The sequence below is a fragment of the Clostridium sp. LXY-7 genome (genome assembly GCF_056172015.1).
This window is the reverse complement of the sequence record NZ_JBLLJL010000002.1, coordinates 1,038,087-1,095,757: the sequence shown is the minus strand read 5'-3', so window position 1 is coordinate 1,095,757 and position 57,671 is coordinate 1,038,087. Positions and strand designations below refer to the sequence as shown.

At 31.1% G+C, this 57,671-nt stretch carries 59 protein-coding genes (2 of these 59 cut by a window edge); 53 read left to right on the top strand and 6 right to left on the bottom strand.

The window, feature by feature from the left end:
* The 3 genes from ACI48Q_RS12295 to ACI48Q_RS12285 all read left to right on the top strand — a co-directional run.
* Nucleotides 1-735, top strand: the 3' portion of a protein-coding gene (locus ACI48Q_RS12295) for a dicarboxylate/amino acid:cation symporter (protein ID WP_474919373.1). The gene continues 483 nt to the left of window position 1, outside the view; only the last 735 of its 1,218 coding nucleotides appear in the window; its start codon lies beyond the left edge, outside the window; its stop codon occupies nt 733-735.
* A gap of 110 nt (nt 736-845) precedes the next feature.
* Complete coding sequence (gene arcC / locus ACI48Q_RS12290) at nt 846-1,790, top strand: carbamate kinase (RefSeq protein WP_474919372.1); 945 nt, start codon at nt 846-848, stop codon at nt 1,788-1,790.
* Between the two features lie 320 nt (nt 1,791-2,110).
* Entirely contained in the window at nt 2,111-3,730 is a 1,620-nt protein-coding gene (locus ACI48Q_RS12285; protein WP_474919371.1) for a PucR family transcriptional regulator, read from the top strand.
* A gap of 32 nt (nt 3,731-3,762) precedes the next feature.
* On the opposite strand, the gene ACI48Q_RS12280 is transcribed toward ACI48Q_RS12285, so the two are convergent.
* Complete coding sequence (locus tag ACI48Q_RS12280; protein ID WP_474919370.1) at nt 3,763-4,644, bottom strand: alpha/beta hydrolase; 882 nt, start codon at nt 4,642-4,644, stop codon at nt 3,763-3,765.
* A gap of 256 nt (nt 4,645-4,900) precedes the next feature.
* Here ACI48Q_RS12280 and ACI48Q_RS12275 point away from each other — a divergent pair, with 256 nt between their 5' ends.
* From ACI48Q_RS12275 to ACI48Q_RS12260, 4 genes are all read left to right on the top strand, one after another.
* Nucleotides 4,901-5,440, top strand: a complete 540-nt coding sequence (locus ACI48Q_RS12275) for a hypothetical protein (protein WP_474919369.1) — start codon at nt 4,901-4,903, stop codon at nt 5,438-5,440.
* Nucleotides 5,441-5,939: 499 nt separating this feature from the next.
* Nucleotides 5,940-6,902 carry an ABC transporter ATP-binding protein gene (locus ACI48Q_RS12270; RefSeq protein WP_474919368.1) on the top strand — a complete coding sequence of 321 codons (963 nt, stop codon included), beginning with the start codon at nt 5,940-5,942 and terminating at the stop codon, nt 6,900-6,902.
* Nucleotides 6,895-7,710 (top strand): ABC transporter permease, encoded by an 816-nt coding sequence (locus ACI48Q_RS12265; RefSeq protein WP_474919367.1) that lies wholly within the window; start codon nt 6,895-6,897, stop codon nt 7,708-7,710. Before ACI48Q_RS12270 ends, ACI48Q_RS12265 begins: the two co-directional genes overlap by 8 nt.
* Before the next feature lie 53 nt (nt 7,711-7,763).
* Complete coding sequence (locus ACI48Q_RS12260; RefSeq protein ID WP_474919366.1) at nt 7,764-8,030, top strand: metal-sensing transcriptional repressor; 267 nt, start codon at nt 7,764-7,766, stop codon at nt 8,028-8,030.
* A 143-nt stretch (nt 8,031-8,173) separates the two neighbouring features.
* Here ACI48Q_RS12260 and ACI48Q_RS12255 read toward each other — a convergent pair whose 3' ends face one another.
* Nucleotides 8,174-9,430, bottom strand: a complete 1,257-nt coding sequence (locus ACI48Q_RS12255) for an erythromycin esterase family protein (RefSeq protein ID WP_474919365.1) — start codon at nt 9,428-9,430, stop codon at nt 8,174-8,176.
* 300 nt (nt 9,431-9,730) lie between these two features.
* Here ACI48Q_RS12255 and ACI48Q_RS12250 point away from each other — a divergent pair, with 300 nt between their 5' ends.
* From ACI48Q_RS12250 to ACI48Q_RS12200, 11 genes are all read left to right on the top strand, one after another.
* Nucleotides 9,731-10,417: a response regulator transcription factor gene (locus tag ACI48Q_RS12250; protein ID WP_474919364.1), complete on the top strand. Its 687-nt coding sequence runs from the start codon at nt 9,731-9,733 to the stop codon at nt 10,415-10,417.
* A gap of 1 nt (nt 10,418) precedes the next feature.
* On the top strand, nt 10,419-11,714 hold the full coding sequence (locus tag ACI48Q_RS12245) for a sensor histidine kinase (RefSeq protein WP_474919363.1): 1,296 nt from the start codon (nt 10,419-10,421) through the stop codon (nt 11,712-11,714).
* Nucleotides 11,715-11,899: 185 nt separating this feature from the next.
* Nucleotides 11,900-13,330, top strand: a complete 1,431-nt coding sequence (locus ACI48Q_RS12240; protein ID WP_474919362.1) for an ABC transporter permease — start codon at nt 11,900-11,902, stop codon at nt 13,328-13,330.
* 9 nt (nt 13,331-13,339) lie between these two features.
* Nucleotides 13,340-14,008, top strand: coding sequence for an ABC transporter ATP-binding protein (locus ACI48Q_RS12235; RefSeq protein WP_474919361.1), 669 nt, complete (start codon nt 13,340-13,342; stop codon nt 14,006-14,008).
* A gap of 179 nt (nt 14,009-14,187) precedes the next feature.
* Complete coding sequence (locus tag ACI48Q_RS12230) at nt 14,188-14,955, top strand: C39 family peptidase (RefSeq protein WP_474919360.1); 768 nt, start codon at nt 14,188-14,190, stop codon at nt 14,953-14,955.
* A 249-nt stretch (nt 14,956-15,204) separates the two neighbouring features.
* On the top strand, nt 15,205-17,136 hold the full coding sequence (locus ACI48Q_RS12225) for a sigma-54-dependent Fis family transcriptional regulator (RefSeq protein ID WP_474919359.1): 1,932 nt from the start codon (nt 15,205-15,207) through the stop codon (nt 17,134-17,136).
* A gap of 76 nt (nt 17,137-17,212) precedes the next feature.
* A complete protein-coding gene (locus ACI48Q_RS12220) occupies nt 17,213-17,965 on the top strand; it encodes a C1 family peptidase (protein ID WP_474919358.1) in 753 nt (250 codons plus the stop codon).
* Between the two features lie 368 nt (nt 17,966-18,333).
* Nucleotides 18,334-19,413 (top strand): 2,3-butanediol dehydrogenase, encoded by a 1,080-nt coding sequence (locus tag ACI48Q_RS12215; RefSeq protein ID WP_474919357.1) that lies wholly within the window; start codon nt 18,334-18,336, stop codon nt 19,411-19,413.
* A 281-nt stretch (nt 19,414-19,694) separates the two neighbouring features.
* Nucleotides 19,695-20,267, top strand: coding sequence for an HD domain-containing protein (locus ACI48Q_RS12210; RefSeq protein ID WP_474919356.1), 573 nt, complete (start codon nt 19,695-19,697; stop codon nt 20,265-20,267).
* Between the two features lie 126 nt (nt 20,268-20,393).
* Nucleotides 20,394-21,581 (top strand): non-canonical purine NTP pyrophosphatase, encoded by a 1,188-nt coding sequence (locus ACI48Q_RS12205; protein WP_474919355.1) that lies wholly within the window; start codon nt 20,394-20,396, stop codon nt 21,579-21,581.
* A 1-nt stretch (nt 21,582) separates the two neighbouring features.
* Nucleotides 21,583-22,119 carry an HXXEE domain-containing protein gene (locus ACI48Q_RS12200; protein ID WP_474919354.1) on the top strand — a complete coding sequence of 179 codons (537 nt, stop codon included), beginning with the start codon at nt 21,583-21,585 and terminating at the stop codon, nt 22,117-22,119.
* A gap of 58 nt (nt 22,120-22,177) precedes the next feature.
* On the opposite strand, the gene ACI48Q_RS12195 is transcribed toward ACI48Q_RS12200, so the two are convergent.
* On the bottom strand, nt 22,178-22,798 hold the full coding sequence (locus tag ACI48Q_RS12195; RefSeq protein WP_474919353.1) for a response regulator: 621 nt from the start codon (nt 22,796-22,798) through the stop codon (nt 22,178-22,180).
* 27 nt (nt 22,799-22,825) lie between these two features.
* Entirely contained in the window at nt 22,826-23,887 is a 1,062-nt protein-coding gene (locus ACI48Q_RS12190) for a sensor histidine kinase (protein WP_474919352.1), read from the bottom strand.
* Nucleotides 23,888-24,119: 232 nt separating this feature from the next.
* On the opposite strand from ACI48Q_RS12190, the gene ACI48Q_RS12185 reads away from it, so the two are divergent.
* The 19 genes from ACI48Q_RS12185 to ACI48Q_RS12095 all read left to right on the top strand — a co-directional run bounded on the left by ACI48Q_RS12185 (nt 24,120) and on the right by ACI48Q_RS12095 (nt 39,579).
* A complete protein-coding gene (locus ACI48Q_RS12185) occupies nt 24,120-25,052 on the top strand; it encodes an ABC transporter ATP-binding protein (RefSeq protein WP_474919351.1) in 933 nt (310 codons plus the stop codon).
* A 12-nt stretch (nt 25,053-25,064) separates the two neighbouring features.
* A complete protein-coding gene (locus ACI48Q_RS12180) occupies nt 25,065-26,219 on the top strand; it encodes an ABC transporter permease (protein ID WP_474919350.1) in 1,155 nt (384 codons plus the stop codon).
* Nucleotides 26,206-27,372: an ABC transporter permease gene (locus ACI48Q_RS12175; protein ID WP_474919349.1), complete on the top strand. Its 1,167-nt coding sequence runs from the start codon at nt 26,206-26,208 to the stop codon at nt 27,370-27,372. The genes ACI48Q_RS12180 and ACI48Q_RS12175 overlap by 14 nt, the downstream gene beginning before the upstream one ends.
* A gap of 147 nt (nt 27,373-27,519) precedes the next feature.
* Nucleotides 27,520-28,995: a protein adenylyltransferase SelO gene (locus ACI48Q_RS12170; RefSeq protein WP_474919532.1), complete on the top strand. Its 1,476-nt coding sequence runs from the start codon at nt 27,520-27,522 to the stop codon at nt 28,993-28,995.
* Nucleotides 28,996-29,343: 348 nt separating this feature from the next.
* Entirely contained in the window at nt 29,344-29,532 is a 189-nt protein-coding gene (locus tag ACI48Q_RS12165) for a hypothetical protein (RefSeq protein WP_474919348.1), read from the top strand.
* Nucleotides 29,533-29,569: 37 nt separating this feature from the next.
* Nucleotides 29,570-29,776 carry a hypothetical protein gene (locus ACI48Q_RS12160; protein ID WP_474919347.1) on the top strand — a complete coding sequence of 69 codons (207 nt, stop codon included), beginning with the start codon at nt 29,570-29,572 and terminating at the stop codon, nt 29,774-29,776.
* Nucleotides 29,777-29,847: 71 nt separating this feature from the next.
* Complete coding sequence (locus ACI48Q_RS12155) at nt 29,848-30,375, top strand: GNAT family N-acetyltransferase (RefSeq protein WP_474919346.1); 528 nt, start codon at nt 29,848-29,850, stop codon at nt 30,373-30,375.
* A gap of 157 nt (nt 30,376-30,532) precedes the next feature.
* Nucleotides 30,533-31,366 carry an AraC family transcriptional regulator gene (locus tag ACI48Q_RS12150; RefSeq protein WP_474919345.1) on the top strand — a complete coding sequence of 278 codons (834 nt, stop codon included), beginning with the start codon at nt 30,533-30,535 and terminating at the stop codon, nt 31,364-31,366.
* 358 nt (nt 31,367-31,724) lie between these two features.
* Entirely contained in the window at nt 31,725-32,249 is a 525-nt protein-coding gene (locus ACI48Q_RS12145; protein WP_474919344.1) for a GNAT family N-acetyltransferase, read from the top strand.
* A gap of 70 nt (nt 32,250-32,319) precedes the next feature.
* Nucleotides 32,320-32,784, top strand: coding sequence for a pyridoxamine 5'-phosphate oxidase family protein (locus tag ACI48Q_RS12140; protein WP_474919343.1), 465 nt, complete (start codon nt 32,320-32,322; stop codon nt 32,782-32,784).
* Nucleotides 32,785-33,051: 267 nt separating this feature from the next.
* Nucleotides 33,052-34,179 (top strand): alpha/beta hydrolase family protein, encoded by a 1,128-nt coding sequence (locus ACI48Q_RS12135; protein WP_474919342.1) that lies wholly within the window; start codon nt 33,052-33,054, stop codon nt 34,177-34,179.
* A gap of 152 nt (nt 34,180-34,331) precedes the next feature.
* Nucleotides 34,332-34,475, top strand: coding sequence for a hypothetical protein (locus ACI48Q_RS12130; RefSeq protein ID WP_474919341.1), 144 nt, complete (start codon nt 34,332-34,334; stop codon nt 34,473-34,475).
* Between the two features lie 13 nt (nt 34,476-34,488).
* Nucleotides 34,489-34,935: an NUDIX domain-containing protein gene (locus tag ACI48Q_RS12125; protein WP_474919340.1), complete on the top strand. Its 447-nt coding sequence runs from the start codon at nt 34,489-34,491 to the stop codon at nt 34,933-34,935.
* Between the two features lie 258 nt (nt 34,936-35,193).
* A complete protein-coding gene (locus tag ACI48Q_RS12120) occupies nt 35,194-35,613 on the top strand; it encodes a GNAT family N-acetyltransferase (RefSeq protein ID WP_474919339.1) in 420 nt (139 codons plus the stop codon).
* Between the two features lie 263 nt (nt 35,614-35,876).
* On the top strand, nt 35,877-36,407 hold the full coding sequence (locus ACI48Q_RS12115) for a ribonuclease FAU-1 family protein (RefSeq protein ID WP_474919338.1): 531 nt from the start codon (nt 35,877-35,879) through the stop codon (nt 36,405-36,407).
* A gap of 135 nt (nt 36,408-36,542) precedes the next feature.
* Nucleotides 36,543-37,199 carry a class I SAM-dependent methyltransferase gene (locus ACI48Q_RS12110; protein WP_474919337.1) on the top strand — a complete coding sequence of 219 codons (657 nt, stop codon included), beginning with the start codon at nt 36,543-36,545 and terminating at the stop codon, nt 37,197-37,199.
* A 179-nt stretch (nt 37,200-37,378) separates the two neighbouring features.
* A complete protein-coding gene (locus ACI48Q_RS12105) occupies nt 37,379-37,837 on the top strand; it encodes a pyridoxamine 5'-phosphate oxidase family protein (protein WP_474919336.1) in 459 nt (152 codons plus the stop codon).
* A 142-nt stretch (nt 37,838-37,979) separates the two neighbouring features.
* Nucleotides 37,980-38,546 carry a cysteine hydrolase family protein gene (locus ACI48Q_RS12100; RefSeq protein WP_474919335.1) on the top strand — a complete coding sequence of 189 codons (567 nt, stop codon included), beginning with the start codon at nt 37,980-37,982 and terminating at the stop codon, nt 38,544-38,546.
* 118 nt (nt 38,547-38,664) lie between these two features.
* Entirely contained in the window at nt 38,665-39,579 is a 915-nt protein-coding gene (locus ACI48Q_RS12095) for a phosphotransferase (protein ID WP_474919334.1), read from the top strand.
* Between the two features lie 155 nt (nt 39,580-39,734).
* Here ACI48Q_RS12095 and ACI48Q_RS12090 read toward each other — a convergent pair whose 3' ends face one another.
* Nucleotides 39,735-40,784 carry an NADH:flavin oxidoreductase gene (locus ACI48Q_RS12090; protein WP_474919333.1) on the bottom strand — a complete coding sequence of 350 codons (1,050 nt, stop codon included), beginning with the start codon at nt 40,782-40,784 and terminating at the stop codon, nt 39,735-39,737.
* A gap of 665 nt (nt 40,785-41,449) precedes the next feature.
* Here ACI48Q_RS12090 and ACI48Q_RS12085 point away from each other — a divergent pair.
* From ACI48Q_RS12085 to ACI48Q_RS12055, 7 genes are all read left to right on the top strand, one after another.
* Complete coding sequence (locus tag ACI48Q_RS12085) at nt 41,450-42,274, top strand: GNAT family N-acetyltransferase (RefSeq protein ID WP_474919332.1); 825 nt, start codon at nt 41,450-41,452, stop codon at nt 42,272-42,274.
* Between the two features lie 438 nt (nt 42,275-42,712).
* The gene (locus tag ACI48Q_RS12080; RefSeq protein WP_474919331.1) at nt 42,713-43,492 is read left to right on the top strand and encodes a DUF5694 domain-containing protein; all 780 of its coding nucleotides are present in this window, start codon (nt 42,713-42,715) and stop codon (nt 43,490-43,492) included.
* Nucleotides 43,493-43,528: 36 nt separating this feature from the next.
* A complete protein-coding gene (locus ACI48Q_RS12075) occupies nt 43,529-43,819 on the top strand; it encodes a GNAT family N-acetyltransferase (protein ID WP_474919330.1) in 291 nt (96 codons plus the stop codon).
* A gap of 2 nt (nt 43,820-43,821) precedes the next feature.
* Nucleotides 43,822-43,980: a hypothetical protein gene (locus tag ACI48Q_RS12070; RefSeq protein WP_474919329.1), complete on the top strand. Its 159-nt coding sequence runs from the start codon at nt 43,822-43,824 to the stop codon at nt 43,978-43,980.
* 14 nt (nt 43,981-43,994) lie between these two features.
* Nucleotides 43,995-44,312, top strand: a complete 318-nt coding sequence (locus ACI48Q_RS12065; protein ID WP_474919328.1) for a hypothetical protein — start codon at nt 43,995-43,997, stop codon at nt 44,310-44,312.
* Nucleotides 44,313-44,443: 131 nt separating this feature from the next.
* The gene (locus ACI48Q_RS12060; RefSeq protein WP_474919327.1) at nt 44,444-44,974 is read left to right on the top strand and encodes a class I SAM-dependent methyltransferase; all 531 of its coding nucleotides are present in this window, start codon (nt 44,444-44,446) and stop codon (nt 44,972-44,974) included.
* A 350-nt stretch (nt 44,975-45,324) separates the two neighbouring features.
* The gene (locus tag ACI48Q_RS12055; RefSeq protein ID WP_474919326.1) at nt 45,325-45,720 is read left to right on the top strand and encodes an iron chaperone; all 396 of its coding nucleotides are present in this window, start codon (nt 45,325-45,327) and stop codon (nt 45,718-45,720) included.
* Between the two features lie 196 nt (nt 45,721-45,916).
* On the opposite strand, the gene ACI48Q_RS12050 is transcribed toward ACI48Q_RS12055, so the two are convergent.
* Complete coding sequence (locus ACI48Q_RS12050) at nt 45,917-47,113, bottom strand: SDR family NAD(P)-dependent oxidoreductase (RefSeq protein ID WP_474919325.1); 1,197 nt, start codon at nt 47,111-47,113, stop codon at nt 45,917-45,919.
* Between the two features lie 351 nt (nt 47,114-47,464).
* Between ACI48Q_RS12050 and ACI48Q_RS12045 the strand changes: the two genes are divergently transcribed.
* From ACI48Q_RS12045 to htpG, 9 genes are all read left to right on the top strand, one after another.
* Complete coding sequence (locus ACI48Q_RS12045) at nt 47,465-47,809, top strand: PadR family transcriptional regulator (protein ID WP_474919324.1); 345 nt, start codon at nt 47,465-47,467, stop codon at nt 47,807-47,809.
* Nucleotides 47,796-48,779, top strand: a complete 984-nt coding sequence (locus ACI48Q_RS12040) for a permease prefix domain 1-containing protein (RefSeq protein WP_474919323.1) — start codon at nt 47,796-47,798, stop codon at nt 48,777-48,779. Before ACI48Q_RS12045 ends, ACI48Q_RS12040 begins: the two co-directional genes overlap by 14 nt.
* Before the next feature lie 168 nt (nt 48,780-48,947).
* On the top strand, nt 48,948-49,556 hold the full coding sequence (locus tag ACI48Q_RS12035; protein WP_474919322.1) for an acetate uptake transporter: 609 nt from the start codon (nt 48,948-48,950) through the stop codon (nt 49,554-49,556).
* A 321-nt stretch (nt 49,557-49,877) separates the two neighbouring features.
* Nucleotides 49,878-51,074 carry a 5-bromo-4-chloroindolyl phosphate hydrolysis family protein gene (locus ACI48Q_RS12030; RefSeq protein WP_474919321.1) on the top strand — a complete coding sequence of 399 codons (1,197 nt, stop codon included), beginning with the start codon at nt 49,878-49,880 and terminating at the stop codon, nt 51,072-51,074.
* Between the two features lie 18 nt (nt 51,075-51,092).
* Nucleotides 51,093-52,238, top strand: coding sequence for a toxic anion resistance protein (locus tag ACI48Q_RS12025; RefSeq protein WP_474919320.1), 1,146 nt, complete (start codon nt 51,093-51,095; stop codon nt 52,236-52,238).
* A 385-nt stretch (nt 52,239-52,623) separates the two neighbouring features.
* Nucleotides 52,624-54,393 (top strand): PAS domain-containing protein, encoded by a 1,770-nt coding sequence (locus ACI48Q_RS12020; RefSeq protein ID WP_474919319.1) that lies wholly within the window; start codon nt 52,624-52,626, stop codon nt 54,391-54,393.
* 474 nt (nt 54,394-54,867) lie between these two features.
* Nucleotides 54,868-55,557, top strand: coding sequence for a Dph6-related ATP pyrophosphatase (locus ACI48Q_RS12015; protein WP_474919318.1), 690 nt, complete (start codon nt 54,868-54,870; stop codon nt 55,555-55,557).
* A 148-nt stretch (nt 55,558-55,705) separates the two neighbouring features.
* Nucleotides 55,706-56,665, top strand: a complete 960-nt coding sequence (locus tag ACI48Q_RS12010) for a helix-turn-helix domain-containing protein (protein ID WP_474919317.1) — start codon at nt 55,706-55,708, stop codon at nt 56,663-56,665.
* Nucleotides 56,666-56,925: 260 nt separating this feature from the next.
* Nucleotides 56,926-57,671 carry the start of a molecular chaperone HtpG gene (gene htpG, locus ACI48Q_RS12005; RefSeq protein WP_474919316.1) on the top strand. 1,132 nt of this gene lie beyond the right edge of the window, so only the first 746 of its 1,878 coding nucleotides appear in the window; the start codon lies at nt 56,926-56,928; the stop codon falls past the right edge of the window.

Here is a 57,671-nt window from a genome sequence, read left to right as displayed (position 1 = left end):
CACAAAAATTGTAAGTTTTTAGGAATATTGAAAGAGTTTAATGAAATTACTTTAAAAATGGTTACTATTATCATGAAAACCGCTCCAATAGGGATATTTGCTCTAGTAGCTTATACAACTGGAAGTACTGGTATTAAAGTAATAATACCATTAATGAAATTCTTATTGATTTTTGCTGTAGGTTCATGTCTTCATCTTATTGCTGTAATCCTTTTTGTCTCTTTTTATTGTAAAGTTAGTCCTATTCGTATTGCAAATAAGTTAACAAGAATGACATTATTTGCATTTGCAACTACATCCTCAGCAATTTCACTTCCTATCAAAATGGAGGATAGTGAAAAAAGGCTAGGAGTTAGCCCAAAAGTGTCTAGATTAGTAAATCCACTTGGAATGACTTTAAATAGTAATGGGCTAGCAATGTATTTAGCTCTCTCTTGCATTATGATTGCACAATTTTACGGAATTGAAATATCTGTGATAAACATGATTAAAATAGTCGTACTATCAACATTAGCCTGCCTGGGTACAGTGGCGGTACCTGGAGGAGGACTTATAGCATTGGCGATGGTAGTACCAAGCCTTGGACTACCAGTAGAAAGTATTGCACTACTTTCTGGGATAGACTGGTTTTCTGGTATGTTTAGAACTGTATTAAATGTAGATATTGATGCACTAATTTCAATGATAATTGCAAAAGATGAAAAAGAACTAGATTATGAAATATTAAATAGTTAGAAAATTCAATATTTTATTGGAAGGCAATTATGATTGCAACTCTTTATAAATAAAAAAATAAAAATTTTTAATGGGAATTTAGAATATATTAAATTTTTGGGAGGAATATTATGAAAAGAATTGTTGTAGCCTTAGGTGGTAATGCACTTCAAGCTGAAGGTAAGGAAGCAACGGCAGAGTCTCAATTAGAAGTTGTAAAAGAAACAGCTGTTCATCTTGCTGATTTAATAGAAGAAGGGTATGAGTTAGTAATAGCTCATGGTAATGGACCACAGGTAGGAAGAATTGTAATACAAAATGAATATTCAAGTGAAGTAACTCCTGCTATGCCATTTGATATTTGTGGTGCAATGAGTCAAGGAATGATTGGTTATCATATACAGCAGGCATTAAGAGAAGAACTTATGAAAAAGAAAATCAATAAACCGGTAGTAAGTCTTATAACTCAAGTTGTTGTTGATAAAGATGATTCTGCATTTAAAAATCCAACAAAACCTATCGGACCATTTTATGAAAAAGACAAAGCAGAAGAACTTCAAAAGGAAAAAGATTATGTTATGGTAGAAGATTCAGGTCGTGGGTATAGGAGAGTTGTTGCATCACCTAAACCTGAAAAAATAGTAGAAGTAGAATCAATAAAAACATTGATAGATAATGATACTGTGGTAATTACAGTAGGCGGCGGTGGAATACCTGTAATTGAGCTGGAAGATAAAAGCCTTAGGGGAGTAGCTGCAGTAATAGATAAGGATTTTGCATCAGAAAAATTAGCAGAGGATATTGATGCAGATGAACTTATTATATTAACAGGTGTTGATAGGGTTGCAATAAATTTCGGTAAACCAAATCAAATAAATTTAGATAAATTGACAGCAGAAGATGCTAAAAAATACATTGAGGAAGGATACTTTGCTAATGGAAGTATGCTTCCTAAGGTTGAAGCAGCTTTAAAATTTGCTGAATCTAAAAAAGGTAGAAAAGCAATTATTGCTTCACTAGAGAAGGCAAAGTTAGCATTAAAAGGTGAAAGTGGAACTATTATAACCTTAGACTAATACTGCTAAATTTATAATCAAGGTTAAAAATATAGTTTTACAGCCTTTTTGAAAGAATACTGTCTCCATTTCACATTTCAATAACATAATTTAAGCATCACAGTCTTAAAAGCTGTGGTGCTTTTATTTGTCAAAAATTTTTACTTTTAAAAATTTCAGTATTATGAATGATTTAATTTACAAATTGACGGTCTATGTTATAATATACCTAATAATTTTATGATTTAAAGTTTGTATAATATCCTAGAAGTTATGATATTCTAATAAAAAATACATATGATATTTATAATGATTTATAGGAACTCAATAGGAGGGGTTAGATGACTATTTTTGAATTATTGAACTTGACTAAATTAAAGGTAATTAATACAAAAGCTGATTTGTATAGAGAAGTGGAAACAATAGAGTCAACAGAAACCCCAGATGTAACGACCTACCTACCAAAAAACACCTTACTTATTACAACAGCTATGGTATATAAAGATAACCAAGATGAGCTTTGTGAACTTATTTATAGATTAAATGATTTACCCTGTGCAGCATTGGCAATCAAATTGGGCCGTTTTATTGATGAACTAGATGAAAAAGTTATCATGACGGCAGATAAGTTGGGATTTCCTCTTTTACAAATTCCTATGGAAGCTACATTGGGAGAAGTTTATCAAAAGGTGCTTTCTTATTTATGGAACATTCAAAACAAGGAAATACTTTATGCATTGAACACTCAAAAAAAGTTCTCTAATCTTCTTTTTCAGGGTGAATCCGCAGAAATGTTGTTAAATAATTTGAGTATTATCTTAAAAAAGTCAGTTCTACTTATGGATCCCCTTGGAAATATTATTGGTACCAATCGTGATTTTACAGAAGAAAATATAGAAACAGCAAAAGAATTATTTTTTTCTCTTTCACTATATAAAAAACAATCAAGTGCAGTGAAACATCATATTGATACAAAGAATAAAAAAGATAGAATATCCATTTATCCTTATCATGCTTTTGATGATAGTTCTTGTTATCTTTTTATTTTTAATTCAGAGTCATTATCTGCTGATACCTCAGCTTTAGTCATAGAGCAAGTACTGCTTGCATTTGAATTCTTATTATATAAAAACCTGTGTATTTCATATAATAAATTAAAAGATGATGAAAGATCGTTATTATTTGTATTAAATAAACGTAAAAGTGATAATTTGACGTCACAACAGTTATTAACCATTGGAAAAGCACATGGTTTAAAACTTAGCAAGTTCTATTATGTTGTTTTAGTAACATTGGAATCTTTTAAAAATAGCAAGTTTCATGTTGATAAATTCTCTCATCGTGAACAAAAGTATATTTTTATTTATGAATGGTTAGAAAAAGAGTTATTTAAGGATTACCGTAATAGTGTGATTTTGCTACCAGAAATTAAAAATTACAGATATGTGTTTTTAATTCAAGGCAATACAAATGACTTAACAGAAAAGCTTAGGTATTATCATGACAAGCTTAAGACAATGTTAAAAGTCAACGTTAGCTTTTCATATGGCAATAGAATGTCAGAAATAGAAGCAATAAAATACTCCTATTTTCAAGCCTTAGAAAGTTATAAGATGGGAGAAGAAAGAAACAATATTTCTTATATCAAATATTATAAAACTAAAAATGCTGCTGAGTTGCTAAAAACACTTTCTAGAGATCAGGTAGAAGGATTCTGTCTTTATAATTTAAGAACATTAGCATATCCAGAGAATAGAAGGACTTTAGAACTTAGAAATACCTTAAAGACTTATTTGGAGTTGAAATGTAATATTACAGAAACTGCAAATAAGATGTTTATTCATAGAAATACGGTAAAATATAGAATAAAAAAATGCGAAGATATTCTGGAGCGGGAAATAGACGATTCTGATTTTATATTCCAATTACAATTGAGTCTAATTTTAACAGAAGACAAATAAGCGGTCACTTTATTATGTAGTGCTTGATTTATCTAAGAATTTATTTCATTCATAAAGTATAAAGATTTTTCTATTAGAGATAAGGTATCCTCGCAGGTGGTGTCCTTGTCAAAGTCATGTGCTTTGGCAGAAGCTACAAATAGATGAGATTTAGGTATCAGAGAAGATAAAATTTGAGATTCTGCAAAAGGTACATCTGTATCATGAAAAGTATGAGCAAGGAAGACGGGAGGATAATAATTAAAGTCTGTTGATTTTTTTAATGAGTATAAATTATAAAAATCCTCTATAGAATTATCAGTAATCATACCTATCCATTTTCCTGTTTGGCGGGCATACACATATAAGCTGTATCGTGTATCCAGCAAACCTTCTGCTGTTTCACCTTCTTTGCATATAGAGGTGATTGTCTCCTCATCTACAGCAGGGAATTGTACATAATACGGACTTGGCTGATTGTACCAGGAATCGTGAGCAAAGGTATAACCATAATAAGAAAGAATTCCAATTGGCTTCTCTGGTAAATCCATCCTTGGAGCGAGAAGGCATAAATATGCACCGGCAGATCTTCCCCATAGAAAATAAGGGCATTTAGAATGAAATAAATCTGTACGGTTATTTAAATACCATATAATAGCATCTTTCACGTCATTCATTATATTAGACAGTTTAGTTACCGGAGCCAAGCGATAATCAAAGGCAAGGATAGAGTATCCCGCATCACAAAACATATTAATATGATATTCTGGAAGGTCTGTTCTTTTTCCATATAGTAAGCCCCCACCATGAAAATATAAAAGCGTTGCACGGGTTGTTTTTTGTGTGCTTCGATATAGTGTAGTATATAATTCGATATTTGTTTTTTTATAGGAGCATGTCTCCAGTGATATTTTGTTTAAATTTGTAGAATTCAAAAGAATACCTCCATATCAAAAATGAGAATATTCGACTAAATTTAGGTTAGTCAACTATATTAGAATAAAAGCAATTATTCTAAGGTATGAAAACGTATAATCAAAGTTTAGCATACAGTAAATTCAATTGCAAATATCATAGAAATAGAGGATATATAATATTTAAAGTAGAAGTAAGATTTAAAAAAGAGAATATAAATTAACAGTTGTTCCATTATCACCAGATAATAGTAAGGTAGGTATTCAAATTAAATCAGTGAAAAATACAAATAAAAAATTAGAATATAATATAAGAGATTTATATTTCATTGATGAACATGGAAATAGATATTTAGGTAAGCAAGTTGGGTTGTCAGGAAATGAATTTCAATCTTTTGAAAAACCTGAAGGTAAAATTATTGGAATAGAAGGTGGAACAATAGTCTGTGGTGTAACAAGAGAAAAAGTATATAATTATATAGAAGAATTTAAGTTACCTAATCCCAAAATTAACGAGAGTATACAAGTAAATAAAGTGATTAGAATAAAAGACCTTCCTGAAGTAATAATTACACAAATAGCTAGGGATGAAAATGGTCTGCTTTCTGTAACAAGAGAAATTGGTACAGATGGATATTCTTCATGGCCTTTTGATATTTCAATTGTTAATGGATATAACGATACAACTACTAACGGGATGGGAAATGCTAAGACTACTTTATTAGAAGATGATAAGTCTTCAGGTAAAAATATAAACTTTGGAGTATATAATTTTCAGGTATATAGTAGTGAAGAGTGGTTAATAAATTTAGATTAAAAAATATTTAAATTGAACAGTAAGTATATTGTTAAACTAAGAATCTATGTTTCAAGAGGTACATAGGTTCTTTTTGTGTGTCCAGTTGTTAATGCAGTGTAAGGTACCTTACAAAGGGATAAAAAGCAGGTGATGATAATGGAAGATTACATCGATTTAGAGAAGGGTTATATTTTTCCGCCTCAATTAATCCTATAACTTGTGTTGTCATATTTACTTTCATGGCTAATTGTTCTGGAGATAAATCACAAGTAATACGAGCAAGTGTCAATAACTAGCACCCTTTCCAATGAAATGTGAACAATATACAAAACAGCTCTGTTAATAGAGTATGATGACAGGCTGATAAGGTAACTTGTAGAAAAAATAGCAGTTGACATATGAAAAGAGAAGTATTATTATAAAGATACACCCCACCCCCGGGGGGTGTCAAAGAAGAATAAAATCACTATAAAAACTTAAACTATAAAATGTATTTAAATAAGGAAGGAGCAAGATGATGTCAAACAATATTTTAGAAGTAAGGGATTTAAAGAAAGAATTCATATTAAGCAAAGATCGAAAAATCAAAGCGGTCAAAGGCATAAGTTTTGATGTAAGGCGAGGAGAGGTATTTGGATTCCTAGGACCAAATGGTGCAGGAAAAAGTACTACTATAAGTATGCTTACAACACAGAAGGAAGCCACATCTGGTGATATTCTAATTGACGGAGAATCTCTAGTAGAAGATCCAGCTCGTGCTCGTAGAAAGATTGGTGTGGTAGCTCAACATAATAATTTGGATAGAGGATTAACTGCACGAGAAAATCTTATTTATCATGCAATGTATTTTGGAATAGATAATAAAACTGCAAATAAAAGAGCGGATGAATATCTTGAGAGATTTGGATTAACAGATCGTCAACATGATTATGTGAGGAGCTACTCTGGTGGAATGGCACAACGATTAAAGATTGCAAGAGCAATCATGCACAATCCCGATATCTTGTTTCTAGACGAACCAACAACTGGTCTAGATCCAGGCTATAGAACTATTTTATGGGAACAGATGTTGGAATTAAATAAAGCAGGTACTACTATATTTTTAACAACTCACTATATGGAAGAGCCTGAGAAATTATGTAATCGAATTGCAATAGTTGATCAGGGGGAATTAAAGGCAATCGGTACTTCTGATAAGTTGAAGGCTTTAATTCCTAGCAATAATATAGTATCTATAAAATTAGCAGAACTAAAAGGTGACTTCATCAAGAAGGCCAAAACTTTACAAGATGTTGAAAGGGCTGTTATTCAAAATGGATTACTACTTTTATATATGAAACACGAAAATCCTGATTTCAATCATATTCTTGATTGGGTAAAAACATTGAATACTTCATTACAAAATATAAGTTTGAGTACAAGTACACTTGATGATGTATTCATTCACTTAACTGGAAAGGGGGACGTTAACAATGACTAAAATAAATAGTGAGAAGGCCTATAAAAATGCGACATGGATGGCTTTTAAAACAATGGTGAAGCGAGACTTGGTGATACAAATTCGTGATAAATGGGAATTTGTTTTTCGTGTAGCCATGTTACCCTTCATACTGATCTTGGCGTATGGATATATACTGCCAAAGATAGGCTTGATGCCAGCCACATTTCCAACCCAGATGTTTTCAGGGATGGTTGGGATGAGTATGATTGTTACGGGAATCCATGGTACTGGAGTTCCTCTTACAATGGATTTCAATAACTCTAGAGAAATAGAAGATAGATTGATGGCTCCTGTTAATATAAGAACGGTTGCTTTAGCAAAGATGTTTGTAGGTATCATAGAATCTTGGATTGGTGGATTAATTGTATTACCTTTCTCTTTGATTCTAATGGGGAATTCTTTAGAGCTTACACTAAATCTTCAAAGTATCTTAATCCTAATTCCTATTTTGTTACTTACCTCTATTGCATCAGCAACATTAGGGCTACTGGTAGGAACAATTATCAAGCCAATGCAAATTGCAGCTATGTTTCCTGGTTTCTTAATGCCAATGGTATTCCTAGGAGCTATATTCTTTTCTTGGAATGATTTAGCTGCAACACCAATTATTCAAAAATTAGTATTGATCAATCCTTTAGTATATGTAAATGAGGCTTTAAGAGCAGTGCTGACTCCACAAATTACTCATATGTCATTACAATTTAGTATCTTAGGTATCATCTTAAGTATCTTAATTATGGGATATTTGGGAGGCAAAAGATTTATCAGAATGGCAAAAGGAGCATAGATAGCTACACTATACTACACCATCTATTATGAAGGAGCTCAGGGAGTGGAAATATGAACGTTGAACAAAAAAAGGCACTACAGTTACTAAAAATAGCAAAAGGTCAAATTGAAGCAATAATAAAAATGATAGAAGATAATAGATATTGTGTGGGTATTTCAAATCAAATGTTAGCAATTCAATCATTTTTGAAGAAAGCTGATTTATTGATAATAAGACAACATATGAATCATTGTGTTAAAGATATATTTGAACAAGATAAAGGAAGCGAAAAAATAGATGAGGTTATAAATCTTTTAGCAAAAGTGGTTGGGAAATAGATGATGACGGAGATATAGAATAGAAGGGAAAAATTATAAATATTTAATTATTGAGATTAAAGAAAAATAAGGGCTGCATCTGGTATAGATGCAGCCTTTTTCGTAAGAAACATTTTCTAATTCTTTTTTGCAAAGATTGTTTATTAGTTCTCTATAACCGTTGTTGGGGTTGCATTTTTAACTACAATAATTGCATCATAGGCTTCGCTTGGAACCATATTTAAGGTATAGAATTTTTTAAAATTTTTCTGCCAATTATTAAATTCAGCACCGATATTTGCCATTGATTGTTTTTTCTCAATAATGGTCTTTAAAGTCGGATTTGCTTTTGCTTTTTTAAAATCCATAAAATATTGATTTTTAGGTAATTTTATAAATTGGTCAACAAGTTCGTTGCGGTTTGTAAGAGTAAAATTTTTAGCTTCATTATTTCTTGTAACCGCCCTAAAGGTGTTATTATAAAAATCTGTTCCGATTGCATAATAAGTATCTCCCAATTCACCAGCTAAATGATTACCCATAGAAGTATAAGATAGTGAAGTTGAAGATTTCTCAATATGTCCGTTATGACCGTTAATGAATATCATGTTATTTTCTTCATATTCTAATATCCATTTCACCTTATCACTCATGTATTTATCTCTGGTCTGTGAATAATTCACATCCCCGCTTTGTAAGATGGCATTTTCTTTTATGGATTGAGCAAATTGAAGAGCTAAGGAATATTCTTTTTCGCTTGTGGTTTTTATATATTTGGTCTTATTGGAGTTCATCTCAGATATTAAATTTTCTACAGCCTTCAATCCTTCCTTCACCTTTGCAGCTTTTTCCGTATATACGGTATTATCATTTAAGTTTTTAAGTAAATCCTTGTACTTCACCGCTAAATCTGGATTTACTTTTTCAAGATAGGTAAACAGCCCTTCTTTGTTGTTGTCGTATCTTTGCATATCAAACCCATAGAATTTGATTTTTTGCGATTGGTCCAGATTTTTGTTGTAATCTTGTATCCATTGAACCAAATCAACCATTTCATTTGTCATATATATACCAAATCCAATTTCAGCAACTGCTTCTTTTGCAGTTCCTTCTCCATTTAGAACATAACTATTTACTTTCTGACATCCGCCAAAATCTCCTTCAATGGCAAACACCCTGCAACTGTTATTTTTCACTAATGCTTGAAATACTTCTTTTTTTAAAATTTGAAATTCTGCATTACCATGTGTAGCTTCTCCAAGTCCCACAACCTTTATATTATCTGACATGGTAATAGACTCAATTCCAGTAACATATTGGTCTATGTTTTCCACCGCTTTTACTTCTTTTTTGTAGCCAGAAAATAGCCACACCATGGCAAATACAAATGTGAATAGTAAAAGAGAACTTTTAATTTTCATTTTTATTTCCTCCTGAAAGCTAAATTATTCCATTATTTTAATAATGCACCTGACATAATTATATAGGTTAGCTATAAAATTGTAAAATTGTATATGTGAATAATAGATAAAAAGATGTAATTCAGGATATTTGCCACCTTAGATGATTTCGATAACGACTTCAGGAAGTACTCTTTTTTATTTAAGGTTCATTAAAGGTATGATGGTTATAATAAAGTCATAAGGTAACTACCTACAAATAATTTAATGGAAGTATAGTATGATATTTTCTTGATATAATAAAAAAAAGGAGGTATGTATGTGAGAATTTTAATGGTAGAGGATGAAAAGTATATGGCCGAAGCTATAGAACAAGTCCTAAAGAAAAATAATTACAGCGTTGACTTAGCCTTTGATGGTGAATATGGATTAGACTGTGGGCTTTCAGGTATATATGACATTATTATTCTCGACATTATGCTTCCTAAAATGGACGGAATAAGTGTATTAAAAGAATTGCGTAAAAATGGTATTGAGACGCCAGTGATCTTGCTTACGGCAAAGGGCGAAACTGAGGACAAAGTGAGGGGGCTTGATAGCGGAGCCGACGACTATCTGGCAAAGCCTTTTCACACAGAGGAGTTGATGGCGCGTTTACGTGCCTTAGGGCGGAGAAAAGATGAACTGATAAAGGATAATATTTTACAATATGCAGATATTGAATTGAATCTGCTTACTTTAAATCTTAACTGTAGGAGAAAAGAATTCAAATTGACTTTAAAGGAATGCCAACTGTTAGAGCTTTTAATAAAGCGAAAGGATATTATTATTTCAAAGGATTCCATCATTGAGAAGCTGTGGGGTTACGAAACCTATGCAGAGGATAACAATGTGGAAGTATACATATCTTTTCTGCGTAAAAAATTAAGTAATATAAAATCCCAGGTTAGCATTCAAACAGTGCGAGGTGCGGGTTATGTATTAAAAATCACAAAGGATGGAAGTTGATATGTTTAAAAAACTGCGAAATAGGTTCATTATACTGAATATGTCAATTATTTCTATATTGATGATTGCCGCTTTTGTAATTATTTATTTTACAACCTCCAATAACGTAGAAACAGAAAACAGAAATAGACTTGAATTGTTATATTCAAAACCAAACGTAGCATTTCCTAATCCGCCAGAGGATACAAAAAAAGATAAGATAATCACTGGCGAGATTCTCTCTGATTTTTCTTTTTCTTTCAATATATTTGTAGATTCAGATGGTAATATTATTAAAGTAATATCAAATACTGACATGCTGGAGGAAATATATTTTAAGGCAACGGAACTTGCGTGGAATGAGAAAAAAGATCATAGTGTTATATCTCTTGAAGATAAGCGATGGCAATATAAAATATTTCCTATGAATAGTACCTTTGTGACCCGTGAAAAGGGAAAATCCATAATAAATTTCAATGATAATAATTATCAAATTATATTTTTAGATGTTACAGATTCTCAGAAAACATTGATGGAGTTGCTTACTACATTATTTTTTGTAGGGATTATTATGCTTTTCGTTATATTTACAATAAGTCTTTTCTTTGCCAGCAGATCCATTAGGCCTATTTCAGAGGCATGGGAGAAGCAAAAACAATTCATTGCTGATGCTTCCCATGAATTAAAAACGCCTCTTGCCATTATAAATGCCAATTCTGATGCTCTCCTTTCAAATCAGGATGAAACCATTAAAAGTCAGAAAAAGTGGCTTGATTATATAAAAACCCAAATTGACAGAATGGATAAACTTGTAAATGACCTTTTATATTTGGCTAAGACAGAGGATATAAACAGCAGAACGTTTGAGATGCCTTTTGATATCAGCGAGGTAGTGAATGATGTCATATTATCAATGGAGACTGTAGCCTTTGAGAAAGATATTATGCTTTTACAAGAGGTAGAAGCAAATATCATTATCAAAAGTGACTGTGAAAAAATCAAACAGGTGGTTACTATACTGCTTGATAACGCAATAAAGTATACGGATGAAAAAGGATGTATTGATATTGTGCTAAAAAAAACAAGACATCAGCTGGTATTTTTCATTAAAAACAGTGGCAAGGGTATATCAAAGGAAAATTTGCCAAAGTTGTTTGATCGTTTTTATAGGACGGACCCTGCAAGAACACAGGAGAATGGTGGTTATGGCTTGGGACTGTCTATTGCCAAAGTAATTATAGACCGACTGGATGGTGAAATTTACGCTGACAGCGTGAAGGATGAAAGCACCACGTTTACTTTCACACTTGGATTATAATAGATTCCATATAACCTATATAAGTTGATAAAATTTATTATAGCCTTCTATAGTGATTTCACTATAGGGGGCTTTTTTAGTCTTTGAAAGTAAGCATTTCATTTAAGGTTGGTTAAAGGTTGAGGAATTATAATTATAAATGTAGAATGGTTATTCAAAAAATATAAGGTATTAAAGGAGAGAAAATGAACATGTACATTTTTCAAAATGCACTAAAAAATATAGTGCGAAATCGTGGTAGAAATATTTTGATGGGTATTATCATTTTTGCCATAATTGTTACAACAGTGGTTGCATTGATTATCAACAACACTGCAAAGGGAATTATTGATGATTATAAGACTCGTTTTGGCTCGGAGGTTACAATTACTCCAAATATGGAAAAAATGAAACAGGAGGCGCAAACCCAGATGGATGGTGGCAAAACTACTGTTAGAATGCAGCGTCCACCCATATCATCTGAGCAATATGTTGACTTTGGCGATTCAGAATACATTTTAAACAGCGTTTATACGGCGGCTGTGGGTGTTAAGAGCGAAGCTGTCACCCCAATGGATGCAGATGCTGCCACAGGTGGAACTACCATGATGAGATCAGGAGGGACAAGCAACTTTCAACCGGAAATGCGTCTTTACGGAAACTCTTGGGATGATTTTAATGATGGAAATCGTGAAATTGCAGAGGGCAGGCTGGTGGAAAATAAAGATGAGTGTGTTATAAGCACGGACCTTGCCGAGCTTAATGGTATTTCAGTTGGAGATATCATTACTTTAGACGGTATGCTGAGTGACGAAGAGGACAACACCTATAATATTACGTACACATTGACTGTTGTGGGTACTTTTTATGATACAACAGAAGAATATTCTAACTCAATGTTCAAAAATTCTTATATGAACAGACGAAATGAAATCTTAGCTGATTTTGATACGGTTTTAGCTCCAATGGAGTCAGGACAGAGAGGTATTGAAATCACTGCTACCTATTATTTGAAAAACCCGGATATGCTTGCAGATTTCAAAAATCAGGTATATGCAAAGGGTTTAAACGAAGTATATGATGTTACAACAGATGAAGCAAGCTATCATAAAATTGTGGGTCCGGTTGAAGGATTAAAGAGCATTTCTGTTACCTTTATGATTATTGTTTTAATTCTTGGTGGTATCATTCTTGCACTTCTTTCTTCAATTTCCATTCGTGAAAGGAAATATGAGGTTGGTGTTCTAAGAGCCATGGGTATGAAAAAAGGAAAAGTAGCTTTGGGACTTTGGACGGAAATACTTATTATAACCTGTGTCTGCCTAGTTATTGGAATAAGCTCAGGCACACTTGCCGCACAACCCGTAGCCAACACTCTGCTTAATAATCAAATTGCAGCGGCAGAGGAAGTAGAAGCTAAAGCAAGTACAGGAGGCCCTAAAATGGTCATAGTAGGTGGAAAAGCGGCGGGAAGCACAAATGTAGAGCCACTTGATAATATGGACGTTTCTCTTGGATTTGATACAATAGCGGAAATTATCGCCATCTCATTACTTCTTGCTTCGGTTTCAGGAATTGTTTCCATAGGTAAAATCACAAAATACGAACCTATTAAAATACTCATGGAAAGGAATTAGGTGAAATATATGAGCGTATTGATATTAAAAAATGTAACCTATAAATATGAAAGTGCAAAAAAAATAGTTTTAAATGCTGTGAGTGCAGAATTTGAAGCAGGAAGAGTTTACACAATTGTAGGAAGATCCGGCTCAGGAAAATCCACCCTGCTGTCCCTTATGTCAGGTCTTGATGTCTGCACAGGGGGCGAGATATTGTATGACCAGAGAGATCTCAAAAAAATTGACCGCGACAAATACAGGGCAAAGGACATTGGTGTGGTGTTCCAAAGTTTTAATCTTTTAACAAATGCAACCGCCGTGGAAAACATTGTCCTGTCCATGAATATTAGCGGTAGCGCCGAAAAGGATAGAAAGACTTTTGCATATATGCTCTTGGAGAAGGTAGGTATTGACAGAGAAACCGCAGATCGTAAAATACTAAGGCTTTCGGGTGGAGAGCAGCAGCGTGTGGGCATTGCAAGAGCCTTATCCCACAGTCCCGATATTATCATAGCGGATGAACCTACAGGTAACTTGGATAAAGATACCGAGATGGAAATCCTCAAAATTTTTACTGCCCTTGCTCATGAGGAGAATAAATGTGTTATTATCGTTACCCACTCCAAAAAGGTCACTTCTGTTGCCGATGTAGTTTTGGGTATCAATGAAGGTAAACTAATTCAGGTTAAGCAATAAGTAAGAAATTTGATAAAACAATAATTTAGATAAAAAGATGCAATGGGAAACTTGATTCGCATAGTTTGATATTTAATAAACTTATTTTAAGACTTACGATGACATTATGAACATTTAATCTTTATTTCACTCCTGTACACTTTCATGTATGGAACATAATAAAAGGGAGAAAAATTAAAATGGGAAAAGAAAAATTGCATTATAAAGCAACCTTTATGAAAATAGTAAGTCTTTTATTATTAATTACTGCATTCATTATTTTTTGGAAAGCAGTCAGGAATCAATATGCTGTTAAAGTCACTGGGAATAAGGAAAACAAAACAATTATTAATTATGAAGACAATTCTTCTAAAGTGAACAAATCTTTAGCAGTTACATTGATTATGCAAGAACCAGAGCTAATGCGAGGATGTGAGGTAACCAGTCTTGCGATGCTTTTACAATATATGCACATAGATGTGGATAAAATGGAACTTTCGGAAATGATAAAATATGTTCCATTTATGGATGAAAAGGGACGAAATGGGAATATGCACGAGGGTTTTGTTGGCGATATGGAAACATTCAATAATCCTGGTCTGGGTGTTTATGTGGAGCCAATCATTGAATTAGCACAAAAATATGTTTCACACCAAAGAATTATAAATCTCACGGGAAAAAGTATGAGAGATTTATATGATCAAATTGATCAAGGTCATCCAGTTTGGGTGATAAACAACGCAAACTTTCAGGTATTATCTTCTAATCAATTTAAAACTTGGAATACCAAGATTGGAGAGATGGAAGTTACCTATCAACAACATAGTGTGGTTATTACAGGTTATGATGATGACTTTGTCTATATTAATGATCCACTCTATCCGGAAGCTAATCGAAAAGTAAATTCTATAGATTTTGAAAATTCATGGAAGCAAATGGGATCCCAAGCAATGACGATTAAAGAATAATTAAGCCAATAGTTGTGGATAAAGGTAAAACAATTACAAAGGAAGAATTTCTTGAACCAAAGGACGGTTCAAGAAATTTTATTTTAAATCTATTTCTATTTATTAAGACTGAATATTCTGTTAAGATTAAATTGTGAATAATTTGACATATAAATTTTATCTTTATATAGATGGTAATAATGAAACTACATAATGCGAATAGGCTGTTATTTTCAACATCTATGTTACTTAGGGTTAAGGGGTGAAAACATGGGTAATTATATGGAATTTATTATGAAAGCTTGGCGTGAGTTTGTGGAATATGATAAGGTCAATGAAGAAATTAAAAAGGATATAAGAGATTCATGGATAAGATGTAAAGAATACGGTGTAGATTATATGGATGGAAGAGGTGTGGGAGAATATAAAATTCCTGTAGAAATTAAAATAAAAGAGAATGTAGAGTTAGTTTCAGTGGCACATTCTATAATGGAGAATTTATACAACACAATATCAGGTTCAGGTTTTGCTTTATTCCTTGCAGATAAAGATGGATATATACTAGATGTTATTGGTGATGAGAATATCTTAGAGAAAGCTAGTGCTTTAAGATTTACAAAGGGAGCTTTGTGGTCAGAAAAAGCTGTAGGAACTAATGCTATAGGAACTTGCCTACACTTAGACAAACCAATACAAACTATAGGAGCTGAGCATTATGGAATACACCAGCATGCTTGGACATGCTCCTCAGCACCTATCCATGATAGTGATGGGAAAATATTAGGATGTATAAATATGTCTGGTATATGTAAAGATGCTCATCTACATACCTTAGGAATAGTTACTGCAGCAGCTGAATCCATAAAGAAACAATTAGAACTTATACTATCCTATAATTTACTAAATATAACCTTTGACTCCATTGGAGAGGGTATGATAGTTATAGATGAAAAATTTAATATTAAGAGAGTAAATCATAGAGCAGAAGATATTTTAGGTATAGATCAAAGGGAAATATTTAAAGTAGATATAAAGAAAGCCTTAGGGAATTTAAATTTTAATTACATTATAGAAAATTATGAGGAAAGTTATAATAATATTGAATGTGATTTTCATATAAAAAATAAGAGAATAAAATGTATATTAAATGTGGTACCCATGAATACCAACAATAGGCTTATGGGGGTAGTTATAACTTTTAGGGAAAGTAAATCAGTACATAAATTTGTAAATAAAGTAGTGGGTTATAAGGCCACCTATAGGTTTAAAGATATTGTAACTAGCAATGAAAAAATGATAAACATGATAAATTTCGCAAAGAAGGCTGCAAGTAGTGATTGCAATATATTAATAGAAGGGGCTAGTGGCACAGGTAAAGAGTTAGTAGCTCAAGCTATACATAACTACAGTGAAAGAAGTAATGGGCCTTTTGTAGCTGTAAATTGTGCTTCAATTCCTAGAGAGCTGATGGAAAGTGAACTTTTTGGTTATGATAAAGGAGCTTTTACTGGAGCTGCTAAAGAAGGACATCCTGGGAAATTTGAACTAGCTGATGGGGGAACTATTTTTTTGGATGAATTAGGAGAACTTCCTTTAGATATGCAATCTAAACTATTGAGAGTCTTAGATAACAATACAATTGTTAGGGTTGGTGGAAATTACGAGAAGAAATTAGATGTGAGAATAATAGGTGCAACAAACAAAAAGTTAAAAGAGGAAATAAGTAGAAAAGCCTTTAGAGAAGATTTATATTATAGGTTAAATGTAATGAATATAAGAACAATTCCTTTAAAAGAAAGAAAGGAAGATATAGAGGTACTAGTAAAATATTTTATCAATAAGCTCAATATAAAAAATAAGGATAAATATAAGCGTATGAAAAAAGACTACATAAATCAACTTAAAAAATATGATTGGCCTGGAAATGTAAGAGAGCTTAGAAATGCTATAGAGCGAGATTATTACTCCAGTGAAAGTGATATAATCTATATACAGTCTTCAGAGAATGGGCAGATGATAGAAAGCAGTTTTAGTAATGAAAAAGCCGATGATTTAGAGAAGATAGTGCCTATAGAAATTTTAGAAAAAGAAAGCATAATAAAAACTATTAATCTTTGCGGAGGTAACATAGTAAAATCTGCAGAAATGCTGGGAATAAGTAGAGCTACCATCTATAGAAAAATAAAGAAATATAATATATAAGTTGCAATTTAATTTATATAACATAGTTAGTAAGAATTAAGAGGCTATATAAGAATAAAGGGGGATTGGAAATTAAATGAAAGAATTAATGGAAATTACGGAGAAGAAAAATTCAGAATTTTATAAATATTATTTTTCAAACCCAGAGAAGCAAATAATAGCTAATGAATTTTTAAAGACATCTATTAGTGATATGGCATTTTCATCTGCAAATGCAAACAAACTCAAATTTGAATTTTCCATAGAAATACCTACTGATGAAATGATTGGAAATATTCTTGATGATTATATTGCTGTTATTTCTTTACCATATGATGAGCTTCCATATGGTAAAGCTTGTGTATTAAATGATGCGTTTAAAATTATTGGTGGGAAAGATGTAAAATTTCTTAATCTTGAGTTGAAAGAAATGAAGAAATTATCTATAGAACAGCTAAAAGATGGATCTGCTATTGTTTGTGCATGTGATGACGATAAAATGTGTAGAGAAGAACTGCAAATATGGGATGATAATAGTTTTGACTATGAAAGTGTAACAGGTTTCTCATTTGATATGTCAAGAAAGGATTATCTTCAGTTGAAGGCAGGAATGATATCACATTATATGATGATAACCGGTGTTAATATTAATAAAGATGAAAAGCCAGATAGATGGAAACTTGAAAATAGTTATGAAATAGATGGAGTACACGGTGGGTATTATATCTGTTCCGATACTTGGTATGATAAGTATATGTTTAATGCTGTTATTCATAAAAAGTATCTCACAAAATATCTTATGGATTATGAAGGAAATAATTATAAATTTGATATATGGGAAATTTTTTGATTTGTTATGTGATGTTTATATAGGGCGGTTTGTTTTTTAATTATCAATAAATAGCATAATATATGTATCAAAATGAGAAAATAATATAGACAATCTCAAAATGAGTCACTAAAATGTGTATCGTTTTGAGATTTTTTATTTTAAGAACTGTTTCTGGCATTAAATCGAACATAATCAAAATTTAATTATAGAGATGATTATTATAGAAATATGGCACAATATAGCCATTTACAGCAGGAAAAATAAAAAGAATTAAATAATATTTAAAAAAGTACCACAGGTTAATTTATTGGTATAATAATTGCTTTATAAATATGTGAGAAGATTCACAATATACTTAATTATTATTTTTAGGAGGTACTTTTATTATGAAAGCAGCGCTATGGTATGATAAAGAGGATATTAGAGTTGAAGAGGTAGAGGAACCAAAGGTTACTAAAGGAAATGTGAAAATCAAAGTTAAATGGTGTGGAATATGTGGTTCAGATTTACATGAATATTTAGGAGGACCTATTTTTATACCAGTTGGACAACCACATCCCTTAAGTGGTAATGTGGCACCAGTAGTTTTAGGTCATGAGTTTTCAGGAGATGTTGTAGAAGTTGGAGAAGGTGTAACTAATTTTAAAATTGGAGATAGGGTTACTGTAGAACCTATAGTAGCTTGTGGAGAATGTCCAGCCTGCAGAGAAGGTAAATATAATCTTTGTTCTTCCCTAGGATTTCATGGACTTTGTGGTAGCGGTGGAGGACTTGCAGAATATACGGTATTTCCAGAAGAATATATACATAAAATACCAGACAGTATGTCCTATGAACAGGCAGCATTAATAGAGCCAATGGCTGTAGCACTTCATTCTATTAGAATTTCTAATTTTAAAACAGGAGATACTGCAATTGTACTTGGTTCAGGACCAATAGGACTTGCTACTATTGAATGTTTAAAAACAGCAGGAGCAAAGTTAGTAGTAGTATTACAAAGAAAATCAATAAGACAGGAATATGCAAAGAGAGCAGGAGCAGACGTTGTTCTTGATCCAAATGAAGTTGATATAGCTAATGAAGTTAAAAAGCTTACTGGTGGAACTGGTGTAGATGTAGCATTTGAAACCACAGGGGCAAAGATAGGTTTTGATGTAGGATTAGATAGCTTAAAATATGAAGGAACTATGGTAGTAACAAGTATTTGGGAAGAGGATGTAAGCTTTAATCCTAATGCCTTAGTGTTTTCTGAAAAGAAAATAGTAGGAACCTTAGCTTATAGACATGAATTTCCAGCTACAATTGCACAAATGAAGGATGGAAGAATTAAGGCAGAAGGATATATAACTAAAAAAATAGTTCTTGATGATATAGTAGAAGAAGGCTTCGGAGCCTTAACAGGTCCTGAAAAGAAAAAGCATGTAAAAATTCTTGTAACTCCAGATAAATCCCTTTTAAGTGAATAAAAAATTTTTAGAGGAGAAACTGGAAACAGTTTCTCCTTATTTATAATATACCACTAGCACTCTAGTCTATTATTTCTTTTCATAGTGACTAATAAAAAGGTTATGGAAATCATTAATATAACAGTAGTTATTATTCCCCCTCTAATCCATACTTCCCGCATTGTACCAAATACAAAACCGTCTACTATTGGGTGTAATTCTGATTGACTACAGAACGTATGTTTGATAAACTTTATTTATACATATTATACAAAAAATACTATCTAAGAGGGGGAATTTTCTTGAATTCAGAAGAATTAATACAGTCTATTTCAAATATTGTGGAGGAACAAAGTAAGAAAGATACCAATGTATTTGGATATGAGGGGTGGATTTATCATGTTACCACTGTAGTTAAATATGCAAAATTGTTGGCGGAAAGATTAGGAGCAGATAAAGAAATAGTTGAAGTAGCAGCTTTGTTGCATGATTATGCAAGTGTAAAAGACTCATCAATGTATAAAGAACATCATATATACGGGGCAATTGAAGCAGAAAAGATTTTAAAAGGTTTCAATTATCCAGAAGAAAGAATAAATAAAGTTAAAGACTGTATTATTCAGCATAGGGGAAGCGTACCACTTGAAAGAACCACTAAAGAATCAATATGTATTGCAAGTGCTGATGCCATGGCTCATATAGACCAAGTACCATCTCTATTACATCTTGTATACTATAAAAGGAAAATGGAGGTAAGTGAAGGTGCTAATTGGGTAAGGGCAAAGATTGAAAGAAGTTGGAATAAACTATGTCCTGAAGCCAAAGAAATTATAAGGGACAAATATGAAAGCGCTAAAATTGTGCTTAAAAGTTAATTTAAAGTGATGTAGAGATATATATAATATTTATAAAATGCCAAGTAAGGAAGCCTCATAGGTTTTCCTTGAAAATACAATATTATAAACACTAGGTTTAAAGCTAGGGAGGAAGGGATTTATTTTATGAACTTAATATATGGAACATATAATCCATCTAAGCTTGAAAGTATGATAAAGATGCTAGATGGACTTAATATTTCTATTGCTAGTCTTGAAACTCTTGATATGGACTTAAAAAAGGCTGAAGAAACTGGTAAGGATCCATTAGCGAATGCAACACAAAAGGCTATATCTTATTTTAAACAAATTAAAAAGCCTATATTTTCTTGTGACTCTGGGTTATATTTTGAAGGTGTTGATGAAAGTGATCAACCAGGGGTATTGATAAAAAGAATTCATGGAAACAATTTGACTTATAGAGAAATGCTCAATTATTATAGCAATTTAGCAGCAAGATATGGAGGGCGATTAACTGCCTATTATAAGAATGCCATATGTCTAGTAATAGATGAGAATAATATTTATAAATATGATGGTAAAGATATATGTTCTGAAAAGTTTTATATTGTAGACAAGCCACATGTGAAATATAGAGAGGGTTTTCCCTTAGATTCCATATCTGTAGAGATAGAAAGCATGAAATATTATTATGATTTAGAGAGTAGCAAAAGTGAAAGTTTAGGTTTTATTGATGGATTTAGAAATTTTTTTATTAGAAGCCTAAAGAATTATTTAAATATTAATTCATCTGACAAACCAATATGCTTGGAAACTGAGAGATTGAGATTACGTGACCATAAAATGGAGGATTTAGACACGCATCATAGATTATTTTCAGATAAAGAATCCATGCATTATTTACAGGATATAATGACAAATTCAATAGAGGAGTCTAGAGAGAATTTACTAGCTGCTATTGATGATATAAATAATCCAAAGAGGACAAAATATTTCTTGAGAATGGAAGATAAGAACACCAAGGAGCATATTGGAGAAATAGGGTACACAGTAACAGATTTTACCCCTGTAGGTAAGCTAGTACATTTAGGATATTTTACTTACCCTGAATATTGGAATAAGGGATATACCACAGAGGCTTTGAAGGAAATAATGAGATTTGCTTTTGAGGGCAATGAGGTTTTTAGAATTACAACTGGTTGCATAAAAGAAAATATTGGCTCAGAACGAGTGATGGAAAAGTGTGGAATGCTAAAAGAAGCTGAATACAAAATGATGGAATGGCATGACGGAAGGATGAAAGACAGAGTTTCTTATAGAATATTAAAAGATGAATGGAGAACTAATTTGTAAAATGAATAATATAGAAGTAATTATATGGCTTTTTCCTATACTTTTTATTTTCCATGATTTTGAAGAAATAATCTTTATGCAAGTATGGATAAGTAAAAATAAGGGCTATTTATGTGATAGGTTTCCTAAATTATCAAAAAAGTTACTACCGCATTTTGATAATATTACAACATCATCTTTCGCCTTTGGAGTAGCGGAAGAATTTATTTTAATTAGCATAATTACAGTTATTTCCTATGTTGTGAATTGGTATAGTCTATGGATAGGCTTATTTATTGCCTTTACTTTGCATTTATTAATACATTGTTTTCAAGCGTTGATAGTAAGAAAATATGTCCCTGCTATTATTACAAGCGTTATTTGTTTGCCTATTTGTATTTATATCATTAAGCAAATAATGCAGGTATTTACGTTAAATACCATCATTTTGTATAGCGTTCTGGGCTTTATAGTTATGGTAGTCAATTTAGTTATCATTCATAAGGTCATGGATAGATTTAGTGAATGGTTAGCACGATATGGACAGCAAAGTCAATGAACATTTTATGCAGAAAGGGGACCTTTGATTCACACTAGGGATTAATCAAAGGTCCTCTTTATTTATTTTTATAATAGAATATAGCAAGTTGCGTCCTGTCTCTGAGTTTCAACTTTTCCAAAATGGTGGTTATACTGTTTCTAACAGTGCCTTCGCTTAAATATAGCTTATTGGCTATTTCTTTATTGCTAAGTCCTTCAGCTACAGTGGTGATAATGTCTAGTTCCTTTTCTGTAATACCAAAGGATGAAAAATCAGCTTTACTGCTTTCATTAATTAGATATGGAATTTTTGAAACAATATCATGACCGAAAACGCTTTGTCCCATATGTACAGCCCTTAGTGACGGCACAATGCATTCAAAATTCTGTTTTATAATATAACCCTTAGCGCCTATTTTGAAAGTTTTTATTATATATTCATCATCTGAAAAAGTAGTTAGAAATAGTATTTTTGCATTTTTGTATGTGTTTAAGATAGATTCTGCTGCCTCTAGTCCTGTCATGGTTTCCATTCTTATATCAATTAATAGAATATCAGGCTTTAAACTGTTATAAAGTTCAATAGCTTCCTTTCCATTGTAGCCAGTGCCAACTACAGAAATATCTTTTTCTGCTTCTAATATGGTTTTGAGAGATACACATACTAATTTATCATCATCAACAACTACTACCCTCATATTTTTTAACCAATCCTTTCAAAATACTTATTTTTTCGGTATTGAAATAAAAATTCTAAAACCTTTGTCCGTACTAATATTAACGTTGCCATCTACAGCAGTAATTCTATCTGTAATGCTTTTTATTCCGATGCCGTGTTCACTATTATAGCTAATTTGTGTACCGTTGTCCTGTATAACCAATTGATAAAGTGCTGGATGTTCACGAATTAGCACTGAAGCCTTGGTGGCATTAGAATGATTTAAGATGTTTGATAAAGCCTCTTTTGTGACTGTAATAAAGCAATACTTGATATTTTTTTCTAAGTTTGTTTCCACATCATAATCGAATTTAATAGAGCAAAAATTAAAGCTATTAATTAACTTTTGTATTTCAGTTTGCAAGTCTATTGATTCTTCATGCAAATCATGTACGCTGCTACGTATGCTATCCATGGCTTCTGACAGGGTACTCTTTATAAGTTTCAAGTTTTCTTTCGTTTCTTCATCTTTATTTATGGCAAGTAGTGCCCCAATTTGCAATATGGATCTTGAAAGTAAATGTCCCACATTATCGTGAATATCCCTTGCTATTCTATTTCGTTCTTTTAAAGTTGCAAGGTGTATTTCATAATCCTGTTTTTCCAAAAGATTTTTATTTTGTTTTTCAAGCTGCATTGATATTTCCTTAGTACTATCACGAAGTTTATAATAATCTTCTTCCACATTTTGAAGAGAAACAGTACGGTATTTTAAAATATAGGCAGCAAGAATAAAGGATGAAATTAACCACTTTGAGAGGAACAGTGTCTGAGTAGAATTAGTAATCACTGGTAGAAATGATAACACCCATAGCCATTTGATTTTAAGAAATACTGCATCATAACCTATGAGAGGAATAAAGAATAAGAAAACTGGTTTAAAAAAGCAAAGAATTAAATAAGCAGCGAATACAGCTATTGTAATACGTTCATCTTCCAAGTAGCTTAGAATTGCACTTAAGATTATAGCAATTAGAATTGGTACAATCATATATATGTAATCTGCATTATGTATATATAGTGCAGAGGAAATAATAAAAATAATCAGTTTATCAATTAATTTTTTCATTCTATTTACCAAACCCTTACTTTGTAAGAATATTCATTACATATAAATTCTAGCACTTTATTTTATAGTGCTCAAGTTTATTGTTACATTTGTCATATCTAGCTTGGAGTTTAATCACTTATAAATCACAAATAAATATATTATGATTAATATATGAAGATGAGAATGGTGTTGTGTTTTAAGCAGCAGCATCCCGAGAAAATTTATTAAATCAATAATGGGAGGGATACTTATGGTAATAAAGGTTAAAAATCTAGTAAAAAGATATGATGATTTAATTGCTCTAGATCATTTCAATCTGGAAGTAAAGGAAGGGGAAGTATTTGGCCTCTTAGGGCCTAACGGTTCTGGTAAAACTACTGCAATCAACTGTATTTTATCCCTGCTCAAATATGACAAGGGTACCATAGAAATTTATGATAAACCTATGTCCCCAGATGCTTATGATATTAAACGTAATATTGGTATAATCATGCAGAATGTTGCAGTTTTCGATGAATTGAATGTTTTTGAAAATATTGATTATTTCTGTGGACTGTACATTTCAGACAAAATGAACCGTCGTAAACTTGTAGAGGAAGCTATAGATTTTGTTGGGCTTAAGGATTTTAGAAAGTTTTACCCCAAAAAGTTAAGTGGTGGTTTACTTCGTAGATTAAATATTGCCTGTGGTATTGCACATAAGCCCAAGCTAATTATTCTAGATGAACCCACAGTTGCAGTTGACCCCCAGAGCCGAAACAATATATTAGAGGGAATACAACGGCTTAATAAAGAGGGAGCTACAATTGTGTATACTTCTCACTATATGGAAGAGGTTGAGGAAATCTGCACACGGATAGCCATTATGGACAAGGGAAAAATAATAGCAGCAGGGACCAATCAGGAACTAAAAGGAATGATAAATTCTGGTGAAAAACTTACTGTTGAAATATTTAAAATCCATAACAGCATTTTGGAGGATATTAAAAATCTTCCCAATATAGTTTCTGCTGAATATAACGGCAATTTACTTGTTGTAAAATCAAGCAGAGGTAAAAATAATTTAGTTGCTTTGATGGATTATTTAAAATCAAAGAATATTACTGTTGGAAAGATTTATTCTGAGCCACCTACCTTGAATGATGTATTCTTAGAAATAACAGGTAAAGGGCTTAGAGATTAAAGGAGGAATATTATGTTTTTGCATAACTATCTGTACAGGCTTAAATGTATTGTAAGGGACAAGCAAACCATGTTTTGGACTTTTTTATTTCCAATACTTTTGGCTACATTATTTAATATGGCTCTTTCAAATATTTTAAGTGCAGAAGCTTTTTCAGAAATTAAAATTGGAATAGTTAATAATGATGAATATAAAAAGAATATAGATTTTATTAAGGCTATTGAGTCTGTTTCAAGTTCTAATAATAGTTCAAGGGAAAGTAATCTATTTGATATAACGTATACATCAAAGGACGAAATGGATAAGCTTCTTGAAGATAATAAAATTGAAGGTTACATTTATTTTAATAATGGAATAAAGCTTGTTGTGAAGGAATCTGATATAAATCAAAGTATTATAAAAAGTTTCCTAGATGACTTTAAACAAACCACCTCTACAATGGTAACAATTATTAGTAATAATCCTGCTGCAGTTGAAAATGGGCTTTTAAATAGCATAGGAAACAGAACTAATTATCTTAAAGAAGTTACTGGTAGCAAAGCTGCTCCTAATACCGTTGTAAACTACTTTTACACTTTAATTGCAATGGCGTGCCTATATGGAGGTTTTTGTGGACTTAAAGAAGTAACCGCCATACAGGCTAATCTATCTCCACAGGGAGCAAGAGTTAACGTGGCTCCTACACATAAGTTAAAGCTATTCTTGGCATCTATATTTGCCGCAACTACAGTTCAGCTAGTTGAAATATTTGTTTTACTGGGGTATTTGGTTTTCATACTAAAAATAAGCTTTGGTAATCAATTAGGGTATATAGCACTGACTTGTGTAATAGGCACAATTACAGGAGTAACCTATGGTACTTGTATTGCCACAATAGTCAAAAAAAGTGAGGGTCTTAAAATTGGAATTTTAGTTGGAGTTACTATGATAATGTCATTTTTGTCAGGTATGATGTACGAAAAAATGAAATATATTATTAGTACAAATGTCCCTATATTGGGATATCTTAATCCAGCAAATTTAATAACGGATAGCTTTTATTCACTATATTATTATAATACCCACACGCAATTTTTCACAAATATAGCTCTCCTTTGCGGCTTCTCTGTGGTTTTCAGCATAATTACCTACTTAGTATTAAGGAGGCAAACCTATGCAAGTCTATAAAGCTTTTTTAAAAGTAATTTATAAAAATTTATCTCAAATAATAATTTATTTTGTGGTATTTATATCCTTTGCAATAGCTCTTGCAAATACTAATGCTAAACCTACAAATATAAATTTTACTCAAACCAAAGTTAATATAGCTTTTATAAATGGTGATACAAATTCAAGGTTAGTAGAAGGTCTAAAGGATTACCTAAGTAAAAATACCAACATTGTAAATATTCCAGAGGGTACTCAAAAGTTGCAAGATGCTTTATTTTTCAGGCAGGTAGAATATATAGTAAAAGTGCCTAAGGGCTTCACAGATGGGTTCATAAGTGGAGAAACACTACAGCTAGAAAAGACTACAATACCTGGTTCAACTAGTGAAATATATATTGATAGTATAATCAATAAATATTTAAATACTGCAAAAACCTATACTATTATCATAGAGAATTTATCTGAGGAACAGCTTTTAAGCTATGTTGATAAGGATTTAGCACAAAAAACTGAAGTTATGCTAAATAATCCTGTAGAGGAAATTTCTAAAAATGAAAAGAGTGCAGTCTATTTTAACTATTTAGCATATTCATTGTTTGCAATATTAATTTTAGGTGTTTCCTCTGTTATGATGGTGTTTAATAATACAGATTTAAAAAAACGAAATTTTTGTTCACCGGTAAAACTTAGAAGCATGAATTTCCAAATGATATTAGGAAACTTTAGTTATGCAGTACTGGCTTGGTTTGCAATGATTGTTACAAGTTTTATCATGTATGGAAGTTATATGTTTACTGCCAGGGGCTTGCTATTTCTCTTAAATTCTTTTGTATTTACTTTAACAGCTTTGAGCATAAGCTTTTTAATTGGGAATGTTATAAAGAGTAAAGGGGCAATGTCTGCAGCAGCCAATGTGGTTTCATTAGGTACTTGCTTCATAAGTGGAGTGTTTGTGCCTCAAGCTTTGCTAGGCAAAACAGTATTAACAATTGCAAGCTTTACACCAAATTACTGGTATGTAAAATCTAATAATATTATAGCTGATATGGTTAACTTTAATATGGAGAATCTTACACCTATATTTTTTAATATGCTCATAATGGTTGGATTTGCAGTGGCTGTGCTTACGGTTACTCTTGTAGTGATAAAACAAAAGAGAATGAGCAATTAGGAATTGAATCATTATTTTACATGGCTACAGGGTCAAGAATTAGAAGTAGAAAGGTATAATAAATTGGCAGAAGCAGACACTAAAAGGAGCTACATCGTGTTAAAAAAGCTAGGACACAAAAAATATAGAAAAAGAAAAGGAGATACAATGATAGAGAGAAAAGCAATAATAGAAACAGGATGGAATTTTGATAACAGTTATGCTAAACTGCCGAAAGCATTTTTTACTAACATCAATCCAACCCCTGTAAGTTCACCGGAGTTGATTATTCTCAATTATCCTTTAGCAACGTCATTGGGGTTGAGTGTTCAGGAACTGCAAAGTAATGATGGCGTAGCGGTGCTTGCGGGTAATAGGATTCCAAAAGGCGCGTTACCACTTGCGCAAGCTTACGGAGGACATCAATTTGGGCATTTCACTATGTTAGGGGACGGCCGCGCTGTACTCCTAGGTGAACAAATCACGCCTCTAGGTCACCGTGTTGATATTCAGCTAAAAGGTTCAGGTAGAACGCCATACTCACGTGGAGGTGATGGTCGAGCAGCACTTGGACCCATGTTACGGGAATACATCATCAGCGAAGCCATGGAGGCCCTTGGAATTCCTACCACTCGCAGCTTAGCAGTGGTGACAACAGGTGAGACAATAATTCGCCAAACCGAGGAACAGGGTGCAATTATGACTCGGGTGGCTGCCAGTCATCTGCGTGTTGGAACCTTCCAATATGTTTCAAAATGGGGAAGTGCTCAGGAGCTCCAGGACTTGGCTGATTACACATTGCAAAGACATTTTCCAGAGGGTAACACTGATGAGAACCGATATATTTTCCTACTTCAGGAAGTGATTAAGGGTCAGGCTGAGCTCATTGCCAAATGGCAACTGGTTGGATTTATTCACGGGGTGATGAACACTGATAACATGACCATTAGTGGAGAAACCATTGATTATGGTCCTTGCGCCTTCATGGATGCCTATGATCCAGCAACGGTATTCAGTTCCATCGACCTTCATGGCCGCTATGCTTATGGCAATCAACCGAATATTGCAGCGTGGAATTTGGCGAGATTTGCAGAAACCCTATTGCCACTGATTCATGAGAACCAAGAGCAGGCTGTGGAACTGGCTCAGGATGCGATTTCAAATTTTACTGAATTGTATCACCATAATTGGCTGGTGGGAATGAGAGCAAAGTTGGGGATATTTAACCAAGAACCACAGGATGAAGCCCTTATTGAAGATCTCCTCAGTATGATGCAGAAGTATGGTGCGGATTATACCAATACCTTCCGCGCATTAACTTTTGATAAGCCTGAGGATACAGTGCTGTTTGGCACCACAGAATTTGCTCAGTGGTATGAACTGTGGCAGACGAGACTAGGCAGGCAGCAGGAACCAAAAGCTTCCTCCCATCAGTTGATGCAAAGCAGCAATCCCGCCATAATTCCGCGGAACCACCGGGTAGAAGAGGCCCTAGAAGCCGCAGTGAAACAGGGCGATTATAGCGTGATGGAACGGCTGCTTCAGGTTCTTTCGAAGCCCTACGCTCACTCTCCCGAACAGGATGAGTACTCCACATTGCCTGAACCATCAGCCTGTTCTTACAGAACCTTTTGCGGTACCTAATATAGAAGCATTGGACCAACTAAATAACTTTTTTCATCTATGCCGAAAGCCATAATTTTATTGTTACTGGGCGTCATTTTCTTAGAAAATATATTTATAGGAATGTGTTATGACTTCATCAATAAGAGATATATCTTTTTTATATAAAACTAAATAATTTCTTAAGACACCATATTATTCAAAAATGAATTTTATGGTGTTTTTATTTAGTGTAGGTGTAACATATGTTTTACCAAAACTATGAAATGTATTAGTGGTAATTTAGTAAAATATGGTATAATTTAGAGTGATTCTACATTGTAATCTATTATTCACTAGTTTTTTAGAGAATTAAGGAGTGATTTAAAAATGAAAGATTCTTTTTTAAAACCTAAGGTGCTTCTTGTTGGTACATTTCATATGAGACAAACATCAGATATGTATAATACTGAATTAGACAATCTTCTTTCGCCTACAAGGCAACAAGAAATTTGTGAAGTTGTAGAAAGATTAAAGCAGTTTAGTCCAACAAAAGTTGCTTTAGAAGTTGTTATATAACATTAAATAAATGAAATAGAAATCAAGGAGGATAATAATGGTCAATAAATTGCTTTATCTATTAATCGGATTTATAACATTTTGGATAGTACATCTTTTAGCTATAGGTGCGGGTTCAGCAATTGGTTCTGGTCCTTACGAGATAGGGATTGTAGTTGCCGCAATTTCCATATTATCTGCAATAGTAGTAGTATGCACATTAATAATTGTTGATGAAATAAAAAAACAGGCTAATGCAAAATAATTAATATTAGAAATAATATTTATAAATTAAGAAGATTATTTACATTTTACGTTAATTGGAGGAATACACATATGGATATTATTTTTGATTTAGGAGAAGCAGATGATATTGATGAATTAGAACGGCTTTATAACGATTTGAATGACCATTTGGAAAAAGGAGCAAACTATCCTGGCTGGGAAAAGGGCATATATCCTGTTCGGCAAAATGCAATTGATGGAGTTAAACATGGTAATCTCTATGTAGCAAAACATAATGGGAAAATCATTGGATCTGTTATTTTAAGCCATGAACCTGAACCTGCATATTATAAAGCTAAATGGGAATTTGAGTCTGACTATTCAGATGTTTTTGTTGTATATACATTTGTAGTGCATCCAAAATTTTTAAAATATGGTGTAGGCAAAGCATTAATGGACTTTTCTATTGAACATAGTATTAAGTCAGAAGCTAAATCAATTAGGTTGGATGTTTACGAAGGTAATATACCTGCCATTAAGCTATATGAAAAATGTGGTTTTAAATATATTGATACAGTTGACTTGGGCCTTGGAAACTATGGGTTGAACTGGTTTAGACTATATGAAAAATTACTATGAGATAATAAGCATAATCTTATGTAGCATTTACTGTATAATCTACATACATTGTAAAAAATCAAGAGCAGAGATGCTCTCCCAATTGTGCAATTAACTGCACAATATGCAAAGCGGTTTTTTTACAGGTTTTATATAATAATTTCAAGGAGGTGAATTTATGGATTGGCATAAAGGCATGAATGAAGCAATTGATTATATCGAAGGCAATCTAAGGGCTGATATTGATTATTCAGTTGCTTCAAAATTTGTGTGTTGCTCTGTTTGGGAATTTCAAAGAGTATTTTCGTTCATGGCAAAAATTCCACTATCAGAATATATACGCCGCAGACGATTGACTCTTGCAGCATATGATATTCAAAATGGGAATGAAAAAATTCTAGATGTTGCATTAAAATACGGATATGATTCACACTCCGCTTTTACACGTGCATTCAGTCAACTACATGGAACAACACCAACTTTAGCGCGAAAAACTGGTGTCATGCTTAAGACATATCCACGGATATCCTTCAAATTTATTATTCAAGGAGTAGATGAAATGGATTATAAAATTGAACAAAAAGAAGAAATGAAAATTATTGGTATCAATAAAAAAATGCACACCACTGACAACGCACACTACAGAGAAATAGGGACTTTTTGGCATGAATTTGAGGAAAGAAAATTGTATGATAGCTTAAAAAAGCACTCGGTAGATCACAATGTATATGCTATTACAACATATAATAATGAACCTAATTCTTTTTATTATATGATTGGTGTTGAATATAACGGCATTGAATTTGATAAGAGCTACCAGGTTATAACAATTCCTGCTGGGATGTATGCAATTTTTCAAGTGCCAGCCGAAAGCGAAGGAGATGTAGGAGCATTCACTATGGGAATTTTTAATGAATGGCTTCCTGCTACTGGTTATCAATTAACAGGTGGAGCAGAAATAGAATGTTGTACTAAGGATGGAACAGTAATATTAATGCCAATTAAAAAATAAGCCTTAATCTAATTTTAAATATACAATTTTTATCTTTCAATCGGAAGCGGTAAAAAACTTGTCAATAGGATTAGTTTTCTACCGCTTATTTAAAAAAGATTATCCAATAATAGAATGTAGATACAACATTTACTATAATATGGTATAATTTTCTTGGCATTCATTGTGCCATGTAGAATGTTGAGAGATAAGATTAGTTATATTTTTCTAATGAAACAGATATAGCTAAATATTTAATAGCCCAGAGTATTTTAAAAGGCTAACTAATAACTTATAAGAGGAATAAAAGAGTATAGAAAGGAAGTGAATTTTAGTGTGGTTTGGTACTTGTTATACCCTCTCTCACTAAAGATAAATTATGTTATTTAAAGATATAGAAACAGAAAGGTTATTTCTTAAAAATATAGCTATTGATGATAGAGATTTTATATTTAGTCAGTTTTCAGATGATGTAGTGAATAGATATTTATTTGATGCGGAACCAATAACTGATATGGAAGAAGCAGATGAAATTATTGGGTTTTATATACAGCCTGAACTACGATTTCAACACCGTTGGATTATTCTGCGGAAATCAGATGGCATGAAAATGGGAACATGTGGGTTTCATTGTTGGAATCAAGCAGATTGTAAAGTTGAAGTTGGTTATGACATGAAAGAAGAATTTTGGGGAAATGGTTATATGCAAGAGGCGCTGAAAGAAATCATTGAATTCTCAAGGGAGGAGATGCACGTAAAAGAGATAAGTGCATGTATTTATATTGACAATGAAAGGTCAATCCGTCTTGTGGAAAACCTTGGATTTGTTTTATCGGGTTCAAGCTATGAATTATTTAGAGAGAAGGAATACTTGCATAATAAATATTCCCTTTATATGTTATAAATTTTAAAAATAATTTTTAATTGTAAAATATTATAAAGTAAATATTATTTATACCTTAGGAGGATGAATTATGAATGCTTTTCAATTAGCAACCGAATTAATGAAAGAACAGCTTGGTTCCGATGTAGTTATCGCCCTTGCCACTTGCGCCGAAAATGGTGTAAATGTGCGTAATGTTGATGGATATTACAAAGATGGTGCAGTTTATGTTATGACTTATGCAACTTCACAAAAAATGAAAGATATTGAACAAAAACCAAATGTGTCAATCTGTAAAGACTTAATGTGTGCACAGGGAGTTGGCAAAAATTTAGGGAATCCAAAAGCTGAAAATAATAAAAGTTTGAGAGAAGAATTAAGAAAGGTATTTGTTGCCTTTTATGACCGCCATGTCAATGAAAATGATCCATATACCTGTATTTTGAAAATCACTTTATCTTCCGCAATTGCATTTAGTAAAGATACAAAATATGTGATTGATTATACTAATGAAACTGCAACAGCAATACCTTTTGTAAATGATATTATTCAATAGAGACCTTTAATATGAGGAAATAGATGATGTAGCCGATCAAACATAATGTTATTTTTTATGGTGATATGCTTTGAGTAGATTATATAATACTAAATACTTATAAAGATTGTATTAATAATAGCTTTAGAGTTGGTACAACCTAGTAATATATGATGAATAAAATTTGTATTTTAGAATTTTAAATGGGATGTATAGTAAATGAATTAATTAAATATACTGTTGATAATTTATCATTAAGTAAAAGAAATTGAAAGTGAGATTATAAAGATGAAAGTAGGAAGAACAATAAGAGTTTTTGAAGATGAAAAGCGAAGAGAAACATTAACAAATACAAATGAGAATAGAAGGGTAGTTATTAGTTTTTATTATCCAATAGATGAAGAATGGAAGGAAGAAGGACAAGCATTCTACAGAAATTTATATAGTCCAAGAGAAGATAAGTTCATTGAAAGATTCAAAAATGTAGTCATTTTAAATAATGAAACAGAAAAGGAAAGTTATCTTAAGAATATAAAAACTAACATATATAATGATGCACCTATAAGTAAAGAAGAAAAAGTATATCCAGTAATTCTACAGTCAACAGGACTTGGAGCGCCTAGAGATTATATGACCTTTAATATTGAAAAACTAGTTGAAGAAGGTTTTGTAGTATTTACCATAGAACACATTTATGACAGTATGTTAACAGTGTTACCAAATGGAAAAACAATTGTGCCGCCCCAAAAAGAGTTAACCCAAGAAGAGAAAAATAATCTAATAGATATTAGGGTTAAAGATATTTCATTTATATTAGACACAATAGAAAAACTAAATAAAGAAGATTCTGTTATAAAAAACAAGCTTGATTTGCAAAACATAGGATTGGTAGGACATTCTTTAGGGGGAGCTGCTGTATTCAAAGCTTCTCAGTGTGATTCCAGAATTAAAGCAACAGTACTATTCGATGGTGCATTACAATTTTTTAATTTAAGTAAAGGGTTAGAAGAAAATAAGAGATTAAATATTCCAGTGTTAAATCTTAGACGAAGTACTTATAATTATGAAGCATCTATGAAAATGTTTATTGACTATTTGAAAGATAACTCTGATGCTGAATCTTTTAAAAAACAAATTATACTATATGACGATGTCCTAAGAAAATCAGAGATTGAACAGAAAGAGCTTTATAAATATTTGTCAGGTTATAAGTCTTTCATAAAAGTCAATGACACGACGCATATGACCTTTACAGATTTTCCAATAATACAAGGAGAAACATCTTCTGTACAGAAAGCACAGATAGTAATAAACGACTTAACTGTAAGGTTTTTTAAGGAATTTTTATGTAATAAAGAAGGAGAGTATAGTCACTTCATTAAAAATGATGAGAGTATAATCTTAATATATGAATAGTATTGATTTCATAAAAAATAATCTTAAATAATTATGTAAAAGAGTATTTTTAAGCCTCAAGATATGTTTAATATGAAAAAAATATTTCGGAATATTCTTAAAATAACAGGTAACAACTACAAAAGCAAATAAATATTGAGGAGGAATTTATATTGACCACATTTTATCTTATTAGGCATGGAGAACCAACATATAAATCTATTGATGAAAGAAATTTTATCGGACATGGAAGAGATTTAGCGCCGTTAACCCCAAATGGAATTAAAGGAGTAAAATATTGTTTATTAATTTTTTGAGGGAGAAAAACATATGGAAAGAAGAATAAGAAATTCAGCTAAAGCGCTTATTATCAAAGATGGTAAAATGTTGGCAACCAAAATAAATGATAACGGAGATATTTTTTATATTATGCCTGGTGGTGGGCAAGAAACAAATGAATTATTGTCAGAAGCAGTTAAGCGTGAAGTTGCGGAAGAAATCGGGATAGAGATCCAACCCAAATCCCTTGAATTTGTTGTAGAAGGATTAAAGGGTGAATCATTTCATAGGATAGATTTGGTATTCCTATGTGAGTATATTGGTAAAATAGAAAAAGCAGAGCTTCATGGCGACCATAATCAAATCGGTTTTGAATGGTTACCTATCGAAAATCTAATGAATACACCCTTGTATCCATCGAAGCTTCGTTCCCAAATCATTCGACTTTATCACAACGAAAAAACACAAGTTTATCTTGGAAATGAAAGTATGGAATAACTTCTACGATAAAATGAGAAAATTCAACTTTAGATAAGACAATGTTTTCTTATCAGACTTTTTATATAATCGAGAAAATCATAGTAATTATTTTGATCTTTACAGCTCTTCTTCTGAATGGATTATTGAATTGGACAAAATTCTTAGTGATAATGCTGCTAAGCTAAGTAGAAATTTATTTGAATGGGAGGATTCAAGCTTATCTTCAATTTCAAAAGTTAGCCAAAGAATACCAGAAGGATTTCAATTTAAAAAAAAATGGATGCATCTTTATTTGAGAAGTATGCAAAAGAAGTAGATTCATCATATTACACATTATGGGAATCATGTAATAACTTTATTTCAAATGGGTTTGGTTTTTGTATATTAAAAGATGGTGAGTTTGTTAGTGCATGTAATACATATTATATAAAACAAGGACATGCAGAAATTGATATTATAACAAAAGATAAATTTAGAAAACAAGGATTTGCTTTAATAACATGTTCAGAGTTTATTAAACATTGTGTGAAAAATAATATTAAACCTGTATGGGATTGTGATGCAGGAAATGAAGCCTCTAATAGTTTAGCAATAAAACTTGGGTTTAAGAGTGGAGAAGCTTATCAGATGCATTGGTGGCATGAAAATAAAAAATTTGTTGAATCCTATTTAAAGAATTTTAATTATAATAGTTAACATCTATATTTACGATTTTAGGTGTTTAGATTAATTAATTATACCAAATTATAGAATATAGGGATGATATTTACTATAATATGGTATAATTTTTTTGATTCTCATTGTCTCAATTATAAATGAGTTATTTGAATAGAAAACTAAATGCTGTATTCTTATGAAGATAAGATAATGATTTTGAAAGATAATAATCATCAATTTTATTTTAGGGTTAAGCAGTAGGATAATGTGCGTAACTATAGTTAATTGGAAGGATAAATATCATGAAAAGAAAATTCATAAACGGAATTAACTGGGAATGGTTAGATGTGTATTCATCTAAATATATTCATATTGATGACATATTTAGTGGATATATTTCATTGATTAAGGTTTTTAAGGTAAAACAAAAGATTACTGTCGATTATGAAGAGTCGGATTTATGCTTATTAGATGATGGTTATAAATGTTTAATGTTTTTACCAGATAATGAAAAATGGTGTGTTAGTGCAGTATATAATACCTCAGATGAAATAGTTGAGTGGTATTTCGATATGACAAAAGAAAATTCGATTGATGAACAAGGCAATCCATTTTATGATGACCTGTATTTAGATATTGCTGTTTCACCAGATTTCAAAATAGTTATCCTCGATGAAGATGAGTTAAAAGAAGCTTATGAATCAAAAATAATAACAAAGTGTGATTATGACATGGCTTATAATACATGCAATAAAATAATTAAAGAGATAATTCCAAATAGAGATTTTTTAATATCATTTTGTCATAAATATTTAATTTATTTAGAGCACTAGAGATATTATTTTAGATGAAGTAAAAGTGAAATGCTAATAGCAAAGATCTAAAAATTTATTATTTCTAATGGGTCATGAGAAAGTAAAGAGAATAGGTATAATATTCTACAAAAAGCTTTTGGGGGGATATATATAATGGTAGATTCAAAAGGTTGGGAATGGGAAAAAGCAAATCAGTCACCTTGGTTAAAGCCAACTGAGGACAGTTACTATTTGTCTTACAAATGGTTAGAATTAGGTTTTAAAAAGATTTTAGATTTGGGTGCTGGCTTAGGACGACACTCCATATTTTTTGCACAACAAGGTTTTCAGGTATCAGCTATAGACATATCCGATTATGCAGTGAACTACTTAAAGGAATGGTCTGAAAAAGAAAATTTAGATATTGATATTAAATTTGGTGATATGGTTGCTTTACCTTATGCTGATAATTCTTTTGATTGTGTATTTGCATATCATGCTATTTCACATACAGATACAGAGGGTACCAAAAAGGTTATAAGCGAAATAGAACGAGTGTTAAAGCAAGGTGGAGAAGTGTATACGTCCATGTGTTCTAAAGAGGCTTGGGATTTTGATAAAGCTGGATTTCCTAAAATAGATGAAAACACAGTACTAAATACATTAGATGGTCCAGATAAAGATGTACCACATTTTTATGCTAATCGCGAAGACATTTTAAATTTATTTCATAATTTTGATGTAGAAAAAATACGGCATATAGATTATTGCTACTTAAATGGTAAAAAATATGATTCTAAATATTATTATATAAATGGACGTAAGAAATAATTAATTTATATCAAACAAATAAGATTTGATTAATTTCATATAAAATCTTCGTATAAGTTGTAACAACTATAAAAATTAATAATTTCTTAGAATAATGTATATATATATATATACTGGCGGGTTAAGAGAGGTATGGAAATTATTTATATAAGCTGTATATAAGAAAGGATGAAAGAATCATGAAAAAAACAGCTCATGAAATCCAGAAAGAAAGAATTAAAGAAATAGAAGAGAAAGCATCTCAACTGTTAGAGAAATGTAATGTTGTAACACTCGCTTCTGTTAATGAAAATGGTTATCCTCGTATTTGTGCAATATCGAAACTTAAAGCAATGGGTTTTTCTGAAATCTATTTTATTACCTCAAAAAGGTCTAATTTAAACGGAAAAGCAACTCATTTTCAAAATAATACTAAAGCAAGTGTTTGCTATTATCTTGGAGGTGATAGCGTTACTCTTATGGGGAATGTTGAAATAATTGATGATATAAACATAAAAAAAGAGTTTGAAAAAGACTGCGATAGAAGATTTTTCAGCAAAGGTATTGAAGATCCTAAATGTTTCTTATTAAAGTTTCGAGTTATTGAAGCTACGTTCTGGATCGAAGGAAAATTCAGAACATGTAAATATAAGGTTTAATACACTAAATTATGATTACAGTTAGTGTGAGTAAGTTCTTAGTTACATAAAATAATAGTATACATGCATCGCAATATGATATAATTTACATATATGTAAATTATATTTAAATTTTGATGAGGAAGAAAATGAGGGCTAGACTATGGAATTGAAGAAATATCCAAATTCACAAAAAGCATTATTAGTTATAGATATTCAAGAAGATTATACAGGTACAACAGCAAGAGCACCATTCCCCTATAAAGATTCAGAGAGATTAATTGAAACAGTGAATAAAATAATAGAAGAAACTTCAAAGAAAAATATTATCACTATATATATTAGGCAAGAATTTGAAGGTTTTTTAGGGAAAATACTATCTAGGACTCTTGGTCATGGAACTGCAATCAAGGGAAAGTTAGGAACAGAATTTGATAAACGAATTAATATTGTATCTGATTATTGCTTTTCAAAACCAATGCCAGATGCATTTTCTAATCCTAAATTTGAAGCTTTTTTAACTGAGAACCAAATTAATGAGTTATATCTAGTTGGATTAGATGCAGAAGGATGTGTTCAATTTACTGCTAATGGAGCATTAAAACGCGGATATAATGTAACGATAATTACAGATGGTATTGTAATATTAGCTGAAAATAAGTGGGATAAGCTATTAAAGAAATTTAAGGAAAATAACATTACCCTCATATCAAGTAATGAGTTTAGATGAAATATAAAGGAATAATACAAATAAAATGTAAAATATGATATAAATTTTATGCAAGTTAATACATAATAGTAAAAAGCTGCGTAGTAATTATTATTTATATTTTAGATGGAGGTATGAAATGTTATTTGCAGAGGAATTGACTGATTGGAAATCTTGGGGAAATGTTTTTTGTTCTATTGAAGTATTCAAGCCATTGATAGATGAGATTTTAAGAAATGAACAATTAATAGTACAAGGGGAAATTGAAAATTTGGCTCCTGGAAGCAATGCTGTTTTTAAAGTAGATAATTTGGTGATAAAAATATATGCACCTTTTGAGACCGGTATTGATACAGAGTACGATTATAATGTTGAATTATATACAATGGAGTTTGTAAATAAGGAGGGTATTTCAGTACCTAAGATAATTGCAAATGGTGAAATTCAAGATAAGTATTTGTTTCGTTATATTATTATGGAATTTAAATCTAATGACATTGGGGCTTGTTATATACTTTCATATTCCATTAATGAAAAGCAACATTTAGTAGAGAAAATTAAAGAAATATTAGAGAAACTTAATAAACCAATAAATTCTATAGTTAAGTCAATTTCCTTAAATGATCAAAATGAACAATTAAAAAGAATGCAAGGATTGAATTCAGAATTAATAAAAGAATTAGTAAGATATTCATCAAAAGTATGTTGTGAGGAGAGCGTTTTAGTACATGGAGATATTACAAGAGATAATATTCTAATCAGTAAAAATAATTATATTACATTAATTGATTTTGCAGATTGTGTCCAAGCACCATCATATTACGAATTACCTGCCATAATCTTTGAACTTTTTTTGTGTGATAGAGAGCTTGTTTCATGTTTTGTAGGTAATGACGATAAAGATACATTCTTAGATTTACTGATAAAAGGACTGTCTATTCATTCTTGCTGTGGTAATATACTCAAAGATTATTTTATAAGAATAGGAATACCAATGGATAAGGTTGATAGTATAAAGAAATTAAAAGATTTATTAAAGAAAGAATTATTCTAATAACTACACCAGATATAGTTATTAGAATAAATAAAAAAGCCGTCAACAATTGTGACGACTTGGAGACAATTTTAGGATTAAATTGATTTGGCAAAAGACAAATATTAGTATACCTTTTCATAGCTGTTGATTTCCACAGGCTTTTCCATATATTCTTAAAATTGAGCTTGCGTTAGATTACGTCTGTTAGCCTTGATTTGTGCTGGACATTTTTCCCCATTTACAAACCACTGACAGTTTTTACAGCTGAAGCACGGCTTGTAATCGTAATTTTCTAAAGACTTTTCCATAAAGTCTGCATCCGCTAGAAAGGGTTTTCCATATGCCACAAAATCACATAAATTGTTTTCCACCAAAATATTCCCTCTGCGTAGTGTTCTAATATCATTTACAGCAATGACGGGAACCTTTACATACTTCTTGATTTGGCTGCCAGTATACACTATATCATTAAACTGGAAATCGCTAGGAATTTCTAATTTTCTATTAGCAGGTATGCCAGAGGAAACATGCAGCATTTCTATTCCCATAGCCTCGAGTGTTTGAGCAGTTTTGATGTCAATATCCAGATTATAATTCCAACCCATACGATAAGAAATAATAAAATCATCATCGGTAAATTCTTTGATTTCTTCAACAATCTTTTTTACCAACAGCAACCTTCCATGTATATCACCGCCATATTGATCTTCTCGTTTGTTTGATATTGGTGATGATAGCATGTTAAGGAAAAAGCTATGGGCGCCATGCAGTTCAATTCCATCACAGCCGGCTTTTTTACATCTTTCTGCCGCTCTCACAAAATCATTTTTGATTTCTTCCAAATCGGCTTCTGTTAGATTGTTGATTGTATCCTCGTTGCTGTATCCAACAATAGGGTAAACAAGCTGTACAAAAAATTTGGTGCCATTCTTATGACATGCATCCGCTAACCTTTGTATATTTATGATGTGTTCATCGGAATATACTCCTATACCACCTAGTCCGCCCCCACCACTATATAGCATTTTGGAGGAAGTTACCGAAACTGCCTGGCAAATTATCAGACCGATACCTGTACTAGCTCTCTTTAAATAGTGTTGGAGCACTTCCTCACCCATGATTCCGTCTTCCCTTAGCGGCAGCCCAAAAAGAACCATTGGAGCCATAACAACCCTGTTCTTAAACTCAACGTTCTTTATCCTAATTGATTCGAAAACTTTCACTATAATAAACCTCCCTACAAATACAAGTATATATTTGTTAAATTTTTCTTATATTTTAATTATAATAGCTATATTATAAAATAAAAGTATGCACTTTTAAGTAATATACTTACCATAAGGAGAGTGTAAGCCAAATGGAAACACTATGCCGGAGTAAACAGATCCTTTTGAATATACTCTTTCCATAATCGGTTAAAACTCCATTCTATATGCCTCATAAAGCTATTGAAAAAATTATAAGAAAATTACAATTATGTATAATAAAATAATGAGAATGAACTTAAAAAGTTCGGTTGGGCGGGAAATACGGCATTAGCTATGACGTAACAAGTAAAATATAACCGATGAGGATATGGTGATAAAAAGGTTAATGCAGGAGGCGGAAGTTATGGGAATTTCCATTATAACAGTAACATTCTAAGAAACTAATCGTAACTTTTATGAAGGCTGTGGTTTTACTTCATGTCATGGAGGAGTATGGACATTAAAAATAAACTTTACCTAAATTATGGAATACATTTAAGAATATTTAATATTATATATTATGATTATCTCACAAAAAGCTAAATTTTAATAAATTATATGGATTTATGAATAGAATATATTAGACCTAAGATTAAAGTAGAACTATTTTATGAAGTGAAGTTAAAAAATAGGAGGACGATATGAGTTATAGAATTAAAGATAGTGAAAGAGAATACATTTTAGAGGCTTATGATAAAGATAATAAGTTAGTAGGAGAAGCTGTGATTTATCCATTTAAACCCTCTGATTTATATGAAAAACCTAGATTGAATATTTATATTGATATTAAGGTAGCAGATGTTGTAGACAAAGAAGAGTTGAGAGATCAAATGTTTGATGAACTAATGAAGCGTTCACGAGGTATAAAAGAAGAGAACAAGGATATTGATGTAAGAGTCTATCATTGTTGTTTTCCAGATAATAAAGAAAATATTGCATATTATTCTTCTAAAGAAGGTTTTAACCATGATGAAGGTATGTATATAATAAAAAAAGAGATAACTGAGGAGAGTTTCCAGATTACAGATATTCATGGTATTGACTTTGTTGAGCTTGAGCTTATAGACGAAGATGAGCTAATCCAGTTGGTGAAAAAGCAAAATGAAGTATTTGTTACTGGCTATTCAGTTGAGGATTTAAAAAAATTGAAAAGTGCAAATCACTTGTTCAGTATAGCAGCTAAGCATGAAGATGAGATTGTAGGTAATATTATTATTATTGTAGGGAAAGATAAAGAAAACATTGAATATGGTTGGGTATATGATATGTTTGTTTCAAAGGAATGGAGAAAAAGAGGTATTGGTAAAAATTTAATCCTTAAAGCCTTAGAAGGTTTAAAAGCTTTAGATATTAAGGAATCAAAATTGGAAGTGTGGAGTGCAAACAAAAGAGCCTTGTCGGTTTATAATAGTGTGGGATATAAGTTTCATGAGGAGACAGAGTCCTCAATTGGGATGTTTCTTTAATGCTTAGATAATCAGTTTTAGTTCAGATATAGTTAAAAAATCAGTGGATTTATTGCCGTATTATTCTTAGATGAATATGCGGTATTTTTTAATCCATAATTAAGATAGAGGATATAAGAAAATATATAAATATTAAATAAGAAAATAAGATTTTTTGAAATTGAAGAATAGGTGTTAGAAATATATTTTACCAAAATTATGGAATTTTGTATGAATATTTAGTATAATTTGTTATAATTTTCTAAAGTTGATTCTTAATTGTAAGAAGGGATGATTTATCACAGAAACTAGCTATATGAGAAATGCTAGTTATATCAGTCTTTAAAAATTTGGCTTTGTTTTAAATGGTTGTTGATTTTAGAACTACATTATATTAAAACAAAACCCAAAATTTAAATTGATAGAGAACATAAAAATAAGCTATAGGGGAGATAAATTATGAATAATGCTAATATTATGATTCTAGGCACATTTCACTTTGCAACTAAAGAAGGAACTGACATTATTAAAGTTCAAAATGAAAATAGACAAAAGGAATTAGCTGAGCTAATAAAGAAGATATCTGAGTTTAAACCTAATAAATTATGTGTCGAATTAAGACCCAGTGAAGAAGAAAAATATAATAAAATTTTTAAAGAGTTTTTAAAACATCCTACATTAGATTTAAATAAAAAGTTAGGTGAATTTAATATAAAAGGAGCAGATTATGATATCACTAACTCTATGGATGAGCGTATAAAATTTGCCTTTGATTTAGGTAAATACAATAAAATAGATCATATACATTGTATCGATTATTATGATGGATGGACTCAGCCCATGGTATTTGAAAAGGCTAAAGAAGATGAGACAGCATATAAAAAATTGGAGGAGTCATATATGAAATTTGCAAATGCATACTACAGTATGTTTACTGAAAAAACCAGTATAGAAAAGATATATAGGTTTTTTAATGATAAAGAAACTAATGAACTTCAACATTCAACTTCATTTTTACCCTTTAATGAAATTGGAATAGGAGAAGATTCTGTAGGAGTTGATTTTGTTGCTTCATGGTATAGAAGAAACCTACATATTTTCGGTAACTTAAAAAACATTTCTAAAGAGGAAGATCGTATATTAGTATTATATGGTGCAGGGCACTTAAAGCTTTTAAGAGATTTTATTAATGATTCTTTCGATTTGAATTATGTAGAAGCCTTGGATTATTTAATTTAATTGCACTATAAGTAAATTATTTCAAAAACAGAGTTATTGTTTTTAATTAACTATAGGATATATATTTATGAATATAACAATAGATATGGCTGGGTAGATGATTTATTTGTTTCAAAAGAATGGAGAAAACAAGGTATTGGTAAAAACTTACTCATAAGAGCTCTAGAAGGTTTGAAAGCTTTGAATATTAAGGAATCAAGATTGGAAGTTTGGAGTGCCAATAAAAGGGTATTGTCGGTTTATAATAGTGTGGGATATAAGTTTCATGAAGAGACAGAGTCATCAATATTGCTATGGGTACACAAGAGTTTAATTTTGGAAGGGTAAAAATGAAAAGTACTAATATGTTAAAAATATCAAAAACACAATTTGATTTATCATTTTCAATGTTAGAAGAAATCATAGAAAAATGCCCTTATGATTTATGGAATGAAAAAAAGGAGGGTTTGTTTTTTGGCAACAATTACTGCATGCTTTTACTGGAATAAATTTTTGGTTAAGGATGAATAATGATAAATTTGTAGAGCCTTTTGCAGACAAAAAAGTATATCCTGAATTGGAACATGATCCAGAAGATCAACTGATCAAAGAAGATTTAACTGAATATAAAAACATAGTTAAAGAAATTTCTAAAGCCTTTTTTGCCGATAAGGATGATGAATGGCTTGGAAATAATTCTATTATCTATCATAAGATTAAAAATTTAGATGTGATATTTATGCAGATTAGACATATACAATATCACGTAGGACACTGTAATAGTATTTTGAGAGAAAATAATAGAGAGGCTGTAGAGTGGCTTGATTATTATGGGGAATAGTGTTTGAAACTTTAACTTGGTTTTAATAGCTTTCACATTCTGCATAAAGACCGCAGTAATCATAGCTTTACAGATGGGACAACCTTGTATATTATTGTAAACAAGAATGATTTATATAATGGGAGGACATAATGAGTAATGATTTAAAAATATATTTAGAAAATATAAAAAAACCTTGGGGGATACTATTTTATAGAGTGGTTTGGGAGCAACTCTATAAAGCAACTAATTCTAAAATCCTTGACTTCGGAAGTGGGTTGGGAATTACTGCAAATCATTTAGCAAAGAATAATGATGTGGTAGCAATAGAACCAGATGTTGATATGGTAGATATGAGAATATGTGATAACAATTATCAACAGATTATTGGTAATATAGAACAATTAAAGCAACAATATGATAATTCCTTTGATGTTGTAGTATGTCATAATGTTTTGGAGTATGCAGAAGAGCGAAAAGAAATATTCAGAGAATTTTGTCGAGTTCTTAAACCTAATGGAATAATATCCATGGTAAAACATAATCATGCAGGAAGAATCATGCAAAAAGTTGTTTTTGAAAATAATGTGGATGAAGCAATATCTCTACTTAATGGGGGAGCAGCTAACGTGATGAATTTTGGACAAGTAAATTATTATGATATAAATGATGTTATAGAGTAGATAGGTGATTTAGACGTTAATATTGAAAAGGTACTTGGAATTAGAACGTTTTTTGGTTTGCACCCAAATAATGAAATTAAGTATGACCCAATTTGGCAAGAAAAAATGTTTGAAGTTGAAATGAAGGTTTCTGATATAGATGATTATATAAATATATCTTTTTACAATCACATTTTGTTAAGAAAGTTAAGTTGAATGCGTTGAATATTAATATCATGACAAATTTATAATAAATAAAGGTTATTTATATTGCCGGTTGTAAATAAAGTGAGGGTTTGTTATGAACATAATTGATTTAACACATATGTTAATTGGAGCAAGGGCCTTTGTGAAAAAAGGAGGAGAAAGAATTGGAAAAAAATAAAACCACATATACAACAATTGATGAATATATTCTACATGCAGCACCGGAAGTGCAAGAGACTCTAAAAATATTGAGAAGTCTAATTAAAGAATTGGTACCAGATGCGGAGGAAAGGATGAGCTGGCAGATGCCAACTTTTTTTTATCATGGGAATTTGGTGCATTTTGCCGCTCATAAAAACCATATCGGATTTTATCCAGGTGCTAGCGGAATCAGCACCTTTAGTTATGAATTATCGGAATACAAAAGCTCAAAAGGAGCTGTACAGTTTCCGATAAAACAGCCATTGCCCTATGACTTAATTCGTAAAATAGTTCAATTCCGAGTTACTGAAAATGTGATGGCAGCAAAAGAAAAACACCATCAACAAGCTTCTCCATAAATTAAGGTGTGGTGCTGAGAGAATTGAATAAGGCTAATCTTCATAAAAGATACAATAAGAGATGAAAAACAGTACCATAGGGAATTTGGTACTGTTTTTATTAGATTAATTTATATCTACATACTGTTACGAATAGAAAACTTTTCACTCAATGAGCTGAATGGTTATAATAGTGTGTTAGGTAAGCAATATAAAATTAAGATGTCAATATTTTTTCTATATCCAAAATCCATCCTTCAATAATTTGGGTATTTTCTTCCAGTTTGAGTTTGTTTTTTTCATAACCCCTTAATAATTTTAGTTGATGCTTCCAGTATTCTTTAAGCCGTTCAAAGAATACTTTCTCACTTAATAAAACTTCATATTCTCCCTGTTGAATGTTATTGTTTATTATCTTTAGTTTGTCATATGCCTGTTCAGCTGATAAACCCATAGATTTTTTAAAGTCTCTTAAAATCCATTGTTTTTCAAAAATATTCATTGACCTCCAGCCTCTGTACTGTTCTTCATAAGTCATAAATATCTTTTTCAAGTATTCTTGAATTTCTTTACAAGTATTTTTATTAATAAGGGTGGTATCTAATAGTTCATCTTTGTTTTCTATCAAATTATAATCCATCAACACTTGAATGGAGCCAATTTCTTCACCATGATAGGAAGCTGCCTTTAAAACAGATAAAGCAAATCCAACTCCAGCTGCTTCAACATCTAAAATATGTTGACTATTCATAGAATAAAATTCCTCTATGCTCATATCCATTTTTGAAGCAATAATTTTAATAGCATTCATTGCGGTTTCTGTTTTTACCAATCCCGGTCCTATTGTAAAAGAGTGAATATTAGTACTATCAACTTCCATTGCCAAAGTATTGGATAGCTCAACCTGTGCTGTTTTAAACACCTCGTAAGCTCCCATGTATGGTGATGCACCAGAGGATGAAACAAATACGATAACACCATTATTGCGTTCTTTCATAGCTGGCAGGAATTTTTGTGTAAGTATCAATGGGACTTTTAAATTTACCTCATAGCTCTTATCCCAAAATGAGGTGTCCACCTCATCTATAGCTCCAATTTTAGTAATGGTAGCATTGTTAAAAATCACATCTGGACATCCATATTTTTTTATAATATAATCTGTCATTTTACATATTTGCACTTCATCTGCTAAATCAATTTCATAAAATTCAGCCAACTCATTATTATACAGTTCATTAATTGTTTTTTCTGCATAGATGCCTTTATCTTTAATAATTTCTGCGATTATTATTTTAGCTCCCATATAGGCAAAGGTCTTAGCGGCTTCTAATCCTATTCCGCCACCGGCACCTGTCAAAAGTATGGTTTTTCCAACTAAGATATTTTTTAATTCCGGTTTAGCTTCTATCAACATTGATATTTTCCTCCTCTTGCACTAAAGGATATATAAATTTTACTTGTACTTATTTACCAAAAAATAGGATGTGGTTTTTTATTCCAGTATATCACAGTCAAGTAACCAGAGAAATGATATTCTATTAAAATTGAGTAATAATATGTAGTTCTAAAATCAACAACCATTTAAAACAAAGTCTAAAAAATTTACAAAAGTACTTCACATGTCGTAGTAATTATGATATATTATAATTACTACGACAGATAAAGTATGTCAGACGTAGTACTATAAGCATAGTAATTATATAATTTATACTAAAGAAATATTGATCCATGAAATAAGTAATTAGAGAAGAAAGGAGAATAACATTTGATAAGTAGTGATGTTATTAGAGGCTATAATGATACGATTATTCTTTTCACTCTTCTAGATAGAGAGTCTTATGGATATGAGATATCTAAAACAATAAAAAAACTATCAGAGGAAAAATATATTATAAAAGAGACCACACTATACTCTGCATTTACTAGGTTAGAGAATAACGGATACATAGAATCCTTTTATGGAAATGAGACTTTTGGAAAGAGAAGGACCTATTATAGAATTACTGAAAAGGGACGTAATTATTATATGGAGAAGTGTGAGGAATGGAAGGTTATAAAAGAGGTTATGAGTAAATTTATTAAGGAGATGAATGAAGATGGAAACTATTAAAAACTATTTGGATAACATTTTTGCAAGTTTACCAAAATCTGCAGAACTAACTAAGCTGAGAGAAGAGTTATTTTCAAATATGGAAGATAAATATAATGAACTTAAAGAAGGTGGAAAGACAGAAAATGAAGCTATTGGTATAGTGATTTCTGAATTTGGAAATATTGATGAATTGGTGAAAGAGCTTGGTATTGATACTGACAGGAAAGTAGAAAGTGTACCAGTGGTTACTGAGGAGCAAGCAGAAAGTTATATGAAGGATAAAAATAAATACGGAAAGCTTATTGCAATTGGAGTATTGTTATGTATCTTGGCTCCAGCAGTATTAATATTTACTAATCGGATTATAGTAAATATTACTATGGGAATAGGAGGTTATAATAGAGATTTAGAAGGGCTTAGTATTATACCATTATTTATTTTTATTGCCATTGCTGTTGGACTATTTATTTATTCAGGTATAAACCTTGAAAAATACAAATACTTGGAGAAGAACTTCACTCTCCCATTATACGTAGAACAAAAAGTTAAAGCTAAAAAAGAAGAGTTTGCATCAACTTTTACCATATCAATGATTGTTGGGGTTATTCTTTGTGTATTATCACCTATTACATTAATTGTATTCTCCGCAATAGATGGAAATGAAGATAGATTATCTTATTATGGAGTAATTGTTCTATTAATTATGGTAGCTATTGCTGTATTTATCTTCATAAGAATTGGAACTATAAATGATAGTTATAGTATGCTTTTACAAATTGATGATTATTCTAAAAGTGGAAAAGAGAATGGTAAAGTAATTGGAGGGGTTGCAGCAATTGTTTGGCCTATAGCTACAGCTATATTCTTAGTTTGGGGACTAGTATATAATGGATGGGATATTTGTTGGATTGTATTTCCTGTTACAGGAGTACTTTTTGGAGCCTTTAGTGGAGTATATAGCATAATAAAGGGAGACCATAAAAAATAGCTTTATTATAATGAAATTTGAAGAGCTAGCTAAAACTCTGGAGTTTTAGCTAGCTTTTAAAGCTTAAATAGAAGGAAAATATAATTATTATTTTTATTGACAATGCATAATAGATTTGTTATTGTTTAAAAGTATGAAAATTATGTGAACATAAATAAGGAGGATATTATGCAAGAGACAAAGGTTAAAGTAGTAGTAGCTGATCCGTCGGCACTAGGCTTATTTGGACTAGCAATGGTAACATTAGTAGCATCATCTCAAAAATTAGGATTAACAGAGGGTGTATCTTTAGTATTACCATGGGCAATATTTTTAGGAGCAACAGCTCAATTATTTGCTTGTATAAATGATTTTAAACATGACAATACTTTCGGGGCAACAGCTTTTGGAGCTTATGCATTCTTTTGGTATGCAGTAGGTTTTACTTGGCTAATACAAAACGAAGTATTTGGACAAGCGCTTGCAGCGAAAGCAGACATAAATCAATTAGGTTTCGCGTATTTAGGATATTTGATATTTACAATATTTATGACAATAGGGGCTATGGAAACCCACAAGGTATTATTTACAATATTTGTATTTATAGATTTTTTATTTATAGGATTAACATTAACAACTTTTGGAATAATGGAACATGGAACACATATGCTAGCTGCTTATGCTGAATTAGGAATAGCTATAGTATCATTCTACGGTTCAGCAGCTGCAGTGCTAAATACTCATTTTGGAAGAGTATTTTTACCAGTCGGAAAGCCATTTGGAATATTTAAGAAATAATATTTAGGTGATGAATTTTTCATCACCTTTTTATTTTGAATAACATTGTGGATGAAGGGATATTATTCTATATAGTTAAAATCATAGTTAAAATCTACCTAGTAAATAGTTGATAGGTAGATTTTAGTTTGTTATTAGATAAACTATGATAAAATTAGATATTAATGCGGTATAAAGCAACTTTATAAATTGTTATTTTTATAATTATACGATATAATAAGTTGAATATATTATTAGAAAAGTATATAAAATTTAATTTATAAATTTTAATAGATGAAGATATTAGTTACAGTTACAACAGGTTAATTTGGAGGAATGAATATGGACAAGAAAAATTTTCCAAATTTGGGGAATCAAATTTGGTCTACTGTTCAAGAAGCGCTAAAGTCTAATGATTTTACAAAACTAAAAAAAGAAATTAGCGATACAGCGGAAAATGCATTTGCTGAAGTACGAAAGAACATAAAAGTGAATCAGCCCTATTCAAAAGAAAAAAATGTGAATAGAGATGGTAGAGAAGAATCACGAAGTAATTATCAACCAATAAGGAATGATAATAAACCTCAGGTACCAATTGCTAAAACGCCAGCTGGAAGTATTTCTGGAGTGCTATTTATGGTATTTGGATTTTTGGGAACTGCAGTATTTGGAGTTATACTTTTAGCTTATAGTATTGTTAATGGTATTTTAAGTAAATTTACGCCGGCTATTGGTGCTGGTTTTGTAGTATTGCTTTTAATTTTTGTAGCTAGTTTATTCACTGCTCTAACAGGTGTAAAATTAAGAAAAAGAGTAAAAAGATTTAAACAGTATGTGAGACAAATACGTGGACGTAGCTATTGCTCTATTAAGGAATTGACCTCTCATACTGGAGAATCAATTAAATTTATAGTAAAAGACTTAAGAAAGATGATTCAGCTAGGCATGTTTCCAGAGGCACATATAGATGAACAGCAAACCTATCTTATGTTAAACTATGAAGTTTATCAGCAGTACTTAAAGACTCAAGAGAATTTAGAACTACGTAAGGAAGAAGAAATAAAGAAGAAAAAAGAAGTAGAAGATGTAACAGATCCATCATTAAAAGAATTAAGAAAGATAATTGATGAAGGAAAGAGTTGTATTAGACAGATTAAAGAAGCTAACGATGCGATACCAGGAGAAGAGATTTCAAGAAAATTATATAGATTAGAACAGATTACAGAGAAAATATTTAATTATGTAGAGCAGCATCCAGAACAAGTTCCAGAGATTCATAAACTCATGAATTATTATCTTCCTATTACTTTAAAATTGGTAAATGGTTATAAGGAGCTTGATGCACAGCCGGTTCAGGGAGAGAATATTATTACAGCGAAAAAAGAAATAGAGGATACTTTAGATACCATAAATGCTGCTTTTGAAAATCTATTAGACAATTTATTTAAAGATATAGCCTTTGATATTTCTACGGATATTTCTGTGTTAGAAACCATGCTTACACAGGAAGGCTTAACGGAAAGCGATTTTAAAAAGTAAAATAGGGAGGAATACATAATGAATAATGAAGTAAAAGATGGTGTAAACACAGTGCCAACGTTGACTTTTGAGCCTTTTGGTGAGGAAGCTTCAATTATTGAAGTAAAGGAAGAAAAAGAAGAGGTACCAGCACTTGATGAGAGTCATTTAACAGAAGAAGAAAAAAAAATGGTGAATGAATTTGCGGATAAGATTGAGCTAAGCAATTCTAATTTAATTCTACAATATGGTGTAGGTGCTCAAAAGAAAATTGCAGATTTTTCAGAAAGTGCTTTAAATAATGTAAAAAGCAAAGATTTAGGTGAAGTTGGAGATATGCTTTCAAATGTAGTAACAGAACTTAAAAACTTTGATGTTAGTGATGAAAAAGAGGGCTTCTTTGGATTTTTAAAGAAAAGCACTAGCAAACTTAACATAATGAAGACAAAATATACCAAGGTAGAAAGCAATGTAAATAAAATTTGTAGCGTATTAGAAGGTCATCAAATGCAGCTTTTAAAAGATATAGCTATGCTGGATAAGATGTATGAATTGAATAAGGTATATTTTAAAGAACTTTCCATGTATATTTTAGCCGGGAAAAAGAAACTTGCAAAGTTACAAGCTGAAGAATTACCGGCCTTAGTAAACAAGGCAAGTATTAGTGGCCTTCCTGAAGATGCACAGGCAGCCAATGATTTTTCTTCCCTATGCAATCGCTTTGAAAAGAAAATTCATGATTTGGAATTAACAAGAATGATATCTATTCAGATGGCTCCGCAGATTCGTCTTGTGCAAAATAATGATACTTTAATGTCTGAAAAAATTCAGTCTACTATTGTGAATACTATTCCTCTTTGGAAAAGTCAGATGGTATTGGCATTAGGAGTAGCTCATTCTGCTCAGGCAGCTAAAGCACAGCATGAAGTGACTAATATGACCAATGAACTTCTTCGTAAAAATGCTGCAACCTTAAAGATGTCAACTATAGAGACCGCAAAAGAATCAGAGCGAGGAATTGTTGATATTGAAACACTTCGTATTACAAATGAATCCTTAATTTCCACCCTTGATGAAGTAATGCGCATTCAGATAGAGGGAAGACAAAAACGAAAAGAAGCAGAAGTGGAATTAAACCACATTGAAGGAGAATTAAAAAAGAAGCTTCTTAGCTTAAGAGGATAACAAAGCCCAAAATTTAAATTTAAAGCTATCACAAATTAAATATAAAAGATATAAAGACCATGAACATATTAATGTATTCATGGTCTTTATATCTTTTTCAATATTTCACAAAGTTGAGTTGATTTGAACAGCAATAATATGAAGCTGAATTTAAATAGCTTGTAAAATAAAAACATATTTGTATTATGTAGTTTCATTATTGAAAAATATATATTATAAATATAAATTCTCGAATCTAATAAAAATATAATTCATGGAATAAAAAACGTAACAAAAGATACAGTTTTTATAAGAGGTAGGTGTTAATATAAGAATATGATAGTGATTATCAATTGCAGCGGAATTATTGTTGTTTCGCACTGCATATTTGAAAGGATGGTGTCTTATGAATAAGGATGTAAAATATATAACAATAGATGGAAGAGGGGAACATGAATCTTTCAGAGATTGTATTACTAGAGCAATTAAGGATCTTAACTATGGTGAAGGAATACATGTTATTAAGGATTTTGAGCCATTTCCTATGTATAAAATGATGGAAGATAGAGGATTCCACAAATATGTTGAAAAAGTAAGTGATACAGAATATCATGTTTATTTTTATCCTTATACAGCACTAGAAAAAATAAAAATGGAAGACTACTTGGATCTAGATAATTCTAAAATTAGTAAGATTGTAGATATAAAATTAGATTTTCTAAATAATAAAATTACCTTAGAAGAGGCTAAGAATAAAATACAATCATCTTTTGATAAAATTACTCCTCAAGAATTTGCTATATGTGAACAAAATTTGCAAAATTATGGCATTACTGACGATACCTTAGCAGAACGTATGGAGGAAATTTTAAAAATATTTGATGGAGTCTTGGTATCTAATAAGGTGAAAGTAGCTATAGGGCATCCTATTGATACTTATTTAAAAGAAACTGAAGCTATCAAAAAAATTATAGATAATATGGAAGTATTATTGAAGAAAAGTTTCATTAAAAATCAATGGCTTGAGATATATGACAAACTTAGTGAAATTAATATTCATTTTGCAAGAAAAGAGAATCAGCTATTTGCAGCACTTGAAAGAAAAGGATTTGATAAACCTTCTAAAGTTATGTGGACATTAGATAATAATATAAAAAATATAATACAAAAGGGTAAAAGCTTTTTAAAGGAAGATAAGGATAAGGAATTTATTAAGCTTCAAAGGGAAGTTATTGAGATGGTACAGGATATGATAGTAAAAGAAGAAGATATACTTTTCCCTACAGCAATGGAGCTACTTTCAGATAATGATTTTGCTGAAATGCGAGTAGGAGATGATGAAATAGGATATTGTCTTATAGATCCTCCTATAGGATATTTATCAAAGGAAGATGAAGTGAAGGATTCAAAGAGTGAGGTTGTAAAAGAAATAGCAGAGATATTGAAGAAGCATGGCATATTGAATGACTTTTCAGATAAGGAAGTTTTAGATGTTAGTCAAGGAAAATTAACTTTAGAACAAATTAATCTTATTTTTAAGCATTTACAAATTGATTTATCCTTTGTAGATGAAAATGAGATAGTAAAGTTTTATAGCGATACAAAACACAGAGTTTTCCCAAGAAGTTCAGGTGTTATTGGAAGGAAGGTTCAAAACTGCCATCCAAGAGAAAGTATCCATACTGTTGAAAAAATAATAAATGCTTTTAGAGAAGGAAAACAGGACAAGGCTGAATTTTGGCTTGAGATGAATGATAAATTTATATATATAATATATACTGCTGTAAGAGATGAAAACGGAAATTTCAGAGGAGTTCTAGAAATGATGCAGGATGTAACACATATAAGGGGTTTACAAGGAAATCAGAGATTATTATCATGGGATGATGAAGATAAAAGTGAAGCAAATGTGTTACAACAGGAAGAGAAAATATTAAAAAATTCTTATGGATTTACTAGAGAGACTATACTAGGGGACATTGTTAAGGAGTATCCCTTCATAAAAGAATATCTTATTGGATTATCCCCTAAATTTAATAAGTTAAAAAATCCCATTTTGTTTAAAGCAATGTCTTCAGTGGCTACATTAGAGATGATTAGTCAAAGAGGAGGATTTAATGTAGAAGATATAATGAAAAAAATTGTTGATGAAATAGAAAGAAAGGCTCATTTTTAAATCTACAATAGTTTAATTATAAACAATAATAGATTTATGAATATATAAGTTACAATTAAGTTTGTGCATTATACAAATAGGCATGTTATAAAAATTGAATTAACTAGAACTTCATATTATTACTGCTCAACCGTTTCGAAACCTATTTGTATTATCTAGTTTCATTATTGAAATCTATATATATTAAAATACAGTAAATTATATAAAAAAGTTTGCAGACATATGTTTGCGAGCTTTTTTATTTTTACATCAATAATTAGAATATATTCTGTCTCGGTATTTGATTAATTGTAATAATCTAAAATGGACACTAAAAGATTAAGTAGACAGGTAAGATTAGATGTTTATAATATTAATTAGGAAATAAGATTGAATTTAGAGTTGTTTATCATTCAAGGATTTAAATAAATATATTTTACTAATAATATATAAATCTGTATAAGAGTAATAAACAAATGAAGGAGAATGATACTAATGAATAATAATGTTCAATGGAAAAAAGGAGCTTGTGGTCGTAAGTTCGTAGCTTCATTTAGTGGAGGAAAGGATAGTGTGCTAGCGCTATATAAAGCAATGAAGGAAGGCGAGCCAGTAGGACTTATAGTTATGATGGAGGAGGAAGGACAACGTTCAAGATCCCATGGATTACCTCCTGCTGTATTACGTGCTCAGGCAGAATCAATAGGATTACCTATATATAGTGCAGCAGCAAGTTGGAAAGATTATGAAATAGTTTTTATGGAACTTTTAGAAAGGGCTAAAAATCAGGGAGCAGAGGTATTAGTAACTGGAGATTTAGATATGCCAGTTCATGGCTGTTGGCATGATAAGGTTACTAAAAATGCAGGCTTAAGTCTTGGTATGCCCTTATGGGAGATGGATCATAAAGAAGTTGTACAAGAATTTATAAATTTAGGCTTCATAACTAAAGTGGTAACAGTAAATCTATCCCTAGGAATGAAGGAAGAAGACTTAGGACGAATATTAACCAATGAATATATTAAAGAGCTAGAGGAACGTGGAATTGATCCTTGCGGGGAGGGCGGAGAGTTTCACACTACAGTAATAGATGGACCGATTTTTAAAAACCCTATTCTCGTAATTGAAAGAGAGATTATCAGAAATGGAGAATATGCATTTTTACCACTAGAATTAGATAATTAATTAAGTAAATTTAAAAATGGGTTTAACGAATTATTTGTAATATCTGTTCATGCTTATGTTTTTTTATCTATGACATTGAGCTTATGATTATAGTAAAATGTATGTTATAATGTTTCATAAAATCAGGTGTTTAAGGTGGTAATTAAGGATGAAGCGATTTGATGAAGATATGAATATGTTTAGATATATCATTGGTTCAAAAGAGGTTATGGAAGAGTATGTAGTATATAACATTTCAGAGGAATTTGGAAAGGGTACTATAACAAGCTACGGTGTAATGTCTGGAATTGAAGTTACATATAATGATTTTGAAATATATAAACCATTAAGTGAAAGTTTTAAACTAAGTGTAGATTCTTTGGAAATAAATTATTGCTTAGAAGGATATTTGGAAAGTGAATTTGCAAATAGAAAAATAGTTTATATGGGGGATGGGGATATTTCTATTTTTGGATATAAGACAGGCGTGGTTTTGGCCGATTTTACAACTAAACATTATAAAGGGGTAACGGTAATGATTTATATAGATGAGGCTTCTAAAAACATAGCTACTATGCTTGGAACTTCTGAAGGGGAATTTAAAAACCTCATTAATTCATCTTTTAATTCAGATACCTGCATAGTAAACCATGGAAGTCAAAGTCTAGATCATATATTTAAGGAATTTTTTGTGTTACCAGAAAAATTTAAAAATTATCTTCTTAAAATAAAAGTAGTGGAACTTTTACTTTATATATTAGGGAATTCTGATTATAAAATTAGAGAAAAGAAGTATTTTCCTAGGTCCTTTGTGGATAAAATAAAAGATGCTAGAAGAATTCTTGTAACAAATATAGATTCCCATACTACAATAAAAGAACTTTCTGATATGGTTGGAATTAATTCAACTGATTTACAAAAAGGATTTAAGGAAATCTATCAATGTTCTATATACGCATATGTTAAAAGTTATAGGATGAAAAAGGCCAAAGAATTTCTAGTGAAAGAAGATTTGACCATAGCTAATATAGCAAATTTAGTTGGATACACTAATAATAGTAAATTTTCAAAAGCCTTTAAAGATGAATTTGGAATATCTCCATCAGAATATAGAATTTCTAATAGATAAAAATCCTTCAAAATTATTTTGAAGGATTTTTATCTATTAGAAATATTAAATAATTTACATATAGCTTTTTAAGCTACTAAATTGAAGGTATCTAAAGAAGAGGGTAACTAATACTTTAGTGAGATATATTGACATAATATTTTTAATATGGTATATAAAGATTATAGGTTAGCACTCAATGAGTGAGAGTGCTAACAATGTAAAAACTTAATTGTAACTTATATATTATGAGTTTTTTATTCTGAAGGGAGAGATTTAAAGTGGAAACAAAACAATTTAAAGCAGAGTCTAAAAGACTTTTAGACCTCATGATTAACTCAATTTATACTCATAGAGAAATTTTTCTAAGAGAACTTATCTCTAATGCTAGTGATGCTATTGATAAAATTTATTATAAAACATTGGTAGATGATTCTCTAGTATTTGAGAAAGATGATTACTATGTTAAAGTCACCATTGATAAAGAAAATAGGACATTAAAAATTTCTGACTCTGGTATTGGAATGACTCAACAAGAGCTTGATGATAATCTTGGAGTTATAGCAAAGAGTGGTTCATTACAATTTAAAAAGGAAAATGAAATTGAAGATGGTCATGATATAATAGGACAATTTGGAGTAGGATTTTATTCTTCATTCTTAGTAGCTGATGAAGTTACGGTTATAAGTAAAGCCTTTGGTAATGAGGAAGCTTATAGATGGGAATCTAAAGGTATAGAAGGATACACTATAGAGCCTTGTGAAAAAGATTCTGTTGGTACAGACATTATACTTAAGATAAAAGAAAATACAGAGGATGAAAATTTTGATGAATATTTAGAAGAATATAAAATAAAGTCAATAATTAAGAAATACTCTGATTTCATTAGATACCCAATAAAAATGGATGTAACTAGTAGCAAACTTAAAGAGGGTAGCGATAGTGAATATGAAGATTATACAGAGGAACAAGTAGTAAATAGTATGGTTCCTATCTGGAGAAAAAATAAAAATGAGCTTACAAAAGA

Excerpts from the sequence above, each read along its gene's own strand:
- arcC (WP_474919372.1), top strand. The coding sequence starts at position 846 with ATGAAAAGAATTGTTGTAGCCTTAGGTGGTAATGCACTTCAAGCTGAA.
- ACI48Q_RS12285 (WP_474919371.1), top strand. The coding sequence starts at position 2,111 with ATGACTATTTTTGAATTATTGAACTTGACTAAATTAAAGGTAATTAAT.
- ACI48Q_RS12270 (WP_474919368.1), top strand. The coding sequence starts at position 5,940 with ATGTCAAACAATATTTTAGAAGTAAGGGATTTAAAGAAAGAATTCATA.
- ACI48Q_RS12265 (WP_474919367.1), top strand. The coding sequence starts at position 6,895 with ATGACTAAAATAAATAGTGAGAAGGCCTATAAAAATGCGACATGGATG.
- ACI48Q_RS12260 (WP_474919366.1), top strand. The coding sequence starts at position 7,764 with ATGAACGTTGAACAAAAAAAGGCACTACAGTTACTAAAAATAGCAAAA.
- ACI48Q_RS12255 (WP_474919365.1), bottom strand. The coding sequence starts at position 9,430 with ATGAAAATTAAAAGTTCTCTTTTACTATTCACATTTGTATTTGCCATG.
- ACI48Q_RS12245 (WP_474919363.1), top strand. The coding sequence starts at position 10,419 with ATGTTTAAAAAACTGCGAAATAGGTTCATTATACTGAATATGTCAATT.
- ACI48Q_RS12240 (WP_474919362.1), top strand. The coding sequence starts at position 11,900 with ATGAACATGTACATTTTTCAAAATGCACTAAAAAATATAGTGCGAAAT.
- ACI48Q_RS12235 (WP_474919361.1), top strand. The coding sequence starts at position 13,340 with ATGAGCGTATTGATATTAAAAAATGTAACCTATAAATATGAAAGTGCA.
- ACI48Q_RS12230 (WP_474919360.1), top strand. The coding sequence starts at position 14,188 with ATGGGAAAAGAAAAATTGCATTATAAAGCAACCTTTATGAAAATAGTA.
- ACI48Q_RS12225 (WP_474919359.1), top strand. The coding sequence starts at position 15,205 with ATGGGTAATTATATGGAATTTATTATGAAAGCTTGGCGTGAGTTTGTG.
- ACI48Q_RS12220 (WP_474919358.1), top strand. The coding sequence starts at position 17,213 with ATGAAAGAATTAATGGAAATTACGGAGAAGAAAAATTCAGAATTTTAT.
- ACI48Q_RS12215 (WP_474919357.1), top strand. The coding sequence starts at position 18,334 with ATGAAAGCAGCGCTATGGTATGATAAAGAGGATATTAGAGTTGAAGAG.
- ACI48Q_RS12205 (WP_474919355.1), top strand. The coding sequence starts at position 20,394 with ATGAACTTAATATATGGAACATATAATCCATCTAAGCTTGAAAGTATG.
- ACI48Q_RS12200 (WP_474919354.1), top strand. The coding sequence starts at position 21,583 with ATGAATAATATAGAAGTAATTATATGGCTTTTTCCTATACTTTTTATT.
- ACI48Q_RS12195 (WP_474919353.1), bottom strand. The coding sequence starts at position 22,798 with ATGAGGGTAGTAGTTGTTGATGATGATAAATTAGTATGTGTATCTCTC.
- ACI48Q_RS12190 (WP_474919352.1), bottom strand. The coding sequence starts at position 23,887 with ATGAAAAAATTAATTGATAAACTGATTATTTTTATTATTTCCTCTGCA.
- ACI48Q_RS12185 (WP_474919351.1), top strand. The coding sequence starts at position 24,120 with ATGGTAATAAAGGTTAAAAATCTAGTAAAAAGATATGATGATTTAATT.
- ACI48Q_RS12180 (WP_474919350.1), top strand. The coding sequence starts at position 25,065 with ATGTTTTTGCATAACTATCTGTACAGGCTTAAATGTATTGTAAGGGAC.
- ACI48Q_RS12175 (WP_474919349.1), top strand. The coding sequence starts at position 26,206 with ATGCAAGTCTATAAAGCTTTTTTAAAAGTAATTTATAAAAATTTATCT.
- ACI48Q_RS12170 (WP_474919532.1), top strand. The coding sequence starts at position 27,520 with ATGATAGAGAGAAAAGCAATAATAGAAACAGGATGGAATTTTGATAAC.
- ACI48Q_RS12165 (WP_474919348.1), top strand. The coding sequence starts at position 29,344 with ATGAAAGATTCTTTTTTAAAACCTAAGGTGCTTCTTGTTGGTACATTT.
- ACI48Q_RS12160 (WP_474919347.1), top strand. The coding sequence starts at position 29,570 with ATGGTCAATAAATTGCTTTATCTATTAATCGGATTTATAACATTTTGG.
- ACI48Q_RS12155 (WP_474919346.1), top strand. The coding sequence starts at position 29,848 with ATGGATATTATTTTTGATTTAGGAGAAGCAGATGATATTGATGAATTA.
- ACI48Q_RS12150 (WP_474919345.1), top strand. The coding sequence starts at position 30,533 with ATGGATTGGCATAAAGGCATGAATGAAGCAATTGATTATATCGAAGGC.
- ACI48Q_RS12145 (WP_474919344.1), top strand. The coding sequence starts at position 31,725 with ATGTTATTTAAAGATATAGAAACAGAAAGGTTATTTCTTAAAAATATA.
- ACI48Q_RS12140 (WP_474919343.1), top strand. The coding sequence starts at position 32,320 with ATGAATGCTTTTCAATTAGCAACCGAATTAATGAAAGAACAGCTTGGT.
- ACI48Q_RS12135 (WP_474919342.1), top strand. The coding sequence starts at position 33,052 with ATGAAAGTAGGAAGAACAATAAGAGTTTTTGAAGATGAAAAGCGAAGA.
- ACI48Q_RS12125 (WP_474919340.1), top strand. The coding sequence starts at position 34,489 with ATGGAAAGAAGAATAAGAAATTCAGCTAAAGCGCTTATTATCAAAGAT.
- ACI48Q_RS12120 (WP_474919339.1), top strand. The coding sequence starts at position 35,194 with ATGGATGCATCTTTATTTGAGAAGTATGCAAAAGAAGTAGATTCATCA.
- ACI48Q_RS12115 (WP_474919338.1), top strand. The coding sequence starts at position 35,877 with ATGAAAAGAAAATTCATAAACGGAATTAACTGGGAATGGTTAGATGTG.
- ACI48Q_RS12110 (WP_474919337.1), top strand. The coding sequence starts at position 36,543 with ATGGTAGATTCAAAAGGTTGGGAATGGGAAAAAGCAAATCAGTCACCT.
- ACI48Q_RS12105 (WP_474919336.1), top strand. The coding sequence starts at position 37,379 with ATGAAAAAAACAGCTCATGAAATCCAGAAAGAAAGAATTAAAGAAATA.
- ACI48Q_RS12100 (WP_474919335.1), top strand. The coding sequence starts at position 37,980 with ATGGAATTGAAGAAATATCCAAATTCACAAAAAGCATTATTAGTTATA.
- ACI48Q_RS12095 (WP_474919334.1), top strand. The coding sequence starts at position 38,665 with ATGTTATTTGCAGAGGAATTGACTGATTGGAAATCTTGGGGAAATGTT.
- ACI48Q_RS12085 (WP_474919332.1), top strand. The coding sequence starts at position 41,450 with ATGAGTTATAGAATTAAAGATAGTGAAAGAGAATACATTTTAGAGGCT.
- ACI48Q_RS12080 (WP_474919331.1), top strand. The coding sequence starts at position 42,713 with ATGAATAATGCTAATATTATGATTCTAGGCACATTTCACTTTGCAACT.
- ACI48Q_RS12070 (WP_474919329.1), top strand. The coding sequence starts at position 43,822 with ATGAAAAGTACTAATATGTTAAAAATATCAAAAACACAATTTGATTTA.
- ACI48Q_RS12065 (WP_474919328.1), top strand. The coding sequence starts at position 43,995 with ATGAATAATGATAAATTTGTAGAGCCTTTTGCAGACAAAAAAGTATAT.
- ACI48Q_RS12060 (WP_474919327.1), top strand. The coding sequence starts at position 44,444 with ATGAGTAATGATTTAAAAATATATTTAGAAAATATAAAAAAACCTTGG.
- ACI48Q_RS12050 (WP_474919325.1), bottom strand. The coding sequence starts at position 47,113 with ATGTTGATAGAAGCTAAACCGGAATTAAAAAATATCTTAGTTGGAAAA.
- ACI48Q_RS12040 (WP_474919323.1), top strand. The coding sequence starts at position 47,796 with ATGGAAACTATTAAAAACTATTTGGATAACATTTTTGCAAGTTTACCA.
- ACI48Q_RS12035 (WP_474919322.1), top strand. The coding sequence starts at position 48,948 with ATGCAAGAGACAAAGGTTAAAGTAGTAGTAGCTGATCCGTCGGCACTA.
- ACI48Q_RS12030 (WP_474919321.1), top strand. The coding sequence starts at position 49,878 with ATGGACAAGAAAAATTTTCCAAATTTGGGGAATCAAATTTGGTCTACT.
- ACI48Q_RS12025 (WP_474919320.1), top strand. The coding sequence starts at position 51,093 with ATGAATAATGAAGTAAAAGATGGTGTAAACACAGTGCCAACGTTGACT.
- ACI48Q_RS12020 (WP_474919319.1), top strand. The coding sequence starts at position 52,624 with ATGAATAAGGATGTAAAATATATAACAATAGATGGAAGAGGGGAACAT.
- ACI48Q_RS12015 (WP_474919318.1), top strand. The coding sequence starts at position 54,868 with ATGAATAATAATGTTCAATGGAAAAAAGGAGCTTGTGGTCGTAAGTTC.
- ACI48Q_RS12010 (WP_474919317.1), top strand. The coding sequence starts at position 55,706 with ATGAAGCGATTTGATGAAGATATGAATATGTTTAGATATATCATTGGT.